The 56,503-nt window shown below is 63.3% G+C and carries 51 protein-coding genes (2 of these 51 only partly in view); 32 read left to right on the top strand and 19 right to left on the bottom strand.

The window, feature by feature from the left end:
• From ABIE56_RS09280 to ABIE56_RS09265, 4 genes are all read left to right on the top strand, one after another.
• Positions 1-49, top strand: partial view of a rhodanese-like domain-containing protein gene (locus ABIE56_RS09280; RefSeq protein WP_429243525.1) — the 3' end only. 344 nt of this gene lie to the left of the window's left edge; the window shows 49 of its 393 coding nt (coding positions 345-393); its start codon lies beyond the left edge, outside the window; the stop codon is at positions 47-49.
• Between the two features lie 8 nt (positions 50-57).
• On the top strand, positions 58-978 hold the full coding sequence (gene rocF / locus ABIE56_RS09275) for an arginase (protein ID WP_429243524.1): 921 nt from the start codon (positions 58-60) through the stop codon (positions 976-978).
• A gap of 96 nt (positions 979-1,074) precedes the next feature.
• Positions 1,075-2,442, top strand: a complete 1,368-nt coding sequence (locus ABIE56_RS09270) for a tryptophan--tRNA ligase (RefSeq protein ID WP_429243523.1) — start codon at positions 1,075-1,077, stop codon at positions 2,440-2,442.
• A 4-nt stretch (positions 2,443-2,446) separates the two neighbouring features.
• Complete coding sequence (locus ABIE56_RS09265) at positions 2,447-2,785, top strand: hypothetical protein (RefSeq protein WP_429243522.1); 339 nt, start codon at positions 2,447-2,449, stop codon at positions 2,783-2,785.
• Positions 2,786-2,809: 24 nt separating this feature from the next.
• Here the strand turns inward: ABIE56_RS09265 and ABIE56_RS09260 are convergent, their stop codons facing one another.
• The 4 genes from ABIE56_RS09260 to pdhA form a co-directional block, all read right to left on the bottom strand.
• Positions 2,810-3,277 carry a DUF1456 family protein gene (locus ABIE56_RS09260; protein WP_429243521.1) on the bottom strand — a complete coding sequence of 156 codons (468 nt, stop codon included), beginning with the start codon at positions 3,275-3,277 and terminating at the stop codon, positions 2,810-2,812.
• Positions 3,278-3,450: 173 nt separating this feature from the next.
• Entirely contained in the window at positions 3,451-4,836 is a 1,386-nt protein-coding gene (locus ABIE56_RS09255) for a dihydrolipoamide acetyltransferase family protein (protein ID WP_429243520.1), read from the bottom strand.
• A 13-nt stretch (positions 4,837-4,849) separates the two neighbouring features.
• Positions 4,850-5,830, bottom strand: coding sequence for an alpha-ketoacid dehydrogenase subunit beta (locus ABIE56_RS09250; protein WP_429243519.1), 981 nt, complete (start codon positions 5,828-5,830; stop codon positions 4,850-4,852).
• A gap of 12 nt (positions 5,831-5,842) precedes the next feature.
• Complete coding sequence (pdhA, locus tag ABIE56_RS09245) at positions 5,843-6,922, bottom strand: pyruvate dehydrogenase (acetyl-transferring) E1 component subunit alpha (RefSeq protein WP_429243518.1); 1,080 nt, start codon at positions 6,920-6,922, stop codon at positions 5,843-5,845.
• Between the two features lie 225 nt (positions 6,923-7,147).
• On the opposite strand from pdhA, the gene ABIE56_RS09240 reads away from it, so the two are divergent.
• A complete protein-coding gene (locus ABIE56_RS09240; protein WP_429243517.1) occupies positions 7,148-7,996 on the top strand; it encodes a tryptophan 2,3-dioxygenase in 849 nt (282 codons plus the stop codon).
• 216 nt (positions 7,997-8,212) lie between these two features.
• Positions 8,213-9,718 (top strand): peptide MFS transporter, encoded by a 1,506-nt coding sequence (locus tag ABIE56_RS09235; protein WP_429243516.1) that lies wholly within the window; start codon positions 8,213-8,215, stop codon positions 9,716-9,718.
• 135 nt (positions 9,719-9,853) lie between these two features.
• On the opposite strand, the gene ABIE56_RS09230 is transcribed toward ABIE56_RS09235, so the two are convergent.
• Complete coding sequence (locus tag ABIE56_RS09230) at positions 9,854-10,300, bottom strand: MarR family winged helix-turn-helix transcriptional regulator (RefSeq protein WP_429243515.1); 447 nt, start codon at positions 10,298-10,300, stop codon at positions 9,854-9,856.
• Positions 10,301-10,389: 89 nt separating this feature from the next.
• Between ABIE56_RS09230 and hppD the strand changes: the two genes are divergently transcribed.
• The 3 genes from hppD to ABIE56_RS09215 all read left to right on the top strand — a co-directional run bounded on the left by hppD (position 10,390) and on the right by ABIE56_RS09215 (position 13,896).
• Positions 10,390-11,478: a 4-hydroxyphenylpyruvate dioxygenase gene (hppD, locus tag ABIE56_RS09225; protein WP_429243514.1), complete on the top strand. Its 1,089-nt coding sequence runs from the start codon at positions 10,390-10,392 to the stop codon at positions 11,476-11,478.
• A gap of 116 nt (positions 11,479-11,594) precedes the next feature.
• Positions 11,595-12,902 carry a homogentisate 1,2-dioxygenase gene (gene hmgA, locus ABIE56_RS09220; protein ID WP_429243513.1) on the top strand — a complete coding sequence of 436 codons (1,308 nt, stop codon included), beginning with the start codon at positions 11,595-11,597 and terminating at the stop codon, positions 12,900-12,902.
• 13 nt (positions 12,903-12,915) lie between these two features.
• Positions 12,916-13,896 carry a fumarylacetoacetate hydrolase family protein gene (locus ABIE56_RS09215; RefSeq protein WP_429243512.1) on the top strand — a complete coding sequence of 327 codons (981 nt, stop codon included), beginning with the start codon at positions 12,916-12,918 and terminating at the stop codon, positions 13,894-13,896.
• Between the two features lie 196 nt (positions 13,897-14,092).
• Here the strand turns inward: ABIE56_RS09215 and gap are convergent, their stop codons facing one another.
• A complete protein-coding gene (gap, locus tag ABIE56_RS09210; protein WP_247433382.1) occupies positions 14,093-15,109 on the bottom strand; it encodes a type I glyceraldehyde-3-phosphate dehydrogenase in 1,017 nt (338 codons plus the stop codon).
• Positions 15,110-15,308: 199 nt separating this feature from the next.
• On the opposite strand from gap, the gene ABIE56_RS09205 reads away from it, so the two are divergent.
• The 4 genes from ABIE56_RS09205 (at position 15,309) to ABIE56_RS09190 (ending at position 19,409) form a co-directional block, all read left to right on the top strand.
• Complete coding sequence (locus tag ABIE56_RS09205) at positions 15,309-16,133, top strand: S1/P1 nuclease (RefSeq protein ID WP_429243511.1); 825 nt, start codon at positions 15,309-15,311, stop codon at positions 16,131-16,133.
• A 48-nt stretch (positions 16,134-16,181) separates the two neighbouring features.
• Complete coding sequence (gene pyk / locus ABIE56_RS09200; protein ID WP_429243510.1) at positions 16,182-17,651, top strand: pyruvate kinase; 1,470 nt, start codon at positions 16,182-16,184, stop codon at positions 17,649-17,651.
• 177 nt (positions 17,652-17,828) lie between these two features.
• On the top strand, positions 17,829-18,272 hold the full coding sequence (locus ABIE56_RS09195) for an energy transducer TonB (RefSeq protein ID WP_429243509.1): 444 nt from the start codon (positions 17,829-17,831) through the stop codon (positions 18,270-18,272).
• A gap of 114 nt (positions 18,273-18,386) precedes the next feature.
• Positions 18,387-19,409, top strand: a complete 1,023-nt coding sequence (locus ABIE56_RS09190) for a class I fructose-bisphosphate aldolase (RefSeq protein WP_429243508.1) — start codon at positions 18,387-18,389, stop codon at positions 19,407-19,409.
• 78 nt (positions 19,410-19,487) lie between these two features.
• Here ABIE56_RS09190 and ABIE56_RS09185 read toward each other — a convergent pair whose 3' ends face one another.
• Both ABIE56_RS09185 and ABIE56_RS09180 read right to left on the bottom strand, forming a co-directional pair.
• Positions 19,488-20,072, bottom strand: coding sequence for a porin family protein (locus tag ABIE56_RS09185; RefSeq protein WP_429243507.1), 585 nt, complete (start codon positions 20,070-20,072; stop codon positions 19,488-19,490).
• A 280-nt stretch (positions 20,073-20,352) separates the two neighbouring features.
• Positions 20,353-21,081 carry an outer membrane beta-barrel protein gene (locus ABIE56_RS09180; RefSeq protein ID WP_429243506.1) on the bottom strand — a complete coding sequence of 243 codons (729 nt, stop codon included), beginning with the start codon at positions 21,079-21,081 and terminating at the stop codon, positions 20,353-20,355.
• 225 nt (positions 21,082-21,306) lie between these two features.
• Between ABIE56_RS09180 and tkt the strand changes: the two genes are divergently transcribed.
• Positions 21,307-23,319 carry a transketolase gene (tkt, locus tag ABIE56_RS09175; RefSeq protein WP_429243505.1) on the top strand — a complete coding sequence of 671 codons (2,013 nt, stop codon included), beginning with the start codon at positions 21,307-21,309 and terminating at the stop codon, positions 23,317-23,319.
• Between the two features lie 415 nt (positions 23,320-23,734).
• Here tkt and ABIE56_RS09170 read toward each other — a convergent pair whose 3' ends face one another.
• Positions 23,735-24,298, bottom strand: coding sequence for a hypothetical protein (locus ABIE56_RS09170; RefSeq protein ID WP_429243504.1), 564 nt, complete (start codon positions 24,296-24,298; stop codon positions 23,735-23,737).
• 306 nt (positions 24,299-24,604) lie between these two features.
• Between ABIE56_RS09170 and ABIE56_RS09165 the strand changes: the two genes are divergently transcribed.
• A complete protein-coding gene (locus ABIE56_RS09165) occupies positions 24,605-26,689 on the top strand; it encodes an acyltransferase family protein (protein WP_429243503.1) in 2,085 nt (694 codons plus the stop codon).
• A 914-nt stretch (positions 26,690-27,603) separates the two neighbouring features.
• On the opposite strand, the gene ABIE56_RS09160 is transcribed toward ABIE56_RS09165, so the two are convergent.
• The 4 genes from ABIE56_RS09160 to ABIE56_RS09145 form a co-directional block, all read right to left on the bottom strand.
• A complete protein-coding gene (locus tag ABIE56_RS09160; protein WP_429243568.1) occupies positions 27,604-27,855 on the bottom strand; it encodes an HAD hydrolase-like protein in 252 nt (83 codons plus the stop codon).
• Positions 27,845-28,477 carry an outer membrane protein gene (locus tag ABIE56_RS09155; protein WP_429243502.1) on the bottom strand — a complete coding sequence of 211 codons (633 nt, stop codon included), beginning with the start codon at positions 28,475-28,477 and terminating at the stop codon, positions 27,845-27,847. Before ABIE56_RS09155 ends, ABIE56_RS09160 begins: the two co-directional genes overlap by 11 nt.
• A gap of 220 nt (positions 28,478-28,697) precedes the next feature.
• The gene (locus ABIE56_RS09150; RefSeq protein WP_429243501.1) at positions 28,698-29,330 is read right to left on the bottom strand and encodes an HAD hydrolase-like protein; all 633 of its coding nucleotides are present in this window, start codon (positions 29,328-29,330) and stop codon (positions 28,698-28,700) included.
• The gene (locus ABIE56_RS09145; protein WP_429243500.1) at positions 29,330-30,511 is read right to left on the bottom strand and encodes a phosphoglycerate kinase; all 1,182 of its coding nucleotides are present in this window, start codon (positions 30,509-30,511) and stop codon (positions 29,330-29,332) included. Before ABIE56_RS09145 ends, ABIE56_RS09150 begins: the two co-directional genes overlap by 1 nt.
• 81 nt (positions 30,512-30,592) lie before the next feature.
• On the opposite strand from ABIE56_RS09145, the gene maiA reads away from it, so the two are divergent.
• A complete protein-coding gene (gene maiA / locus ABIE56_RS09140; protein ID WP_429243499.1) occupies positions 30,593-31,240 on the top strand; it encodes a maleylacetoacetate isomerase in 648 nt (215 codons plus the stop codon).
• A 94-nt stretch (positions 31,241-31,334) separates the two neighbouring features.
• On the opposite strand, the gene ABIE56_RS09135 is transcribed toward maiA, so the two are convergent.
• Positions 31,335-32,444, bottom strand: coding sequence for a PilT/PilU family type 4a pilus ATPase (locus ABIE56_RS09135; protein WP_429243498.1), 1,110 nt, complete (start codon positions 32,442-32,444; stop codon positions 31,335-31,337).
• Positions 32,445-32,537: 93 nt separating this feature from the next.
• On the opposite strand from ABIE56_RS09135, the gene ABIE56_RS09130 reads away from it, so the two are divergent.
• From ABIE56_RS09130 to ABIE56_RS09105, 6 genes are all read left to right on the top strand, one after another.
• Positions 32,538-33,098: a DUF4398 domain-containing protein gene (locus tag ABIE56_RS09130; RefSeq protein WP_429243497.1), complete on the top strand. Its 561-nt coding sequence runs from the start codon at positions 32,538-32,540 to the stop codon at positions 33,096-33,098.
• Positions 33,098-33,760 carry a DUF4398 domain-containing protein gene (locus ABIE56_RS09125; protein ID WP_429243496.1) on the top strand — a complete coding sequence of 221 codons (663 nt, stop codon included), beginning with the start codon at positions 33,098-33,100 and terminating at the stop codon, positions 33,758-33,760. The genes ABIE56_RS09130 and ABIE56_RS09125 overlap by 1 nt, the downstream gene beginning before the upstream one ends.
• 400 nt (positions 33,761-34,160) lie before the next feature.
• Positions 34,161-34,391: a YdcH family protein gene (locus tag ABIE56_RS09120; protein WP_429243495.1), complete on the top strand. Its 231-nt coding sequence runs from the start codon at positions 34,161-34,163 to the stop codon at positions 34,389-34,391.
• Between the two features lie 207 nt (positions 34,392-34,598).
• Complete coding sequence (locus ABIE56_RS09115) at positions 34,599-35,969, top strand: pyridoxal-phosphate dependent enzyme (protein ID WP_429243494.1); 1,371 nt, start codon at positions 34,599-34,601, stop codon at positions 35,967-35,969.
• Between the two features lie 18 nt (positions 35,970-35,987).
• Complete coding sequence (gene glmS, locus ABIE56_RS09110; protein WP_429243493.1) at positions 35,988-37,817, top strand: glutamine--fructose-6-phosphate transaminase (isomerizing); 1,830 nt, start codon at positions 35,988-35,990, stop codon at positions 37,815-37,817.
• A 31-nt stretch (positions 37,818-37,848) separates the two neighbouring features.
• A complete protein-coding gene (locus ABIE56_RS09105; protein WP_429243492.1) occupies positions 37,849-38,241 on the top strand; it encodes a GtrA family protein in 393 nt (130 codons plus the stop codon).
• Positions 38,242-38,269: 28 nt separating this feature from the next.
• Here the strand turns inward: ABIE56_RS09105 and rfbD are convergent, their stop codons facing one another.
• From rfbD to rfbB, 4 genes are read right to left on the bottom strand one after another with little or no spacing between them, the layout of a single operon-like run.
• Positions 38,270-39,172, bottom strand: coding sequence for a dTDP-4-dehydrorhamnose reductase (rfbD, locus tag ABIE56_RS09100; RefSeq protein WP_429243491.1), 903 nt, complete (start codon positions 39,170-39,172; stop codon positions 38,270-38,272).
• Positions 39,169-39,726: a dTDP-4-dehydrorhamnose 3,5-epimerase gene (rfbC, locus tag ABIE56_RS09095; protein WP_429243490.1), complete on the bottom strand. Its 558-nt coding sequence runs from the start codon at positions 39,724-39,726 to the stop codon at positions 39,169-39,171. Before rfbC ends, rfbD begins: the two co-directional genes overlap by 4 nt.
• Positions 39,723-40,610: a glucose-1-phosphate thymidylyltransferase RfbA gene (gene rfbA, locus ABIE56_RS09090; RefSeq protein ID WP_429243489.1), complete on the bottom strand. Its 888-nt coding sequence runs from the start codon at positions 40,608-40,610 to the stop codon at positions 39,723-39,725. The genes rfbC and rfbA overlap by 4 nt, the downstream gene beginning before the upstream one ends.
• Positions 40,607-41,650 carry a dTDP-glucose 4,6-dehydratase gene (gene rfbB / locus ABIE56_RS09085; RefSeq protein ID WP_429243488.1) on the bottom strand — a complete coding sequence of 348 codons (1,044 nt, stop codon included), beginning with the start codon at positions 41,648-41,650 and terminating at the stop codon, positions 40,607-40,609. Before rfbB ends, rfbA begins: the two co-directional genes overlap by 4 nt.
• Before the next feature lie 198 nt (positions 41,651-41,848).
• Between rfbB and ABIE56_RS09080 the strand changes: the two genes are divergently transcribed.
• The 9 genes from ABIE56_RS09080 to ABIE56_RS09040 all read left to right on the top strand — a co-directional run bounded on the left by ABIE56_RS09080 (position 41,849) and on the right by ABIE56_RS09040 (position 54,106).
• Entirely contained in the window at positions 41,849-43,018 is a 1,170-nt protein-coding gene (locus ABIE56_RS09080) for a trans-sulfuration enzyme family protein (RefSeq protein WP_429243487.1), read from the top strand.
• A 3-nt stretch (positions 43,019-43,021) separates the two neighbouring features.
• Positions 43,022-43,816 (top strand): ABC transporter permease, encoded by a 795-nt coding sequence (locus ABIE56_RS09075; protein WP_429243486.1) that lies wholly within the window; start codon positions 43,022-43,024, stop codon positions 43,814-43,816.
• Positions 43,816-45,042, top strand: a complete 1,227-nt coding sequence (locus ABIE56_RS09070) for an ABC transporter ATP-binding protein (protein ID WP_429243485.1) — start codon at positions 43,816-43,818, stop codon at positions 45,040-45,042. Before ABIE56_RS09075 ends, ABIE56_RS09070 begins: the two co-directional genes overlap by 1 nt.
• On the top strand, positions 45,039-46,448 hold the full coding sequence (locus ABIE56_RS09065; RefSeq protein WP_429243484.1) for an FkbM family methyltransferase: 1,410 nt from the start codon (positions 45,039-45,041) through the stop codon (positions 46,446-46,448). The genes ABIE56_RS09070 and ABIE56_RS09065 overlap by 4 nt, the downstream gene beginning before the upstream one ends.
• 19 nt (positions 46,449-46,467) lie before the next feature.
• Complete coding sequence (locus ABIE56_RS09060; protein ID WP_429243483.1) at positions 46,468-49,860, top strand: glycosyltransferase family 4 protein; 3,393 nt, start codon at positions 46,468-46,470, stop codon at positions 49,858-49,860.
• Between the two features lie 67 nt (positions 49,861-49,927).
• Positions 49,928-50,962 carry a GDP-mannose 4,6-dehydratase gene (gmd, locus tag ABIE56_RS09055; RefSeq protein ID WP_429243482.1) on the top strand — a complete coding sequence of 345 codons (1,035 nt, stop codon included), beginning with the start codon at positions 49,928-49,930 and terminating at the stop codon, positions 50,960-50,962.
• Positions 50,940-51,863, top strand: coding sequence for an NAD-dependent epimerase/dehydratase family protein (locus ABIE56_RS09050; RefSeq protein ID WP_429243481.1), 924 nt, complete (start codon positions 50,940-50,942; stop codon positions 51,861-51,863). The genes gmd and ABIE56_RS09050 overlap by 23 nt, the downstream gene beginning before the upstream one ends.
• Before the next feature lie 17 nt (positions 51,864-51,880).
• On the top strand, positions 51,881-53,233 hold the full coding sequence (locus ABIE56_RS09045) for a phosphomannomutase (protein ID WP_429243480.1): 1,353 nt from the start codon (positions 51,881-51,883) through the stop codon (positions 53,231-53,233).
• A gap of 81 nt (positions 53,234-53,314) precedes the next feature.
• On the top strand, positions 53,315-54,106 hold the full coding sequence (locus tag ABIE56_RS09040; protein ID WP_429243479.1) for an FkbM family methyltransferase: 792 nt from the start codon (positions 53,315-53,317) through the stop codon (positions 54,104-54,106).
• Between the two features lie 53 nt (positions 54,107-54,159).
• On the opposite strand, the gene ABIE56_RS09035 is transcribed toward ABIE56_RS09040, so the two are convergent.
• Positions 54,160-55,572 carry a mannose-1-phosphate guanylyltransferase/mannose-6-phosphate isomerase gene (locus ABIE56_RS09035; RefSeq protein ID WP_429243478.1) on the bottom strand — a complete coding sequence of 471 codons (1,413 nt, stop codon included), beginning with the start codon at positions 55,570-55,572 and terminating at the stop codon, positions 54,160-54,162.
• A gap of 319 nt (positions 55,573-55,891) precedes the next feature.
• Here ABIE56_RS09035 and ABIE56_RS09030 point away from each other — a divergent pair, with 319 nt between their 5' ends.
• Positions 55,892-56,503: the 5' portion of a UDP-glucuronic acid decarboxylase family protein gene (locus ABIE56_RS09030; RefSeq protein ID WP_429243477.1), read on the top strand. The gene runs 339 nt beyond the window's last position; the window shows 612 of its 951 coding nt (coding positions 1-612); it begins with the start codon at positions 55,892-55,894; its stop codon lies beyond the right edge, outside the window.

Raw genomic sequence — 56,503 nt, 5'->3', positions numbered from 1 at the left:
ATGGCGCGCCGATGGCCGCCCCCTGGTGCACGAAAGCCCCAACCACTGAGCCTGACCATGAGCCCTACCACCCGTTCGGTCGCCCTTGTTGGCGTCCCCACCGATATCGGCGCCGGCCACCGCGGCAGCTCCATGGGCCCGGAAGCCCTGCGCGTTGCCCGGCTGGCCGAGCGCCTGTCCAAGCGCGGCATGGTCGTGGTCGACCGCGGCAACGTCTCTGGCCCGCTGAACCCCTGGCAGCCGCCCACCAACGGCTACCGCCACCTGCCGGAGGCCGTGGCATGGAATACGGCCACCCACGAGGCGATCTACGGGGCGCTCAGCGATGGCCACCTGCCGATCATGCTGGGTGGCGACCACTGCCTGGCCATCGGCTCGATCTCGGCTGTCGCCCGGCATTGCCGCGAGAAGGGCAAGAAGCTGCGCGTGCTGTGGCTGGATGCGCATGCCGACTTCAACACCAGCAACATCACCCCCTCGGGCAACATCCACGGCATGCCGGTCGCCTGCCTGTGTGGCCACGGCCCGGATGAGCTCACCCGCATTGGCGGCACCGTGCCGGCCATTTCGCCCGATGTGATCCGCCAGATCGGCATCCGCTCGGTGGATGAGGGCGAAAAGCGCCTGGTCCACGAGGTGGGCATCGATATCTACGATATGCGCTACATCGACGAAATCGGCATCAAGGCGGCCATGGAAGAGGCGCTGGCCGATGTGGACGACGATACCCACCTGCACGTCAGCTTCGACGTGGATTTCCTCGACCCGACCATCGCCCCCGGCGTGGGCACCACCGTCCGTGGCGGCCCGAATTACCGCGAAGCCCAGCTGGTGATGGAGATGATCGCCGATACGGGGCGGGTGGGCTCGCTGGATATCGTGGAGTTGAACCCGGCGTTTGATAAGCGGAACCAGACGGCGAAGCTGGCGGTGGAGCTGGTGGAGTCGCTGTTTGGTAAGTCGACGTTGATGCGGTAACCCCCTTGCGGCACCGTGCCGCAGGGTGGGGTCGCCCGGGGTGGGGCCTGCGGGCTACACTCAAACGGTTTTCATCCGTTTCGTATCAAGGCCCCCATGCGTACCCGTGTCCTTACCGGTATCACCACCACCGGCACGCCCCACCTCGGCAACTATGCCGGGGCGATTCGTCCCGCCATCGTCGTCAGCAGGGATCCCAACGTGGATGCCTTCTATTTCATGGCTGACTACCACGCGCTGATCAAGGCCGATGACGCCGATCGCGTGGCCGCGTCGCGCATGAAGATCACCGCGACCTGGCTGGCCGGCGGCCTCGATCCGAACACCGCCACGATCTACCGTCAGTCCGATATCCCGGAAGTGCCGGAACTGATGTGGCTGCTGACGTGTGTCACTGCCAAGGGCCTGCTTAACCGCGCCCATGCCTACAAGGCGGCGGTGGACAAGAACGTGGCCGAGCAGGAAGACGCCGATGCCGGCGTGACAGCGGGCCTCTACATGTATCCCGTGCTGATGGCGGCCGACATCCTGGCGTTCAACGCCAACAAGGTGCCGGTGGGCCGCGACCAGATCCAGCACATCGAGATGGCGCGCGATATTGCGCAGCGCTTCAACCACATCTACGGTCGCGATTACTTCGTGCTGCCGGAAGTGCAGATCGAAGAGCAGGTCGCCACGTTGCCGGGCCTCGATGGCCGCAAGATGTCCAAGAGCTACGACAACACCATTCCGCTGTTCGATGGCGGCTCCAAGGCGCTGCGCGAGGCGATCATGAAGATCGTCACCGATTCGCGCGCCCCGGGCGAGCCGAAAGACACGGACGATTCGGCGCTCTTCACCATCTTCAAGGCGTTTGCCTCGCCGGCGGAAACCGCGGCGTTCGCCGACGCACTGCACGGCGGCATTGGCTGGGGCGAAGCGAAGCAAGTGCTGTTCGAGCGGATCGAAGCCGACGTGGCACCGATGCGCGAGCGCTACGACTCGCTGATGTCGCGCCCGGACGATATGGAGGACATCCTGCTTGCCGGTGCCGCGAAGGCGCGTGCCATTGCCGTGCCGCTGCTGGAACAGCTGCGTGATGCCGTAGGCCTGCGCACGTTCCGTCCCGCGGTGAAGGCTGAGCCCGTCACCGAGAAGGCCTCTGCGAAGGCGAAGCCGCCGCGCTTTGCCAGCTTCCGCGAAGCCGATGGCAGCTTCCGTTTCCGCCTGTTCGGTGCGGATGGCGAAGAGCTGCTGCTGTCGGTGCCGTTTGCGGATCCGAAGGCCGCCGGGCAGGTGCGCCAGGCGCTTTCCACCGTCGGCGGTTCGGCCGCCACGATCGAATCGCAGGGTGATCACGTCGCGCTGTCCATCGATGGCCAGGTGGTCGCCAACGGCGCCCCCTATCCCGATGAAGTGGCGCGTGCCACGGCCGTCCTGCGCCTGCGTTCAGCGCTGGACGCACTGGCCGCCGACCAGGAGTAAGCCCATGCGCTACCTTGCACTGACGTTGCTGGCGCCCTGGCTCATCGTGCTCGGCTGGGCGTATTGGGCTTATCCGAAATCGTTGCCACGCCGCTTCGCGCGGCGTGCCTTCGATGCGCTGGCATTGGTTGCGGCCGTCGTCCTTTCGATCCAGGCGGCATTGATCGCGTACGACGCCGTCGAACTACCGGCAGCCGATCAGTTCGGACCGAAGAGCGGCGCCATCTGGCAGCAGGTGGTGCCGGCGTTGTACGGCTATGGCGCGTTCGTCGCCGTACTCGCGGTGGCGTTGATCATCCGCCACGTCATCTGGAACCCGCGCAAACGCAGCCGCCCCGTGTAGGAGCGCGGGTGCGGCCCCTGGGGCTTATTTGCCGCGCAGGCGCAGCGTCAGGCCCTTAAGAAAATTGCGCAGGAACTGATCGCCGCAGAGGCGGAAGTTGCTGTGCTTGGGCTGCCGGAAGAGGGCGTTCACTTCGCCGCGGGATACGCGGAAGCCAGCCTCGCCCATGATCGCGAGAATGTCGTCTTCCTTCAGTTCGAAGGCGACGCGCAACTTCTTCAGTACGGTGTTGTTGTTGATCCGGGTTTCGACCGGGCGTGGCGGCTGGCTTTCATCGCGGCCACGGCGGTGGATGATCAGGCCATCGAGGAAGTGGGCCATGGCCGTGTCGGGCATGGCGGCGAAGCCGGGATCTTCTTCGTCTTTCTTCAGCCAGGCCTCGACCTCTTCGCGGGTGGCCTTGAAGCCGGTGAGCGCAAGGATATCGACGACGTGCACGTCGCCCAGGTCGAGCATGTAGCGGATGCTACGGAGGGTATCGTTGTTAAGCATGGCGCCAAGGATACCGCCAAATGCCCCAAACCACGGCGATACGCTCGTGTAGGAGCGCGCTTGCGCGCGATCCACGGTTGCGGCTAGCACCCATCGCGCGCAAGCCCGCTCCTACAAAAGCAGAACGCCGCCCTTCGGGGGCGGCGTTCCGAATACAGCTGAACAACCAGGGCTTAGTTCGGCAGGCCCAGGTCGTCGATCATGGCCTTCAGGAAGCGCGCAGCCTCACCACCGGTGGCGGCGCGGTGATCGAAGGTGAGCGACAGCGGCATGCGGCGGTGCACTTCGATACCGCCCATCACGGCGACCACATCGTGGCTGAGCTTGCCGGCGCCGATGATGGCGACGGTGGGCGGCACGACGACCGGGGTGGCGTAACGGCCGGCAAACATGCCGAAGTTGCTCAGGCTGATGGTGTAGCCGGAGAGCTCCGATGCCGGGATGCTGCGGTCTTCCACCGAGGTGCGCAGGCGCTTGATCGCGGCACGAATGCCCGCCCCGTCCAGCACATCGGCGTTGCGCAGGGCCGGGACGAACAGGCCGTCTTCGGTATCCACGGCAATGCCGATATCCACGTGCGGGTGCAGCGTGCGGGTCAGGTCCTTGCCGTTGAACCAGGCGTTGAGCGCCGGCACGGTCTTGCACGCCACCACGATCGCGCGGATCAGGCGGGCGGTGATGTCCTGCTTGCCGATCCAGGCGTGCAGGTCAGCATCGTCCACCAGGGTGGTCGGCACGACCTGGGCGTGGGCATCGGCCATCACGCGCGCCATGTTGCGGCGAACGCCCTTCAGCTGTTCCGGCTGGCCCATCGCTTCCTTGCCCGGGGGCGCGGTGCGGACGGCCTTGCCGGCCAGCGACACCGGCGTGCGGGTCGGGGCGGGGCCCGGCTCCGGCAGCGTCGGTGCCAGGTGCTGCGCCGCGGCCGGGCGCGCCGGGGCGGCACCCACGGCGGCGCTGCCGTTGGCGGCGGCGTTCTTCACATCCTGCATGGTGATGACACCACCGGCGCCGGTCGGCTGCACGCGGGTGAGGTCAACCTTGAGCTTTTTCGCAGCCGCACGCACGGCCGGGACGGCCTTCACGCCACCGGCGCTGGAGACCTGTTCGGTGTGCACGGCGTTGCCGCTGACCATGGCACCGACAACGGTGCCTTCGTCTTCGCGATCGGCGGAGGCCTTCGGCGGATCGATCTCGCCGCCGTCATCGGAGGCGACCACCTTCGACGGATCATCGGTGGCCGGCGAGCCGACGCCCTTCTTCGGGCCATGGTGATGGCCGGTCGATTCGGCTTCGGCGCGCTGGCGTGCGTTCGGGTCGATTTCGAAATCGGCCAGGGCAGCGCCGGTTTCGATGATGTCACCGGTGGCACCGTGCAGCTTCTTCACGGTGCCGGAGTAGGGCGAGGGCACGTCGACGACGGCCTTCGCGGTTTCCATCGATACCAGCGGGGCATCGAGCTTGATCGTGTCGCCTTCCTTGACGTGCCATTCCACGACGGTCGCGTCGGGCAGGCCTTCGCCGAGGTCCGGCAGGAAAAAGGTCTTGATATCGGCCATGGGGATAGGTTCCTCAGGATGCCGCGAGCGTGCGCTCGGCGGCCTCGACAATGCGTTCAACGCTGGGCAGGTACTTCATTTCCAGGCGGAACAGCGGGATGTGGGTATCGAAGCCGGTCACGCGCTCGACCGGGGCGAGCAGGCTGTACAGGCACTCCTCGGACAGGCGGGCGGCGATTTCGGCACCGAAACCGGCGGTCTTCGGCGCTTCGTGCACGATGACGCAACGGCCGGTCTTGGTCACCGATTCGGCGATCGTGTCGAAATCGAGCGGGGTGAGCGTGGCGACATCGATGACTTCGGCGCTGATGCCCTTCTGGGCCAGCTCATCGGCGGCTTCCAGGCATTCCTTCACCTGCGCGCCCCAGGTCACCAGGGTCACGTCGGTGCCATCGCGCAGCACGAAGCACACATCGAGCGGCAGTGCCTCGCCGTCATCGGGCACTTCTTCCTTGTACTGGCGGTAGATGCGCTTGGGCTCGAAGAAGATCACCGGATCCGGATCGCGAATGGCGGCGAGAAGCAGGCCGTAGGCACGCGCCGGCGACGACGGCATGACCACGCGCAGGCCCGGGATGTTGGTGAACAGGTGTTCGTTTGCCTCGGAGTGATGCTCCGGCGCACGGATGCCGCCGCCCCACGGGGCGCGCCACACGGCGGGAACGGTCATGCGGCCACGCGTGCGGTTACGCATGCGGGCGGCGTGGCAGGCGATGTGCTCCATCATCGGGTAGATGAAGCCTTCGAACTGCGCTTCGGCAACCGGCTTCATGCCCTGCACGGCCAGGCCGATGGTGAGGCCGGCGATGGTGCCTTCGTCCAGCGGCGTGTCGATGACGCGCTCTTCGCCGAACTGTTCCTGCAGGCCCTGGGTGGCGCGGAACACGCCGCCGTTGACGCCCACGTCCTCGCCCAGCACCACGACGCTATCGTCGTTGCGCATTTCGTAGGCAAGCGCCTGGGTCACCGCTTCAATAAGAGTGATTTGTGCCATGGGAAGAATTCCTTACGACTTGCGATCGAGGGAAGCGACCAGCTCGCGCTGTGCTTCGAGGTCGGCCGGGACTTCGGCGTACAGGTAATCGAACATGGCCGTTGCCGGCTGGTTCTTCGTTTCCAGGTACGCGTTCACTTCGTTGTCCATCCAGTCGTCGCACTCGGCCTTCCAGGCCTCTTCCTTCGCATCGTCCCACTTGCCCTTGGCTTCGAGCCACTTGCGCAGGCGCGGCACCGGGTCACGTTCCCAGGCGTCCTTCACTTCCTGCTCGCCACGGTAGCGGCGTGCATCGTCGGCGGTGGTGTGGTCGCCCAGGCGGTAGGTCACCGCCTCGATCACCGAGCCACCCTGGCCGGAACGGGCGCGCTCGAGCGCGTCTTCCATGGCCTTGCGCACGGCGATGATGTCGTTGCCATCCACCTGGATGCAGAACAGACCGGCCGCGATGCCCTTCTGGGCAAGCGTGCCGGAACCGCTCTGGATACGGCGGGGGACCGAAATGGCCCACTGGTTGTTCACGATCACGGCGACCAGCGGCAGCTGCTGCGCGCCGGCCACGTTAATGGCGCCGTAGAAGTCACCCTTCGACGAGCCGCCATCACCGATGGTGCACACGGCCACGCGCGGCTCCTTGCGGATCTTGAACGCCAGCGCCGAACCGGCGGCGTGCAGGCACTGGGTGCCGATCGGCACGCACCAGGCGAAATCGTGGGCCGGGGCATCCTTGAAATCGTTACCGCGCTCGTCACCACCCCAGTAGGTGTAGACCTCGCGCGGCTTCACGCCGCGGTACAGCTGGGCGCCGTACTCGCGGTACGACACGGCCAGCGAATCCTCGCGGCGCATGGCGCTACCGATACCCACGTGCGCGGCCTCGTGGCCCAGGCAAGAGGCGTAGGTGCCCAGCTTGCCGGTGCGCTGCAGCGCGATCGACTTGGCGTCGAATACGCGGGTGGAAACCATCAGCTTGTAGAGCTCGACCATGTGGTCGAGATCCTTGGCGAATGCGGGCATTTCCTTGCCGGTTTCCTTGCCATCCTGGTCAAGGTACTGCAGGTATTCAATTTCAAACTTGGCGGCGATGGACACGACTCGCTCCCAGGGGAAGGTTAGAAACGACACGCACGATTGGGGAAGCGGACGGGCCCATCCAGCGGGGCGCGAGCGGCTTATCAGGTCTTGCGAGCCGGACTAGATATCAGGGGTATTATGGCCCGGCAAGGCACGCCGCAGCATGACCCGGCCCCTACTTGGCTCAGAAACGGCTCAGTGGCGCGGTTCGCGCGCCATCCACCCATTATGTGAAGACAGTCCATGGCCCACCCGCAGCGCGACCTCGAACCCGGCATCCGCACCGATCTGGACGGGCGGCTGACCTATGGCGAGTACCTCCGGCTGGACCAGGTGCTCAGCGCCCAGCACCCGCTGAGCGAGCCGCAGCACCACGACGAAATGCTGTTCATCATCCAGCACCAGACCTCCGAGCTGTGGCTGAAGCTGATGATTCACGAGCTGGATGCCGCACTGGCGCGCCTGCGCGCCGATGACCTGGGCGGCACCCAGAAAGTGCTTGCCCGGGTCAAGCAGATCCAGCGCCAGCTTTACGAACAGTGGGGCGTGCTGGAAACGCTGACCCCGGCCGAATACCTGCAATTCCGCGATGTCCTGGGGCCGTCTTCGGGGTTCCAGTCGCTGCAATACCGCATCGTGGAATTCCTGCTGGGCAACAAGCACGCCGACATGCTCAAGGTGTTCGAGCACGATGCGGCCGATTACGCGCGCCTTCGTGCGGTCTTCGACGCGCCTGGCCTGTATGACGAATACCTGCGTTTTCTCGCGCGCCGTGGCCATCCCATTCCGGTGGAGATCCTCGACCGCGATGTCACCCAGCCCTGGCACAGCCAGCCGGCGCTGCTGCCGATTTTCAAGCGGATTTACGAGGACACGGCGGCGTACTGGTCCGAATACCACCTGAGCGAACTGCTGGTGGATATCGAGGAAAACTTCCAGCTGTGGCGGTTCCGCCATATGAAAACCGTGGAGCGGATTATCGGCTTCCGGCCGGGCACCGGCGGTTCTTCCGGGGTGGCGTTCCTGCGCAAGGCACTGGAACAGAGCTTCTTCCCCGAGCTGATCGAAGTCCGCACCATCCTCGGCACCTGACGCCGCCGCCGTGCTCTTGGACGCCGCCGTGCTCTTGTAGGAGCGCGCTTGCGCGCGATCGGGTGCTGGCGAAGATCTCACTGCGGGGCGAGCACCCCATCGCACGCAAGCGCGCTCCTGCAGGGCCTCGTTTCGAGGGCGTGTTGCGGTCGCAATATTTGACGTCGTGGGCCGGTCCAGCTAAACACGCTCATCGATTCACCGCCAAGGGAAGCCATGACTTCAACCGCCCCCAGCCAGGCACAGCCCGTGCCCGATTACCCGCAGATCATGGGCCACCCGCGTCCGTTGTGGATGTTGTTCATGACGGAATTCTGGGAGCGCTTCGCGTTCTACGGCATGCGCTGGGCGCTGGCCCTGTACATCGTGGCCGAATTCTTCCATGGCGATGCATCCGGCCAGGGCTACGCCAGCCGCACCTATGGCGCGTACCTGGCGCTGGTCTATGCCTCGGCGATTTTCGGCGGTTACGTTGCCGATCGGATCCTTGGCTACCAGCGCTCCATCCTGGTCGGCGCGGCGGTGATGGGCCTGGGCCTGTTCATGGTGATGGTGCCGCAGCAGGATATTTTCCTGGCCGGTCTGGCCACGGTCATCGTTGGCAACGGCCTGTTCAAGCCGAACATTTCGTCGCTGGTGGGACAGATCTACCCGGTGGGCGATGATCGCCGCGATCGTGGCTTCACCCTGTTCTACATGGGTATCAACCTGGGTGGCTTCCTGGCTCCGCTGGTCACCGGCTGGATCGCTTCGGTCATGACCGATACGCCGCTCCAGGAGAATTACCGCGCCGTGTTTGCCTCTACCGGCATCGGCATGGTCATCTGCTTTATCTGGTTCCTGGTCGGCCGCAAGCAGCTGAAGGGCGTAGGCGTGCCGCCGCCGGAACGGCATGAGGGCAAGAGCCTCCTGGCCGTCATCATTGGCATTGTCATCGCGGTGCCGCTGGTCTACCTGCTCATGGCCAAGGCCGGTGCCATTTTCATTGCCTGGCTGCTTGGCGCGTTGTTTGTGGGTGTCGCGGCCATGCTCGTGATCGAGGCCGTGCGCCACGACACGATCCAGATTCACCGCGTCATCGCGATGCTGGTGCTGTTCGCGTTCAACGTGCTGTTCTGGATGTTCTTCGAGCAGGCAGGTAGTTCGTTCAACTTCCTGGCGCAGAACCTGGTTGATCGCCTTATGTTCGGCTGGGAGTTCCCGGTTGGCTGGTTCCAGTCGGTGAACTCCGCCGCCATCCTGGTGTTCGCGCCGCCGGTGGCGATCGTCTGGGCATGGCTGGCCAAGCGCCGCGCTGAGCCGTCTATCCCCCGCAAGTTCGGCCTGGGCCTGATTTTCAACGCCCTGGGCTTCCTGGTGCTCATGTACGCGCTGAAGAGCCTGGTGGACGGCCGTGGCCTGATCCCGTTCTGGCCGCTGGCCGCGTGCTACGTGGCGCAGACCATCGGCGAGCTGTGCCTGTCGCCGATCGGCCTTTCCATGGTGACCAAGCTCGCGCCGCTGCGCGTGGTGGGCCTGGCCATGGGCGGCTGGTTCCTCTCCACCGCCATCGGCAACAACCTTTCCGGCCTGCTGGCGGGCCACATCAGCGGCGAAAGCGGCATGACCGTCGGCTCGGCGCTGTCCGGCTTCACGTTCAGCTTCGAGCTGCTGATCGGCGCCGGCATCGTGCTGTTCCTGATCGCCCCGCTGATCAACCGGCTGATGCACGGGATCAAGTAAGCCGGCGTCACCGGCGCAAGCGCTTTTTGTAGGAGCGGGGGGGGGGGGGGGGGGGGGGGGGGGGGGGGGGCCCCCCCCCCCCCCCCCCCCCCCCCCCCCCCCCCCCCCCCCCCCGCTCCTACAGGTTAGAGGTGCTTAACCCAGCAGCTTGTCCAGGATCTTCTCCAACCAGGCTTTTTCGTCCTCGCTGAGCTTTTCCAGCAGCTCGCGCTCATGCGCACGGGCCAGCGGGGCGACCTCGTCGTGGATCGCCCAACCGGCGTCGGAGAGCTGCAGCACCGAGCGGCGCTTGTCGCCATCGTAGGTGCCACGGTCTACCCGGCCGGCCTCGACCAGCCGGGCCACGGCGCGGCTTACCGCCACCTTGTCCATGCGGGTGCGCTCCACCACCTGGGTCGCCGAACTGGCCGGGAACCGGGCCAGGATCGTCATCACGCGCCATTCCGTCATGCTGAGCTGGAATCGGCCCTGGTACTCGTCAGCGATGGACTGGCTGACGGTGTTGGAGAGGATCGACAGGCGATAGGGCAGGAAGTGTTCCAGCTCCAGTGGGGCGTGGGCGGGAATGGGTTCGAGGGTCATGCTGCGCCGATCCTTGCAAATGGTTACAAGTGAAACTATAAGGTGGCGGTAGACGGCGCAAGCCGTGCCCGCAGCCAGGAGTATCGCTTATGAGCGCCCAGCCCAATATCGGTATGGAAGTCACCACGTTCGAAAACCCCCAGGGTGTGGATGGCTTCGAGTTCGTTGAGTTTGCCGCGCCGGACGCGAAGCTGCTCCACGACCTGTTCCCCCGCCTCGGCTTTACCGCCGTGGCCAAGCATAAGTCGAAGCACATCACGCTCTACCGCCAGGGCGAGTGCAACTTCCTCGTGAACGAGGAGCCGAACTCGTTTGCGGCCGATTTCGTGTCGAAGCACGGCCCCTCGGCCTGTGGCTTCGCCATCCGCTTCAACCGCCCCGCGACCGACGTGCAGGCCACCGCGCTGTCGAACGGCGCCGAGAAGCTGGCCACCCTGACCGATACCCTCGCGCTGAACGTGCCCACCATCAAGGGCATTGGCGATGCGTGCCTGTACCTGATCGACCAGTACGGCGCCAAGGGTGACTGTTTCGAGGCCGAGTACGATTTCTTCCCGGGCGTGGACCGTCACCCGAAGGGCTTTGGCCTCACCTTTATCGACCACCTGACCCACAACCTGCACTTCGGCAACATGCAGAAGTGGTCGGATTACTACGAGCGCCTGTTCAACTTCCGCGAGATCCGCTACTTCGACATCAAGGGCGCGAAGACCGGCCTGGTGTCCAAGGCGATGACCGCGCCGGATGGCATGGTCCGCATTCCGCTCAATGAATCGTCGGACGAGAAGTCGCAGATCAACGAGTACATCCGCGAGTACAACGGCGAAGGCATCCAGCACATCGCGCTGTTCACCGACAACATCTATGACTCGGTGGAAGCGATGCGCGCGCAGAACGTCGCCTTCCTCGATACGCCGGATACGTACTTCGAAGTGATCGATATCCGTATCCCGGAGCACGGCGAAGACGTGCCGCGCCTGCAGAAGAACAAGCTGCTGATCGATGCGGACCCGGAGACCAAGAAGAAGCTGCTGCTGCAGATCTTCACCCAGAACAACATCGGCCCGATCTTCTTCGAGATCATCCAGCGCAAGGGCAACGAAGGCTTCGGCAACGGCAACTTCCAGGCCCTGTTCGAATCGATCGAGCGCGACCAGGAACGCCGCGGCGTCCTGTAACACGTTCGCCGAACCCCTGCAGGAGCGCGCTTGCGCGCGATGAGGTTTACGGTAACCTCCATCGCGCACAAGCGCGCTCCTCCATTGGCTTTTCGTCATCGCATCAGGACATCCCGATGAGCCACACCGACGACACCCGCGGATACCAGACCGGCTTCGGCAACGAGTTCGCCACGGAGGCCGTCGAAGGCGTGCTTCCCACCGGCCAGAACTCGCCGCAGCGCGTGGCCAAGGGCCTCTACGCCGAGCAGCTTTCCGGCAGCGCGTTCACCGCGCCGCGCCACCGCAACCAGCGCAGCTGGCTGTATCGCATTCGCCCGGCCGCGCAGCATTCGCCGTTCCGCGAGCTGGCGCACGCTACGTTCCACAACCGCTTCAACGATGCGCCGCCCACGCCGAACCAGATGCGCTGGGATCCGTTGCCCATGCCGCCGGCGGGCACTGATTTCCTCGATGGCCTGTTCACCATGGGCGGCAACGGTGGCCCGGCGGAGCAGGGCGGGGTGGGCATCCACCAGTACCTGGCCAACCGCTCCATGGCAGGCCGCTACTTTTACAACGCCGATGGCGAGCTGCTGATCGTGCCGCAGCAGGGCCGGTTGCGCATTCGCACCGAGCTTGGCGTGCTGGATGTGGAGCCGCTGGAGATCGCCGTGGTGCCGCGTGGCATCCGTTTCCTCGTGGAACTGCCCGATGGCGAGGCCCGCGGCTACGTGGCCGAAAACTTCGGCGCGACGCTGCACCTGCCTGACCTTGGGCCGATCGGTGCGAACGGCCTCGCGCACCCGCGCGATTTCCTCGCGCCAGTGGCGGCGTACGAGGATGTCGATGGCGGTTTCGCTCTCATCGCCAAGTTCCAGGGCTCGCTGTGGCAGGCGGATATCGACCATTCGCCACTCGATGTGGTCGCGTGGCACGGCAACTACACGCCCTACAAATACGACCTGCGCCGCTTCAACACCATCGGTTCGATCGCGGTGGACCACCCGGATCCCAGCATCTTCACGGTGCTCTCCTCCGCCAGCGATACGCCGGGCGTGGCCAACATGGATTTCGTGATTTTCCCGCCGCGCTGGCTGGTGGCCGAGCACACGTTCCGGCCGCCGTATTTCCACCGCAACGTGGCCAGCGAGTTCATGGGCCTCATCACCGGCGCGTACGATGCCAAGGCGGGCGGCTTCATTCCCGGCGGCTCCAGCCTGCATAACTGCATGAGCGGGCACGGCCCGGATAACGCCAGTTTCGAGAAGGCTTCGAGCGCCGATGTGTCGAAGCCCGATCACATCACGGGTACGATGGCCTTCATGTTCGAAACCCGCAAGGTGATCCACGCCAGCAAGCAGGCGCTGGAATCCAAAGCGTTGCAGGGCAATTACTACGAATGCTGGCGTGGGCTGAAGAAGCACTTCGACCCGAACGCCTGATACAAGGACACACATGAAACTCGCTTCGCTGAAGGAAGGCGGCCGCGACGGTACCCTGGTGGTCGTCAGCCGTGATCTCACCCAGGCCGTAAAGGCCACCGGCATCGCCGCGACCATGCAGGCGGCTCTGGATGACTGGCACGTCGCCGCGCCGCGCCTCAACGCGCTCGCGGAAGACCTCGCGGCCGGCAAGGCCGGCGGCGCCTTCGCGCTCGATATGGCCGCGCTGGCCGCGCCGCTGCCGCGCGCCTACGAGTTCATGGATGGCAGCGCCTACCTGCCGCACGTGGAGCGCGTCCGCCGCGCCCGCGGTGCCGAGGTGCCGGCGTCGTTCTATTCCGATCCGCTGATGTACCAGGCCACCAGCGCCGGCTTCCTTGGCCCGCGCGATCCGGTGGTGGTGCCCAGCGAGGAATACGGTATCGACCTGGAAGCCGAAGTGGTGGTCATCACCGATGACGTGCCGATGGCGCCTTCCGCCGAAACCGCGTCGAGCCACATCCAGCTCGTCGGCCTGGTCAACGATGTGTCGCTGCGTGGCCTTATCCCGGCCGAGTTGGCCAAGGGCTTCGGTTTCCTGCAGTCGAAGCCGCGTTCGGCGCTCTCGCCGGTGTTCGTCACGCCGGATGAGCTGGGCGATGCGTGGGAAGGCGACAAGCTTCACCTGCCGATGCGCACGTGGATCAACAGCCACTGGTTCGGTGAAGCCGAGTGCGGCGTGGATATGCAGTTCAACTTCGCGCAGTTGATCGCCCATGCCGCGAAGACGCGCCCGCTCACCGCAGGCACCATTGTCGGCTCGGGCACCATCGCCAACGAGGACACCAGCAAGGGTGCCTCGTGCCTGGCCGAGCAGCGCACGGTGGAAACCCTGCGTGATGGCAAGCCGGCCACGCCGTTCCTGAAGTTCGGCGACAGCGTGCGCATCGACGTGACCGACAAGGATGGCAAATCCATCTTCGGCTCGATCGAGCAGGTAATCCAGAAGGCCTGAGGCTAACGGTATGCCGCGATACGACGTCGCGGTGCCGCTGTAGGAGCGTGCTTGCACGCGATCAACGTTTGGCCAGGGCGAATCGCCTGGCAACAAAAAAGGGCCCGCTTCGTAGCGGGCCCTTTTTCTTTTTCGCCTTGTAGGCTTTTCGCGTGCGAGCACGCTCCTACAGGGGAGTGCGCTTGCGCGATGGGCCTTATTTGGCAGCCATCAGCGCCTTGGCCATGTCGAGCATGCGGTTGGAGAAGCCCCACTCGTTGTCGTACCACGAGAGGACCTTCACCAGCGTGCCGCCCATGACGCGGGTCTGCGTCGCGTCGTAGATCGACGAGTGCGGGTTGTGGTTGAAGTCGATCGAGACCAGCGGCTTGGTGTTGACGCCCAGGATGCCCTTCAGCTTGCCGTTGGCGGCTTCGTTGATGGCGGCGTCGATTTCTTCCTTGGTGGTCTCGCGCGCGGCGGTGAAGGTCAGGTCGACCACCGACACGTTGATGGTCGGGACGCGCATGGCGAAACCATCGAGCTTGCCGTTGAGCTCCGGCAGCACCAGGCCCACCGCGGCGGCAGCGCCGGTCTTGGTCGGGATCTGGCTGTGCGTGGCGCTACGGGCGCGGCGCAGGTCGGAGTGGTACACGTCCGTCAGCACCTGGTCGTTGGTGTAGGCGTGGATCGTGGTCATCAGGCCGTGCACGATGCCGACCTTCTCGTGGAGCACCTTGGCCAGCGGGGCCAGGCAGTTGGTGGTGCACGAGGCGTTGGAGATGACCTGCAGGCCGGCGTGCAGCTTGTCATCGTTCACGCCGATGACGAAGGTGCCGTCCACGTCCTTGTCGCCCGGGGCCGAGATGATCACCTTCTTGGCGCCGGCGGTGATGTGCGCGCTGGCCTTGGCCTTGGAGGTGAAGAAGCCGGTGCACTCAAGCACCACGTCCACGCCGAGCTCGCCCCAGGGCAGCTTCGACGGGTCGCGTTCGGCGCAGACCTTGATGCGGTCGCCGTTGACGATCAGGTCGCCACCGTCTACCGAGACTTCGCCCGGGAAGCGGCCGTGGGCCGTGTCGTACTGGGTCAGGTGCGCGTTGGTCTCGGCATCGCCGAGATCGTTGACCGCGACGATCTGGATATCCTGGCCATTCTTCTTCGATTCGTAGAGCGAGCGCAGCACGTTGCGACCGATACGACCGTAACCGTTGATGGCGACCTTGATGGTCATTGCAAACCTCCGGGTGGATAGGGCGGATGAAGCCAAAGCGAGTGGCACAAACCCGCATGATAGCGGAACACCCGCGGGGGGTGCCGCCCCGCCCCCTTCGGATCGCAGGTTGTTGCGGCGCAGCGATATTGTCATTCGTGCCTCAGCCCGGCTGTGGCACACTTGGCCGTTCGCCCGCGACGGAAACGTTTACTGCCCCATGAAGACGCACCATAAGCGCCGCACCATCGCCACCCTGCTGGCCATCATCCTTCCCGCCGTTGCCGGCACCGCCGCTGCCTGGGGCGATATCGGCCACCGTATCGTCGCCGAGCTGGCCTGGCGCCAGCTGGATCCTTCGGCCAAGGCCGAGGTCGAGCGCCTGCTCAAGGCCGATGGGGACGATTCCCTCCCCGATATCGCCAGCTGGCCCGATCGCCTGCGCGATAACCCGGAGACCAAGGACCTGGGCAAGGCGACCAGCATGCTCCACTACGCCGATTTCCATGACCCGAAGTGCCACTACGACCCGCCGGTGGATTGCGCCGACGGCAAGTGCGTAGTGGGCGGCCTGGAGAAGTACGTCGCCATCCTGGGCGACCGGCACAAGTCCAATGCCGAGCGTGCCGAAGCGCTGAAGTTCGTTGTCCACTTCGTGGGCGATGTGCACCAGCCGCTCCACGCCGGTAACCGCGACGACAAGGGCGGCAACGAGTACCAGGTGCAGTTCGATGGCAAGGGCACGAACCTGCACAGCGTGTGGGATTCGAAGCTGCTCTACACCAGCAACCTGAAGTGGGACGCCTACGCCGACCGCCTGGCCGCCGAGGGCCCGGTGAAGCTGCCCAAGCCGATCGCCCCGCTGGATAACCCGTACGCCCAGTGGGCCGAGGAATCCTGCCAGGTGGTCGCGCAGCCGGGCTTCTACCCCGATTCCCACAAGATCGACGACGCCTACGTGGCGAAGAACCTCCCGGTTGCCGAGCTGCGCCTGCGCGAAGCAGGCAAGCGCCTGGCCGATCTGCTGAACAAGACGCTGGACTAACCCCAGCGCACGCCCCCATTCGAGAACACAGACACAAGGTAAAGACAGATGACCGATATCCAGATTCGCCGCACCAAGATCGTCGCCACCCTCGGCCCTGCCACCGATGCGCCGGGCATGCTCGAGAAGATCCTGGAGGAGGGCGTGGATATCGTTCGCCTGAACCTGTCGCACGGTACCCCCGATGACCACCGCGCCCGCGCCAACGCCGTGCGCGCCGCCGCCGATGCAGTGGGCCGCGAAGTTGGCATCCTGGCCGACCTGCAGGGCCCGAAGATCCGTATCGAGAAGTTTGCTGACGGCCCGATCGACCTGCTGCCGGGCGACAGCTTCGTGCTCGATTGCCGCCCGGATGCCCCGGCCGGCGACCAGACCCGCGTGGGCGTCAGCTACTACGACCTGCCCAAGGATGTGGTCGCGGGCGACGTGCTGCTGCTCGATGACGGCCTCGTGGCGCTCGCCGTCCTCGATGTGGTTGGCTCCGAGATCCACACCCGCGTCGTCATCGGTGGCCGCCTCTCGAACCGCAAGGGCCTGAACCGCCAGGGCGGCGGTCTCTCCGTGTCGGCGCTGTCCGACAAGGACCGTAACGACATCAAGCTGGCCGCCGAGATGGGCGCCGATTTCCTTGCCGTGTCGTTCGTCCGCTCGGCGGCCGATCTGCACGAAGCCCGCCGCCTGCTGCGCGAAGCCGGTGGCGATGCCGCCATCGTGTCGAAGATCGAGCGCGCCGACGCGATCCCGGTGCTCGGCGAAATCATCGATGCGTCCGACGTGGTGATGGTGGCCCGTGGTGACCTGGGCGTGGAAATCGGCGATGCCGAGCTCCCGGGCCTGCAGAAGAAGATCATCCGCGAATCGGTCATGCGTAACCGCTCGGTGATCACCGCCACGCAGATGCTGCAGTCGATGGTGCGCGCGCCGATCCCGACCCGCGCCGAAGTGCTGGACGTCGCGAACGCCGTCATCGACGGTACCGATGCCGTGATGCTTTCTGAGGAAAGCGCCGCCGGCGCCCACCCGGACAAGGCCGTGGCCGCCATGCGCCGCATCTGCCTGGGTGCCGAGCGCCAGTTCGAGCCGCGCGACGACCTGCGCCCGGCCGCGCACACGCTCGATCGTTCCGACCAGGCGATCGCCCTGGCCGCGATGGTGCTGGCGTCGCAGATCGGCGTTCGCGCTATCGTCTCGCTGACCGAATCCGGTGCCACCGCGCAGTGGCTGTCGCGCTACCGTTTCGCGGTGCCCATCTACGCCATGTCGCCGTCGGGCGCCGCCCGCCGCCGCATGCTCATGCTGCGCGACGTGCAGCCGGTCGCTTTTGAAACCGGCAAGCTCGACCCGGCCCACACCGCACGCGCGGCGCTCCAGCATCTGTTCGCGCTGGGCAAGCTGGGCAAGGGCGATCGCGTGATCCTGACCCACGGCGACCATATCGGCAGCCACGGCGGCACCAACACGCTGAAGCTGCTGGTGATCGGCGATGACGGCATCGCGGATAGCCTGCGCGATCTGTAAGCGTCGCCGGGGCTCGCGTCCATGCGGGCCTCGCTTCTTCAAAAGGGTCCGCACATTGCGGGCCCTTTTTTTTCGCCAGGCGCCCGCCGTGGCCGGGAATCGGCAGGGCACGAATCCACACGCCCTGAATGCCATAGGGAGGTAAACTCATAGCCCTGGCAAACCAACGAGGGCGTCATGATCCGCACATCCTTCCACGCCGGCGCCATCGCCGCCGCCGTCCTCCTCCTCGCTGCCGGCCCCGCCGCGGCGCAGAACACCCGCCGTGTCGCCCCCGATCGCCTGCCGGCGTACTGGACCCTGACCAATACCCAGGTCAATGCCGATGTGCCCAATACAGGCAAGAACCTCGACCAGCCCGGCTGCGTTGCGGTCACCTACATGATCGGCTCGAACGGCCTGCCGCAGAACGTCGTGGCCGCCAAAACCATTCCCGCGGGCGATCTTGCCCAGGTGGGCGTGAGCATCGTGAAGGACTTCAAGTACGCCCCGTCGGGCGTCAACCGTGCGGCCGAGCCGGTGCTGACGTATTACGTCGCAGGCTTCAACCTGCCCGAGGATCCCGCGAAAAAGGCGGAGATCTACAAGCAGTGCCAGCTGCCGGGCTACCAGACCACTTGATCGTCTGACCGCGCCGCACAACGGCTTTCGCGGGGTATTCCCCTATACTCCGCCGGTTTTTGCACTAGCCCTGCCTGCGTGGCAGGGCAATACCACTACTTCCATGGAGTTCTCATGAGCATCGAAAACCTCGAAGAAATCGCGCAAGCGATGGTCGCCCCCGGCAAAGGCATCATTGCCGTCGACGAATCCGCTACGACCATCAAGAAGCGCATCGAGGCCGTTGGCCTGGAAAACACCGAGGAAAACCGCCGCAAGTACCGCCAGCTGCTGCTGACGGCACCGGGCCTGGGTGAGTACATCTCCGGTGCCATCCTGTTTGACGAGACCATCCGCCAGAAGACCGACGATGGCCGCAGCATGGTCGAGGCGATGAACGCCGCCGGCATCATCCCGGGCATCAAGGTGGACAAGGGCACACACCCGCTCGCCGGCTTCCCGGATGAAGTGGTGACCGAGGGCCTTGATGGCCTGCGCGAGCGCCTGCAGGAATACGCCAAGCTCGGTGCGAAGTTCGCCAAGTGGCGCGCCGTAATCAAGATCACCGACGACACGCCGACCTCGGCCGCCGTGGAAGCCAACACCCACGCACTGGCTCGCTACGCCGCCCTCTGCCAGGAAGCCGGCCTCGTGCCGATGGTCGAGCCGGAAATCCTGATGGACGATCCGTCCAGCGTGCAGGATCTGGACACCAGCTTCGCGGTCCATAAGGAAGTGCTGCAGAGCCTGTTCGGCCAGCTTGAACTGAACAACGTCGAGCTCAAGGCCCTCATCCTGAAGGTCAGCATGGTTATCCCGGGCAAGTTCGCCCCGAAGGAAGACCAGGCGGACGCCGAAGACATCGCCAACGCCACGGTTTCCGTGTTCCAGTACGCCGTGCCGGCGGCCGTTGCCGGTATCGTGTTCCTGTCCGGCGGCCAGGGCGACCAGCAGGCTACCGAGAACCTCAACGAGATCAACAAGCTCGGCCCGCACCCGTGGCCGATCAGCTTCTCGTACGGTCGCGCCCTGGTGTCCGCTGCGCTCGAAACGTGGGCCAAGGACCAGAAGGCCAATTACGCCGCCGCCCAGAAGACGGTCGTCGAGCGTGCGAAGGAAAACAGCGAAGCCGCCAAGGGCACCTGGAAGAAGCGCTAATCCGCGCCGCGCGCTTCGATCACCAGGCATAAAAAAACCGGACGCCTCACGGCGCCCGGTTTTTTTATGCAGCGAAGCTTAGAAGCGGTATTCCACCGACACCGACGTCATGTTCGTCGAGAGATCAACCTGATCCTTCTTCGCATCGTAGTGGTCGTAGTTCAGGCCCAGGCTCCAGTTGTTCGTGAAGTCGTAGCCCACGCCCACGCCGGCGTACCAGCTGGTCTTGTCGAAGCTGTTGCGGGTGATGTCATCGTTGCTGGTGCCGTGGCCCTTCCAGGCGTACAGGCCACCACGCGCGCTGATGTACCACTGCGGGTCGATGTTGAACTTGCCATTCACGCCGGCGGTCCAGCCATGCAGCTCGGACTTGCGACGATCCACCACGCGGTCGTTATTGAAGAAATTCTTGGCGTGGATGTTACCGAGGTCGTTGTAGCCCACCTCAACACCCAGCGCGGCCCACGGGGTCACGCCCCAGCGGTAGCCACCGTTGAGCGCGTAGCCGGTGTCGTGACCGTCGTACTTGCCCTTGTCGACCGACGTACGGCCAACGTTGCCATTCACGAACCAGCCTGCGGCCGGGTTCACGTCCTGCGCAAAGGCCGGGGCGGCAACGGCGCCAGCGGCAACAAGGGCAAGGGCGATAAGGGTCTTCTTCATGGTGGAACTCTCCTGCTTTTTATTTTTGTGGCCCGGGCCGCATGGGGGGATCGGCCGCGTGCTCCGCACGGCGGGGGTGCCGTGCTCGAATACATAGATAGGGCCCCTCCGGATAGATTCAATACCGCTTAGTTCAGTATTAAGCCGAAGTTAAGTCTCGGCACTTGGGGTGCCGAGACTCAGCCTGTTGAAGGGACGCTGTGTGCAGGAGCGCGCTGGCGCGCGATGGGGCTTACCTCACCCTCGATCGCGCACAAGCGCGCTCCTACAGGGTTGCTGCTTAGAAGCGGTACTCGCCAGCCAGCGACAGCAGGCCCGTGGAGCGCTTCAGGTCCGGCTGCGTCGCGCCGGTGGTGTTATCGACCAGCTTGCCCGCATTCGCGTGGAAGTAGTCGTAGCTCACGCCCACACCGAAGTGTTCATTGATATCCCAACCGGTGCCGATGCCGGCGTACCAGCTGCCACGGTTCGGGCGGCCGCCGCTCGACAGGCCAAGATCCTGGCCAAACGAGTTGTTGTAGTTGTGGCCGTTATCGTTGGAGCGGAAGTAACCGCCGTGCATGGTGATGTACCACTGCGGCACGAGGTTGAGCTTCATGTTCGCACCGAGCATCCAGCCGCGCAGCGCATCACGCTCGCTCTTCTGGTCCACATCCTGGCCCGATTCGAAAACATTCTTGACCCGGTAGTTGCCGAGGTCGGTGTAGCCGGCTTCAAGGCCCAGGCCCAGATCGGGGCCTACTTTCCAGCGGTAGCCGCCGAGCACGCCATAGCCGGTGCGACGGCCCTTTTCGCCGTGCAGGAAGTTGAAACCATTGGTATCGCTGCCGAAGCCGCCGGTGTCGCTGCCGTTGGTACGGCCGACGTTGGCGCCGATGAACCAGTTACCGCTGCCCACCGACTGGCTCGGCTGGTAGTTGCCGGAAACCGCGGTGTTGTCCTGTGCAAAGGCCGGAATGGCCACAAACGAGGCGCAAGAAACTGCAAGGGCAAGAGCTGCCTTTTTCATGGGAGTGTTCCTCTTATTTTCGGGGCCGGCTACCGACCAGGGGGAGGGGGGAGAGTCAGTAGCCGTGATTCATTAGAGCCGCCCGAACCTGAAGAGATTCAAAAATCGGGGTCAAAAGATTAAGGCGGGGTTAACTTCCCGGACGCGGCATGAATGTCCACGACAACGTGATACGTGATCAGCGACAATGGGCGCTTTCACTGCCCTCTGAACTGGAGAACGCCGATGACGACACGCCGCGAACGCGCCAATGCGATCCGCGCCCTGGCCATGGATGCCGTGCAAGCTGCGAACTCGGGCCACCCGGGCATGCCGATGGGCATGGCCGATATCGCTGAGGTGCTGTGGGGAGATTTCCTCCACCACAACCCGGCCAATCCGCATTGGCCGAACCGCGATCGTTTCATCCTCTCCAACGGCCACGGCTCCATGCTGCAGTACGCGCTGCTGCACCTGACCGGTTACAACCTGCCGATCGAAGACCTGAAGAATTTCCGTCAGCTCGACCACCACACGGCGGGCCATCCGGAATTCGGCCATACGCCGGGCGTCGAGACCACCACCGGCCCGCTCGGCCAGGGCCTGGCTAACGCTGTTGGCTTCGCCATCGCCGAAGAAGTGCTCGCTGCCCGCTTCAACCGCCCGGGCCACGACATCGTCAACCACCACACCTACGTGTTCGTGGGCGATGGCTGCCTCATGGAAGGCATCTCGCACGAAGTGTCGTCGCTGGCTGGCACGCTGAAGCTCGGCAAGCTCGTTGCCATCTACGATGACAACGGCATCTCGATCGACGGTGAAGTGCACGACTGGTTCACCGATGACACCGCCGAGCGCTTCCGCGCTTACGGCTGGAACGTTGTCGTTGGCACTGACGGCAAGCCCGTCGACGGCCACGATGCCGAAGCGATCAAGACCGCTATCGCCTCGGCTACCTCGCAGAGCGAGAAGCCCAGCCTGGTGATCTGCAAGACGATCATCGGCTTCGGTTCGCCGAACAAGGAAGGCAAGGAAGAGTCGCATGGCGCCGCGCTGGGCGAGAAGGAAGTGGCCCTTACCCGCGAGCGCCTTGGCTGGAACTATCCCGCCTTTGTGATTCCGGAAGAGATCTACAGCTCGTGGAACGCGAAGGACGCTGGCACCAAATCCGAAAAGGCCTGGAACGACAAGTTCGACGCGTACGCGAAGGAATTCCCGGAGCTCGCCGCCGAACTGAAGCGCCGCCTGTCGGGCGAGCTGCCGGCGAGCTGGAAGGAAGGCGCCGCTGCCTTCATCAAGAAGCTGCAGACGGAAGGCCCGGTCGTTGCCTCGCGCAAGGCCTCGCAGATGTCGCTCGATGCGTTCGGCCCGCTGCTGCCGGAACTGATCGGCGGCTCGGCTGACCTTGCCCCGTCGAACCTCACGATCTGGAAGGGTTCGAAGAACATCGCCACGGGCGGTGCCGAAGGCAACTACATCCACTACGGCGTGCGCGAGTTCGGCATGTCGGCTATCTCGAACGGTATTGCGCTGCACGGCGGTTTCATTCCGTACGACGCCACCTTCCTGGTGTTCTCCGACTACGCCCGCAATGCGGTGCGCATGTCGTGCCTGATCCCGGCCCACGCGATCCACGTGTACACGCACGATTCGATCGGCCTGGGTGAAGACGGCCCGACCCACCAGCCGATTGAGCACCTGGCATCGCTGCGCCTGATCCCGAACAACCGCCTGTGGCGCCCGGCCGATGCCGTGGAATCCGCCGTGTCGTGGAAGAAGGCGATCGAGCGCGCCGGCAACCCGTCGTGCCTGATCTTCTCGCGCCAGAACCTCGAACATAACCCGCGCACGGACGAGCAGCTCGCCAACATCGAGAAGGGCGGCTACGTCCTGTTCGAGCCGGCCGAGAAGTTCAAGGCGATCATCATCGCGACCGGTTCGGAAGTGGGCATCGCAGTGGAAGCGGCGAAGGCACTGGGCGACCAGGGCACGCCGACCCGCGTGGTGTCCATGCCCTGCACGGAAGAGTTCGATGCCCAGTCGCCGGAATACCGCGAAGGCGTGCTGCCGTCGTGGTGCCGCGCCCGCGTGGCAGTCGAAGCCGCTGCGGTGGACTTCTGGTACAAGTACGTCGGTATCGACGGCAAGATCATCGGCATGACCACCTTCGGTGCGTCGGCGCCGATCAAGGTGCTCTACGAGCACTTCGGCATCACCACCCATGCGGTGATCGATGCGGTTAAGGCTGTGGTGAAGTAAGCGCCACGCTTTGGCATGACCGAGGAAGCCCCGGACTTAACGCCGGGGCTTCTTTGTTTCAGTAGGGGCGCCAGACCGAGCTGCACGACCACGCTCCGTCCGATCTACCGTCGTGTGGGCCGCGGCCTACGGTGCCCGTTTCGTCGCCGCACGAGTTGCTCGAGTATGCGCGGGGAAAGAAGAGCATCGACGCAGCGATCATCGCTGCACGTAGAAGCTCGTTGACCTTCACTTCCTGCGGGGCTTGAAGGGGTAAGGATTTGCGCCGATGCTCGATGTCGGCCTTCGTACTTAGGAGCGGGGGTGCCCAAGTTCCCTTGGGATCAGGCGGCATGCTCCCCCCTGAAGCTGCCGACGTCGAAAGCAACGCCAAGGCGATGGCAATCAACAGTCGCAGAGCCACGTTCCCGTTCACCTACAGCACGCCCGGCGTCGGCCGCTGCTTTGTCGTTTTGTCGGCGTGGTAGGACGCATCACGTGCCTGCGCCCGGCGGCGGATGGCGGGGCTGTCGGTGGCGGGGGATTGCCAGTCGAGCTTGGCGCGGCGGGTTAGCATCTGCTCAACGATCGGCTCGGCGCGCTTGTCGCGCGGCTTCCATTTGCGTGCGTTGATCACCACCGCGGTACCCCACGCGGTGAGACCGAAGACACGGTGGCGACCGCGCGTAGGGGTGGACCAGATCGGCATGCCCAAGGCATTGGTGAGTACGAACTTGCCATCACGCTGCATGGTCGCGGCCACGGCGCCTGAGCCCGGGGTGCGGGTGGACCACGTGCGCGCGCCATCGCTGCTGCGGTACACGACGAAATCGCCATTCGGATCCAGCGTGGCGTAGTAGAGGTTGCTGGCGGAGTAAAGCCTTTGGCCCTTCTGCATGGTCTGGCCCGGGCCGAGTACCGCGGCGGCGGCATCGCCTATGGCGAGCGCTGAACCCAGCGCGAGCAGGAGGCATGCCATCCCGTGATGTACCTTCGTCATTCGATATCTTCCTTGGCACCGACATTGGTGTGCGCGAAGCGTAGTGGGCCTGCAGGCGGTCGTTTAGAGGGCCGCGGAGCCGTTAGGCGTCAGCCGAGCCATTGCCATGGCGTAGGGGAAATCCGATGCCGGTGTGGTCGCCTGCGCATAACGTAACCAGCGCAAGCTAAGTGCTTGCCTGGCAAGGGCCCCTCGGAGTTGTCCACACCCTTATGCAGCGGGTATCCACATCGGGTGTGGATAAGCGCGGCGGGGTCGTATCGGCCCTCTGGTACCCTTGCGCTTTTCAAGGATGGCCCCGCTTCGATGACAGCCCCGCAGCGCGAAAAGCACGCCTATTTCCCGTATATCGACGGGTTGCGGGCTATCGCCGTCCTCTCTGTCCTTGCCTACCACCTCAACGGTGCGCTGTTACCTGGTGGGTTCGCGGGCGTGGACGTGTTCTTCGTCATTTCAGGGTTCGTGGTTAGCGCGTCGGTGGGCAAGCGCGAGGCCGGTCCGCTCCATCGGTTCTACCTGTACTTCCTGTCACGCCGTTTCCAGCGCATCGCGCCGGCACTGCTGGTGTGCCTGCTTGTGACCTGCGTGGCCGCAACCTTGTTCATCCCGGATGCGTGGTTGAGCGAGAACAGCCAACAGACCGCACGCTATGCGTTCTTCGGGTTCAGCAACCTGATCCTTGCCAGGAACGCGAACAGCTATTTCTCACCCACCGCCGAGTACAACCCCTACACGCACACATGGTCGCTAGGCGTTGAGGAGCAGTTCTACCTACTGTTCCCGTTGGTGTTCTGGGCCTGGACGCTCGGGGGTAAATGGCGCCGGCTTTCGACCGGCTTGTTCGTGGCCGGGGCGCTGGCGTCGCTTGGTTATGCCTTCCACATGCAGGCTACCGATCCGCTCGGCGCGTTCTACCTTCTGCCGGCCCGCTTCTGGGAACTGGGTGCCGGTGTCCTGCTTTACCAAGGCATGGCGTATCTTGGCAGCCGCTTCGACCACCCGATGCCACAGCGCCACGACTGGCGACGTACGGGGCTCGGCCTCGCCGGCATCCTGCTCATCGGCTATAGCCTCGTCACGTCCACCGTAGCGCGGTTCCCTATACCCGATGCCTTCGCCGCTGTGGTCGGCACGCTGCTGGTCCTGGTGGCGTTACACGAGCAGCCGGTCGCCTCGCCACTGGTTCGCGTGCTCACGTGGCGCCCGGTCAGGGCGATCGGCGCCGTGTCGTACTCGCTCTACCTGTGGCACTGGCCAGTGGTGGTGCTGTTCCGCTGGACGATCGGTCTTGACCAGCCCCTTCACCAGGTCCTTGCGGTAGCGCTGTCACTGGTACTGGCGGCGTTGTCGTGGCGCTTCGTGGAGAACCCCGTCCGCCGCTCCGTTCGGGTGCGCAACCTCCCGCGCATCGCTGTGGTGGCCTGTGGGCTGCTTGCCCTTTACGCGGGGCTTCATGCATTTCGTGCCATTGATCGCAAGCAGCCCGAGTGGTCATTGAGCACCGTGGCGCGTCATGCAGATGACTGGTACCCGTCCAAGCTGCCTGCTCGTAGTGCTCCGCCCCCGTGCGGTGTAGGCGCGCCCGGCGTAAGTGGGGTGGGCGAGGGCGTCCGCATCGAGTACGTGCGTGCCGCATGCGATCAACCCGTCACGGCGCCGCATGTCTACGCCGTGGGCGATTCGCACGCCATGGCTTTCGGTTCGCTGTTCGCTGATTACGTGCGCGATACGGGCGCATCCGTCACCCTCTATAACAATGCGGGCTGCTCGCTGCTGAGTTTTCGTGAAGGCGCCGAATCGACACCGCGCTGCCAGGCCAGTATCGCGGCGGTCCTTGCCGACATGCTGCCCCAGCTGAAGGCGGGTGACGTGGTGTTCCTCGCTTCGCTACGCATGCCACGCCTGGTCGACCAGTGGGTGCGCTACCCGCACGAGCAGGTTGAGAAGGCATGGTTCTCCGCCGAGGAAGCCGCATTTCGCGAGAAGGCCGCGACCGAGGCGCGCACGCTGATGGAGCGCATGGCGGCGAGCGGCGCCTCCGTGGTCATCGAGGCGCCGAACGTGCTGTTGAACGCGCCGCTATACCGGTGCGCGGACCCGTGGACACAAACCAACCCGATGTGCCGGGCGGGTGCCTCGGTGGATCGTGCGCAGATGGAGCGACTGCGGGCACCGGTGGTTACGGCGATCACCTCATCGGAGACTGGCATTCCCGCTGCCAGCATCTTCGATCCGTTCCCAATCCTCTGCCCGCGCGGTACAACGTGCGACGGCTACCGGGACGGGAAACCGTTGTTCTTCGACGGCGACCATGTGAGTGCGGCGGGCAATCGTTTGTTGCTGGGACCGTTCACGGCAGCGATGCGCGCAGCCGTGCGCGGCCAGCCATAAGACATCGTTCGTGTAGAGCGAAACCCAGACGCCTTCGGCATGTTTGGTCAAGGCCTGACCAGTGCAAGCTAAGTGCTTGGAAGGACTGGATGCATCGCACTTATCCACACCCTTATGCAGGGCGTATCCACATTCCGTGTGGATAGCATCTTGTTGTTGCGTAAGGATGGCGAGCCACGGTTTCTTTCGATGCTGATCACGTCGGCACCGCTGGATACGTAATGTCGCTTCCGCCGTTTACAGAGGTAATTCGCAAGGCTGTCCTGCGAAGCCCGAGATCATAAGTCCTTTGCACGCAAGCAATCGTGGCGTTTGGTTCTCTGGTTCGCGCTGGCCGGTGAACAATGGCGCCGGCGCGATGCACTGCATTAGCGTATGCCGTGATCCATGGACTTGTCGCCAAGGAAACTGCGATCCCCGGCCCGGCCAGGGTTGCCTGACGGGCTCCAGCCGAGGGCGCCAGTCGTATCCACCTGACCGATGTGCGACGCGAAGCTTGTCGCTTGCAGGGCCGTCACTGCGGCGGCAGTAAGTGCCTTGGCGCCTGGCGATAACTTTCTGGCTGCGAACCCGTCTGCGAAGAGCGACTTGGGTTCTGTCTGCCTCGGGGCCACTACGCCATAGGCTGGCGGGGTCCAGTTCGGCTGACCTGCCTGACCATCAGCTGCGTGTGCTGCGAAGCTTGCTAGCGACGCAAAAAGGATTAGAGACGAAGCGACGCGCATGATTCCTCCGTGATGCCGACCATGGAAAGCGGCCTCAGCGTAGCCGGAAGTGCGGACGTCCGAAAGGGCCTTGACCAATATGTGAGCAGCACGACCTAACACATTGTTACCATTGATCGCGGCCGACTTATCCACAGTGTTATGCAGGGCGTATCCACATTCCGTGTGGATAACGCCCTGGCGGGTGTGTCAGGCCAGGCCGAGAAGATCGGCGGGCTTCTCCACGATCGTCCACGCAGCGGCCTGCTCGAGTTCGGCGCGATCGCCGAAGCCCCACAGGACGCCTACGCCGCGCACATGGTTGGCGACGGCGCCTTCCGTGTCGTAGCGGCGGTCGCCGATCATGAATGTGTCGGCTTCCGGGTGGGTGAGCGAGTGGTCGACCTGCGCCCTGCCGCGACGCGAAACCCGGGCGAGGGCGTCAGTGAGTTCAGAAACGATATTCGACAGCCGTGCTGTAAGTATCCAGGTTGTTGCGAATATGAAAGCCGTAGATGCTGTAGTGCTGCGGGTAGTGGTCGTATGTGAACTGCAAGCTTAGCTGCGGCGTAAAGTCGAATCCGAATCCTGCACCCGCGTACCAACGGGTATCGTATAGGCTGTAGGCAATGTGGGTAGCGATCGGGGACTCGTTATCGATGGTACTCGTGCCCTCGTTGCTCATGCGGTAGCGATACCTCGCGATGCCGCCGTGTGCTATCACGTAGACCTTATCGGCGAAATCCCAACGAGCATTGATGCCGAACGTTGCAGCCTTCGTTCCAATATGTGCTTTGCCGGTTGCCGTGATCTGATGTGCGCCTGTAATGTCGGCAAAGGCCGTGGTGTCTGCGTAACGAACCTTGTCGGTCCCGAGGTCGTGGAAGCCGCCCTCAAGGCCGATATACAGATTCCTTGCTACTCCCCAACGGTAGCCACCGTCGACGCCCCATGCGGTGCCGGTGTGGCGTTGCGACGATTGGCCGGCGCCTGCCGAAACAAAAGCACCTTGTCCATCCGCGTACACGGTGGTGGCAGCCGTGAGGGCTGCGACCGCGCCTGCGGCGATAACGTACTTGATCATGCGAACCCCTGTTCCTTGGTTGGGACTGCCCGCGATCATAGATTTTGTGGCTAAGCATTTCTGTCAGGGAAAGCCTACAAATCGCCGCGCCGTCGGGATTCCTGCTCAACTTCTGACCACCGCAAGCTAAGTGCTTGGCTGGATTGGTTGCCTCGCACTTATCCACACCCTTATGCAGGGCGTATCTACATTCCGTGTGGATAACGCCCTGGCGGGTGGGTCAGGCCAGGCTGAGAAGATCGGCGGGCTTCTCCACGATCGTCCACGCACCGGCCTGCTCGAGTTCGGCGCGATCGCCGAAGCCCCACAGGACGCCTACGCCGCGCACCTGGTTGGCGACGGCGCCTTCCATGTCGTAGCGGCGGTCGCCGATCATGAAGGTGTCACCCTCGGGATGAGCGAAGTCAGCCAGCGCAGCGGCCACCATCGCCGCCTTCTCGCTGTGGGCGCTTTCCGGGCCCGGGGCATAGACGCGATCAAATGCCTTGCCGAAGGGCAGGTGCTCAATGATGCGCTCGGCGTGGGAGCGGGTCTTGCTGGTGACTACGGCGAGCCGATCACCACGGGCGGCCAGGGCCGCGATGGCTTCCGGGATACCGTCGTACACCTGGTGCTCCGACCAGCCGATCTCGTGGAAGCGTTCGGTGTAGGCGGCAACGGCAGCCTCGACGCGCTCGACATCGCCGTTGAGCACTTCACCAAAGCTCACGCGCAGCGGCGGGCCAATCCACGAGCGCATCGTGGCATGGTCGGGCGCTTCCGCTCCGACAGCCGCCATGGAATGGCGGATGCCGGCGAAGATGCCGACCTCGGAGTCGATGATCGTGCCATCAAGGTCGAAGAGGAAAAGCATTACTTCGTGTCCGCCCGTGCCTTGAGAGCCGCCACGGCCGGCAGTTCCTTGCCTTCGAGGAACTCGAGGAACGCGCCACCGCCGGTGGAGATGTACGACACGCCATCTTCAATGCCGTACTTGTCGACGGCCGCGAGCGTGTCGCCGCCGCCGGCGATCGAGAAACCCTTCGATGCCGCGATAGCGCGGGCCAGCGTCTCGGTGCCCTTGCCGAACGCATCGAACTCGAACACGCCCACCGGGCCGTTCCACACCACGGTGCCCGCCTTGGCGATGAGCTCGGCGTAACGCTTGGCCGTGTCGGGGCCGATATCGAGGATCATGTCGTCGTCGCCGACCTGGTCCACCGCCTTCACCGTGGCCTTGGCCGTCGCCGAGAACTCGTTGGCCACGACCACGTCCGTCGGCACCGGTACTTCCGCGCCGCGGGCCTTCGCATCGGCCATGATCTTCTTTGCGGTATCGAGCAGGTCGGCTTCCACGAGCGACTTACCCACCTTGTGGCCTTCGGCCAGGATGAAGGTGTTGGCGATGCCGCCGCCCACGATCAGCTGATCGACGCGGCCGACCAGGTTCTGCAGCAGCTCGAGCTTGGTCGATACCTTGGAGCCGGCGACGATGGCGAGGAGCGGCTTGGCCGGGTTCTCCAGCGCCTTGCCGAGCGCATCGAGTTCCTTGGCGAGCAGCGGGCCAGCAGCGGCCACCGGGGCGAAACGGATCACGCCATGGGTGGACGCCTGGGCGCGGTGCGCGGTGCCAAACGCATCCATGACGAACACATCGCACAGTGCCGCGTACTTCTTCGACAGGGCCTCGTCATCCTTGCCTTCGCCCACGTTCATGCGGCAGTTCTCGAGCACCACCACTTCGCCATCGGCCACGTCCACGCCATCGAGGTAGTCGCGAACCAGGCGAACGTCCTTGCCCAGCTTCTGGCCCAGCCATTCCGCGACCGGCTTCAGCGAGGAGGCTTCATCGAACTCGCCTTCCTTCGGGCGGCCCAGGTGCGAGATGACCATGACCTTGGCACCGGCGTCGCGGGCGGCGACGATGGTGGGCAGGGAGGCATCCAGGCGCTGGGTGGACGTGATCTTGCCGTTCTCGACCGGCACGTTCAGGTCTTCGCGGATCAGGACGCGCTTGCCGCGCAGGTCGAGGTCTTGCATGCGGATGACGGACACGGTGGGGCTCCAGCTGTGATGACAGGGAAACCCCAATTGTAGCGTCCCGGCTAGAATCGGCGGACCCACGAAGGAACCCGCATGGCCCTCGCCCTCTATAGCTATTGGCGCTCCAGCGCCGCCTATCGCATCCGTATCGCCCTGAATCTAAAGGGCCTTGCGTACGAGACGCGCCCCGTGCACCTGCTGAACGATGGGGGCGAGCACCTGAAGCCCGGCTATCGCGAGGTTTCGCCGCAGGGGCAGCTGCCTACCCTGGTGGATGGGGACTTCGTGGTCCGCCAGTCCATGGCGATCCTGGAATATCTGGAAGAGACGCGGCCGACGCCTGCGTTGCTGCCGGCCGATCCGCGACACCGGGCGCGGGTTCGCGAGCTCGCCCTGGCCGTGGGCACGGATATTCACCCGCTGGGTAACCTGCGTGTGCTGAAGGAAATCGAGGGGCGCTTTGGTGCAGACCAGGCGGCGAAGGCGGCCTGGAGCCGGCGCTGGATCGGGCAGGGCTTTGACGGGATCGAGGCGCTGCTGGCCCAGGGCCCGCGCGGCACGTTCTGCTGGGGCGATACGCCGACCATCGCGGATGCCTGCCTGGTGCCGCAGTTCTACAACGCGGTGCGCTGGGAGCTGGACCTGGGGCCGTATCCGCTGATCCGGCGGGTGGTGGATAACTGCCAGGCGCTGGCGGCGTTTCAGGCGGCGGCACCGGAGGCGCAGCCGGACGCACCGTGAAAAGCATCGCGCGCAAGCGCGCTCCTACAGGGACCGGCGCAGGTCTTGTGTAGGAGCGCGCTTGCGCGCGATAGCCAACGAAGCGGTTTAGCGGTTAAACGCCGATGCCGTACGGATCGCTCGAGGCAAACTCATTGCCCGTCGCGCCCTCGGAAAGGCGGATCTTCAACGCCAGGCCATCACGCGAATCGGCCTTGTTAAGGCATTCCTCGAGCGTGATCTTGCCTTCCTTGTACAGCCGGTAGAGCGACTGGTCGAAGGTCTGCATGCCTTCCTGCAGGCTGCGATCCATGGCGTCCTTCACCTCGTGGATCTGGCCGCGGCGAATCATGTCGCGGATCAGCGGGGTGTTGAGCAGTACCTCGGTGGCCGGCATGCGGCGGCCATCCTTGCCCAGCACCAGGCGCTGGCTGATCACCGCGCGCAGGTTCAGGGCCAGGTTCATCAGCACGTTCTTGTGTGCCGACTCCGGGAAGAAGTTGAGGATGCGCTCGAGCGTCTGGTCGGCGTTGTTCGAATGCAGGGTGGCCAGGCAGAGGTGGCCCGTCTCCGAGAAGGAGATGGCGGCTTCCATGGTCTCCGTGTCGCGAATTTCGCCGATCATGATGACATCCGGCGCCTCACGCATCGCGTTCTTCAGCGCCTCGTGGTAGCTGTGGGTATCCAGGCCCACCTCGCGCTGGTTCACGATGGAGCGCTTATGCCGGTGCAGGTATTCGATCGGATCCTCGATGGTGAGGATGTGGCCCGAGCTATTGGTGTTGCGGTGGTCGAGCATGGCCGCCAGGGTGGTCGACTTGCCCGAGCCGGTAGCGCCCACCACCAGGATGAGGCCGCGCGGCTCCATGATCAGGTCGCGGAAAATACCCGGCAGCTGCAGCTCTTCCAGCGAGGGAATCTCGCTCTTGATCGCACGGATAACCATGCCGATCTCGCCGCGCTGCTTGAACACGTTGATACGGAAGCGGCCGGCTTCCTTCACGGCCAGGGCCATGTTCAGCTCAAGGTCGCGCTCGAACTGGGGCACCTGGCCTTCGTCCATGAGGGAATAGGCGATCTTCTTGACCATGCCGCTGGGCAGGCCCGTGTTACCAAGCGGGTAAAGCTTGCCCTCAACCTTGATGTTCACAGGGGCACCGGTCGTCAGGAACATGTCCGACGCGCCCTTGTCCACCATCAGTTTCAGGAAATAACCGATATCCACCTAAACCCCCGTTGGTTCGCATTACAATCGAGACGACGGTCTCCCGACCTTCTATATCGACAATATCTCGCAAAGCTGTAAGAGGAACGAGTGATGGTGCACAACTTGCCGTCGAACGCCCTGCTGAAGGGCCGCCGGCTCCTTGCCCAGGCCGCTCTGGCCCTGGCTTTCGCCACCGTGGCTGGCTGCGCAAGCACGCCCCCGCCAGATGGATCCATGAACCAGGCCCTGGCCCAGCTACAGGCCGCTCGCGATGCCGGCGCTGCCGATTACGCGCCGGTTGACCTTGATTATGCCCAAAGCAAGTTCCGCCAGGCGCAGGCGGCCATGGCATCGAAGAAATATGACGAGGCGTCGGTGCTCGCCGATGAATCGCGTGCGGATAGCGAACTGGCACGGGCCAAGGCCCGCCTGGGCGCCGCCCGCGCCCAGAACTCGGCCAAGAGTAAGGAAAACGCGCAGATGCGCGTCGAAATGATCGACAACCACCAGAACGATACGGTGCCCATCCCGAACAACGTGCAGGAAACCGAATCGGTCCTGCCGGAAGCCACGGATACCACCCCGCCGCCGGTCGGTGGCCAGACGCAGCCGTTGAACGACAACGGTAATGGCTATATCCAGCCGCAGCCGAACAACCAGGGAGGCCAGTGATGAAGCGTTACACGATCCTCCTCTCCGCCCTGGCGCTGGCCGTATCGGCCGGTACGGCCATGGCCGCTACCGACGACCTCGATGTTCGCCGCCTGAACACGAGCCTGGACCAGCTTTCGACCGATCCCACCCTTGGCAGCTACGCGCAGGCCGAACAGGCGCGGGCTCGCGAAGCCATCAGCCAGATGGCCCAGTTCAAGCCCAAGGACAAGGAGCACGCGCACTACCTGTACGTGGCTGAGCGCCGTGTCGATATCGCCAAGGCCATGGCCCAGTTCCAGGATGCCCAGGCCAAGGGCGCGCAGCTCGATCGCGAGCACGATGCCATCCTGCTGGAAGCCAGCCGCCTCGACACCGAGATGGCCCGCCGCCAGCTGGAACAGCAGCGCCAGCAGAACCAGATGATCCAGGAAGAGGCCGCCCGCCTGCAGCAGCAGGGCGTGGAGTACTCGCAGGCCCTGGAGCAGGCCAAGGCCGAGGGCGACAAGGCCCGCCAGGTGGCCGCCGCGCAGGCCAAGGTGGCCAACGCCGCCAAGAAGCAGGCCGCCCTGGCCGAGGCTGCCGCGCGTGCCATGCGCGACATGAACTCCTCCGATGGTGGCGCCCCGGCCAATACGCCGGCCACGGGGTCGTCCAAGAAGAAGTCGTCGGGCGGTAACTAAGGCTGCCGTCTCGCCGCCCTGTAGGTGATCGCGCGCAAGCGCGCTCCTACAGGGGGGCGGTGATTCTGCAGGGGCGTGCTCGCACGCGATGGCGGCCAACGGCCGCCGCCCTCCAGCCGCTCGCGGAGGGCCATTTTCCTGCCGTGTAAACCGTTGCCCATGCAACCGTTTTTGCACGCGTTTTTGCGAATTTTCGCTCTTGCAGCCCCCGGAACAGGGGAGTAGGTTGAACTTCCCGTCACGTGAAAAACACGAGGCGGGTTCCTGCCGGAGCATGCGTTGAAGTTCACCAGGCACGCCCATCGCGAACCATCCGTTACCCGATGCAGCGCCGTGCCCGCATGGCTCCCCTCACGACCGTCCCGTGCCACGGGGCGGCCCCAACGCGAGGAGATCTGCAATGTTCGAAAACCAGCAGCATGACGACGTCGAGAAGTTCATCCATGCCAGCGCCGACACCCGTCGTCTCTATTCCCAACATCAGGAACTGAACAAGAAGCTCGAGGAAGCGGGCCGCGGTTGTCTACCGCTAAGCGACCGGGACCTCACCCAGATGAAGCGGGATAAGCTGCACGCGAAAGAGAAGCTCGAACGAATGTGGGAATCCTGGCAAGCCTCACGGCCACACTGAGGCCATCCACCGGTACAGGAAAGGGCGCGCATGTCGCGCCCTTTTTGTTGCGTGGCAAAAAGGAACCGGCTGCCGAATGAGCGGTCTCGCATACATCGTTTCGCCGTAGCCTGAACAGCGGGGGATCGAACGGGCGGATCACCCACTAGAATGGGCGCCCATCGGGTGGGGTCGAAGGGGCCCTGCCGGCAAAACCACGGAGTTCCAATGAAGGTTCATGACAGCGTCCTCGATCTGATCGGCCGCACCCCCATGGTGCGGGCCCAGCACCTGGATACCGGCTGTTGCGAGCTGTTCCTCAAGCTGGAAAGCGCCAACCCGGGCGGTTCGGTGAAGGATCGCATCGGCATGTCGATGATCGAAGGCGCCGAGCGCGCCGGAAAGATCAAGCCCGGCGATACGCTGGTGGAAGGCACGGCCGGTAACACGGGCCTCGGCCTGGCCCTTGTCGCCCAGCAGAAGGGCTACCGCCTGATCCTGGTCGTCCCCGACAAGATGAGCCGCGAGAAGATCTTCAACCTGAAAGCCATGGGTGCCGAAGTGGTGCTCACCCGTTCGGACGTGGCCAAGGGCCACCCCGAGTACTACCAGGACATGGCCGAGCGCATCGCGCGCGAAACGCCGGGTGCGTACTTCATCAACCAGTTCGGCAACCCAGATAACCCGCTGGCCCACGTGCAGACCACGGGGCCGGAAATCCTCGACCAGCTCGATGGAAAGGTCGATGCGATCGTCGTGGGTTGCGGCTCCTCCGGCACCATGAGTGGCCTCACCGCCTACCTGCGTGAGCACTCGCCGGATACCAAAATCATCCTGGCCGATCCGGTCGGCTCGATCCTGGCGCAGTACATCAACGAAGGCACGCTCTCGGAGAAGTCCGGCTCGTGGATGGTCGAAGGCATCGGTGAGGATTTCCTGCCGTCCATCAGCGATTTCTCCATGGTTGAGAAAGCCTTTGCGATCACCGACAAGGAAAGCTTCCTTGCCGCGCGCGAGCTACTGGCGAAGGAGGGCGTGTTGGGTGGTTCCTCGACGGGTACCCTGCTCTCGGCCGCGCTGAAGTATTGCCGCGAACAGACCACGCCCAAGCGTGTCGTCACGCTCGTCTGCGATACGGGTAACAAGTACCTGTCGAAGATGTACAACGATTACTGGATGCTCGATAACGGCTTTATCGAGCGCGAGCACTACGGCGACCTGCGCGACCTTATCCTGCGCCCGTATGCCCGGCGCGATACCGTGGTAGTCAAGCCGGAAGACATGCTGGTGACCGCCTACAACCGCATGAAGCTCTACGATGTCTCGCAGCTGCCGGTGATGGAGGGCGATCGCATCGTCGGTATCCTCGATGAATCCGACGTGCTCCTGCACGTGCATGCGGACGAAACCCGGTTCCGTGATCCGGTCTCCACGGCCATGATCGCTTCCCCGGAGATGATCCAGGTCACCTCGTCCATCGAGTCGCTGATGTCTGTCTTCGAAAAAGGCCACGTCGCCATCGTGGTCGATGGTGAGCAGTTCCTCGGGTTGATCACGCGCATCGACCTGCTCAACTACCTGCGTCGCAAGGTCAATTAAGGATCAAGGGGAAAGACCATGTGTGGAATCGTTGCTGCCGTTGCACAGCGTGACATTGCGCCTATCCTGATCGCGGGCCTGAAGGCCCTGGAATACCGCGGCTACGACTCTGCGGGCATGGCCATTGCCGACGAGGGCGAAATCCGCCGCGTGCGTGCCAAGGGCAAGGTGCGCGAGATGGAGGCGTTGTACGACGCCGATCCCATTCCCGGTGGCACGGGTATCGCGCACACGCGCTGGGCAACGCATGGCGTGCCTAGCGAGGTGAACGCCCACCCGCACGTCCAGGGCCGGATCGCCATCGTGCACAACGGCATCATCGAGAACTACGCCAGCCTGCGTGAGAACCTGCAGGGCAAGGGTCGCACCTTCCATTCGCAGACCGATACCGAGGTCATGGGTGCGGTGATCGACGAGCACGTGCAGGCGGGCAAGTCCCTGCGCGATGCCGTCACCGCCGCCGTGCGTGAGCTCGAAGGCGCCTACGCTATCGCGGTCATGAGCCTGGATGAGCCTGGCCGTATCGTCGGTGCCCGTCGCGGCTGCCCGCTGCTGGTTGGCATCGGCATTGGCGAACACTTCCTTGGCTCCGATGCGCAGGCGCTCATCAAGGTCACGAACAGGATGATGTACCTGGAAGAGGACGACATCGTCGAGATCACCCGCAGTGGTGTCGAGGTGTTCGATATCCAGGGCAATCCCGTCGATCGCGCCGCGCATGAAAGCGAAATCAGCGCCGATGCCGTGGAGCGTGGCGAGTACCGCCACTACATGCAGAAGGAAATCTTCGAGCAGCCGCGTGCCGTGGCCGACACGTTGGAAGGCCGCATTGGTCCGCATGGTGTGTTGCCCAACATCTTCGGCATCGATGCGGATCCCATCCTCGACAAGACCCGCGCCGTCCATATTGTGGCGTGCGGCACCAGCTACCACGCGGGTATGGTCGCGAAGTACTGGATCGAAGAGCTCGCGCGCATTCCGGTCGTCGTCGAAGTCGCGAGCGAGTATCGGTACCGTGACGTCGTAGTCCCCGAGGACACGCTGTTCGTTGCCGTTTCGCAGTCAGGCGAAACCGCCGATACGCTGGCCGCCATGCGCGAATCGCGCCGTCGCGGCTACCTGGCTACGTTCGCGATCTGCAACGTGCCCGAATCCTCGGTGGTGCGCGAATCCGATCTGCGCCTGATGACCCGCGCGGGCCCGGAAATCGGCGTGGCCTCGACCAAGGCCTTTACCACGCAGCTGGCCGCGTTCGCGCTGCTGGCGCTGGACCTGGGCCGCCGTCGCGGCCTGAATCACCAGACCTACCTGGATCACTGCCAGGAGCTACAGTCGCTTCCGCGCTACATCGAAAACGCGCTGAAGAGTGAAGAGGAGATCATTCGCATCGCCGATCACTTCATCAACAAGCAGCACGCACTGTTCCTTGGCCGTGGCGCCCAGTACCCGGTGGCACTGGAAGGTTCGCTCAAGCTCAAGGAAATCTCGTACATCCACGCCGAGGCTTACCCGGCCGGTGAGCTCAAGCACGGCCCGCTGGCGCTGGTGGACGAGAACATGCCCATCGTGGCGGTGGCGCCCAATGGCCCCCTGCTCGACAAGCTGAAATCCAACCTGCAGGAGGTACGCGCGCGCGGCGGCGAGCTGATCGTGTTCGCGGATGAGCGCGTGGAGATGGATACCGACACCGAGCGCTTGGCGACAGTGCTGGTGGATGGCGGTGGCGACCTCATTGCGCCGGCGGTGTTTACGGTGCCCATGCAGTTGCTGGCTTACCACGTGGCCGTGCTGCGTGGTACGGATGTAGACCAGCCGCGTAACCTGGCCAAGTCGGTGACGGTGGAGTGAGCGTGTTGCAGATGTCGTTGGAAGGTGTGCTTTGAAGCGTCAGTTAGCGTCGTTCGCCATCGCAGGTGCAGCCGGTTTCGTCGTGGATGCGGGCATCCTGTACGCCGCGCTCGCCTGCGGGCTGGGGCCGTTCTGGGGTAGGGCGATTTCGTACCTGTGTGCGATCTTCACCACATGGGTTATCAACCGCACCATTACGTTCCGGCCGCCGGAGGGCCGTGGGTTGCTGGCAGAGTTTGCCCACTACCTGGCGGCGACATCGGTGGGGGCCGTCGCCAACTACGGTGTCTACAGCGCCGCCATCCTGGTGTTGCCGCATGCCGTGTGGGCCCCCTTGTTCGCCGTGGCGGCGGGCGTGGGGGTAGGCATGGTGTTCAACTTCGTCACGGCGAAGTTCTGGGTGTTCCGGCACCGCGAAGGGTAATGGCCGCGGGCGCGTACGGCGCCCGCGACTACGCGATGGCGCCCAGTGGCGCCATCACCCGTTCAAGCTCATCGGCCCAATCGGGTAACTGGAGCGAAAACGCTGCCTGTGTGCGCTGCGTATCCAGAAGCGACCAGGCTGGTCGCTGGGCGGGCGTGGGGAAATCCGCGGTGCCGACGGGCACCACAGGAACCGCGCGGCGCAGCGCCCCGAGCGTCGCCGCGTGATGCACGATGCCGCTCGCGAACCCATGCCACGTCGTACCGCCGGTGGTCGTCAGGTGATACACACCCTGGCGCTCGTCATCCATGGTTCGCCAATTGGCTGCTATGCGCGCGGTGGCGTCCGCCAGTAAGGGGGCGCTGGTCGGCGAGCCATGCTGGTCGGCCACCACGCGCAGTTCGTCTCGCTCGGCGGCCAGGCGCAGCATGGTGGTGAGGAAGTTGCGGCCATGCAGGCTGTAGACCCACGCCGTGCGCAGGATGAGGTGTGCCGCGCCGCTTGCCGCCAGCGCCTGCTCGCCGGCGAGCTTGGTTTTGCCGTAGGCATTGATCGGCCCGGTCGGGTCGGTTTCGACGCGGGGGCGGGGTTCCTTACCGGCGAACACGTAATCCGTGGAGTAGTGGATAACGCCCGCGCCCGTTGCCGATGCGACATCGCCAAGCACCGCAGGCAACTCCTCGTTGAGCATGCTGGCGGCGGCCAGATCAGTCTCCGCGGCATCGACGGCGGTGTAGGCCGCGGCATTCACGATAAGCGACGGGCGGGTGGCGCGTAGCAGTTCACGAACATCAGCCGCATTCGCCAGGTCGCAGGCGATATCGCTGTCACGGCCAGCGCGCGTCGCGACAGTCAGTGGGCCAAGCGGCGCAAGCGTAGCCCGCAAATACGAACCGAGCTGGCCATCACCGCCAAGCAGCAGGGTGGTCACGCCACGTAGTCCGGGAGCCGCTCGCGGGCAACATCGGCAAAGAACGGCGCCTTCTTGTCCTTTTCCGACAGCTCCGGGTGGCTCAGCGGCCAGTCGATCGCAAACAGCGCATCATCCCAGCGTATGGCGGCATCGGCGGCGCGATCGTAGGCCGTCGTGCACTGGTAGGTGAACGTGGCGAACTCCGAGACGACGCAGAAGCCATGCGCGTAGCCCGGCGGGATCCACAGGTGTCGCTTGTTGTCGGCCGATAGCATGGCGCCTACGTAGCGGCCGAACGTCGGCGAATCCGGGCGGATATCCACGGCCACGTCGTAGACCTCGCCCTCAAGCACGCTCACCAACTTGCCTTGTGGATTGGGCCACTGGTAATGCAGGCCGCGCAGCACACCGCGGCTGGAGCGCGACACATTGGATTGCACGAAGGTGGCATCGATCCCGGCGGCGGCGAAGCGCGCCTGGTTGAAACCCTCGTAGAAAAAGCCGCGCTCATCGCCGAACACCGCCGGCTCGATCAGGATGACGCCGGGCAGTTCGGTTTCATGACACTTCATCGGCCCGGCCCCTGTTCGGCGAGGCGTAGCAGGTATTGCCCATAGCCTATCTTGGCAAGCGGGGCGGCAAGCACCTCCAGCTGTTGCCGGTCGATCCAGCCGCTGACGAAGGCGATCTCCTCGGGGCAGCAGATCTTCAAACCCTGGCGGTTCTCAATGGTCTGGATGTAATTGCCGGCTTCCATCAGCGATTCGTGGGTACCCGTATCAAGCCACGCATGGCCGCGGCCGAGTTGTTCCATGTGCAGCAGCCCATCGCGCAGGTAGCGACGGTTGAGATCAGTAATTTCCAGTTCGCCGCGGGGGGAGGGCGCCAGTTCCGCGGCGTAATCCGGGGCGTGCGCATCGTAAAAGTAAAGGCCGGTCACGGCGAAGTTCGAGCGCGGGTGCGCTGGTTTTTCTTCGATATCGATGACCCGTCCATCGGCATCGAACGACGCCACGCCGTAACGCTCGGGATCTTTCACCTGGTAGCCGAACACTGTGGCGCCTTGTTCGCGCGCGGAGGCCCGGCGCATCCGCTCAATCAGGCCATCGCCGTTGAAGATGTTATCGCCCAGCACGAGCGTGGACGGTGCGCCGTCGAGGAACTCGCGCCCGATCAGGAAGGCCTGGGCCAGGCCATCGGGCGAAGGCTGCACTTCATAATGGATGGAGATGCCCCACTGCGAGCCATCGCCCAGCAGGCGCTGGAACATGTGTTGCTCATGGGGCGTATTGATAATCAGGATGTCGCGGATGCCGGCGAGCATGAGTGTCGCCAGCGGGTAATAGATCATGGGTTTGTCGTACACCGGCAGGAGCTGCTTGCTCACCGCCTGGGTGATCGGGTGCAGCCGGGTGCCTGCGCCACCAGCCAGGACAATACCTTTGCGTGCTTTCATGCGCCGAGCCGCTCCATGCGGTAGCTGCCATCCAGTATGCCGCTGACCCAGGGTTGGTTGGCCAGGTACCAATCCACGGTCCGCGCGAGGCCACCGGCAAAATCGTGGCGTGGGCGCCAGCCGAGTTCGTCGCGGATCTTGCTCGCGTCGATGGCGTAACGGCGGTCGTGGCCCGGTCGGTCGCGCACGTAGCGCACGAGTTCACGGCGCGGGCGCACGGCGGGCATCCGGGTATCGAGCAGGTCGCAAATAGCGTGGACCACATCAATATTCATGCGCTCGCTATCGCCCCCCACGTTATAGGTCTCGCCGACGCGGCCGCGGGCGAGCACCGCGAAGATGGCCTCGCAGTGGTCTCCCACGAACAGCCAGTCACGGATGTTGCGGCCATCGCCGTACACAGGCAGTTCCTCGCCGGCCATGGCTTTCTGCAATACCAGGGGAATCAGCTTCTCGGGAAACTGCCAGGGCCCGTAGTTATTCGAGCAATTCGTGGTCAAGGTCGGCAATCCATAGGTGTGGTGGAAAGCGCGGACCAGGTGGTCCGACGCGGCCTTGCTCGCCGAGTAGGGTGAGTTGGGCGCGTACGGTGTGTGTTCGGTAAAGCGGCCTTCGTTGCCGAGCGAGCCGTACACCTCATCAGTGGATACGTGCAGAAAGCGGAAGGCTTCCGCCTCTGGCTGCGGCAGGCTCGCGAAATGCTCACGCGCCGCCTCTAGCAGGGCCAGCGTGCCGTTCACATTGGTCTGGACAAAGGCGGCGGGTCCGTCGATCGAGCGATCGACGTGGGATTCCGCGGCGAAATTGATGACGGCAGCAGGGCGGTGCTGGCGCAGCAGTTCGGCGACGAGGGCCTTGTCGCCGATGTCGCCGTGGACGAAGTGGTGGTCTCCGGGGCCGTTGAGACCAGCGAGAGTGGCCAGATTGCCCGCGTAGGTCAGCTTATCCAGGTTAACAACACGATGACCGGCGTTCGTGGCCAGATGAACGAAGTTGCCGCCAATGAAGCCGGCGCCACCGGTGACTAGCAGAGTATCCATGGAAAGCCCTGTGACCTGGCCACGGCATTGCGGCAAGGAGCCGCCGAATTATGACCGAAGGGGGTGGGGGCGCGCCAAGGCACTTAAATGAATGAGACTTCAGCCGCTTTCGGAACTCGGGCCCGGCGAAACGGTAATATGTGCTGCTTTGTTCGGCCCCCTGCACGGGGTTCCGGTCTGGATCTTCGGGAAAAATCAATGGCTTCCAAAAATACCCCTCGTCAGTACGGCCTGGGCACCCTCGCCATCCACGCCGGCCAGCACCCGGATCCGTCCACCGGGGCCATCATGACCCCGATCTACGCCACCTCCACGTATGTTCAATCGAGCCCCGGTGTGCACAAGGGCTACGAGTATTCGCGTACGCAGAACCCGACGCGCATGGCCTATGAGGCCTGCGTCGCCGCGCTCGAGGGCGGCGTGGCCGGCTTCGCGTTCGGTTCGGGCCTGGCGGGCGCCGCCACCGTGCTCGATATGCTCGATACGGGCAGCCATGTCATCGCCATGGATGACCTGTACGGCGGCACCTACCGGTTGTTCGAGCGCGTTCGCCGCCGCTCCGCCGGGCTGGATTTCAGCTTTGTCGACCTTAACGACACCGCAGCCCTTAAGGCCGCGCTAAAGCCGAACACGCGGATGATCTGGGCGGAAACGCCGACCAACCCCATGCTGAAGCTGGTGGACCTGGCCAAGCTGTCGGCCTTCGCCAAGAAGCACGGGCTCATCCTGGTTGTGGATAACACCTTCTGCTCGCCCATCCTGCAGCGCCCGATCGAATATGGCGCCGATCTCGTCCTGCACTCGGCCACCAAGTACCTCAATGGCCATTCGGACATGGTGGGCGGCATCGTCGTGGCCGCGAACAAGGACATGGCCGAGCAGATGGCCTTCCTGCAGAACTCGGTCGGCGCTGTCTCCGGCCCGTTCGATTCGTTCCTGGCCATGCGTGGCCTGAAGACCCTGCACCTGCGCATGAAGGGGCATTGCGAATCGGCGCTGGATATCGCCCGTTGGCTCGAGAAGCACCCGGGCATCGATCGCGTGATCTACCCCGGCCTGAAGTCGCACCCGCAGCACGCGCTGGCGCGGCGGCAGATGGATGGCTTCGGCGGCATCATTTCCGCGGAGGTGAAGGGCGGCCTGCGCGCGGCACGCAAGATGCTCGAGCGCTGCCACCTGTTCGCCCTGGCCGAGTCCCTCGGCGGCGTGGAAAGCCTGATCGAGCATCCGGCGATCATGACCCATGCGTCCATTCCGCCGGCGACGCGCAAGCGGTTGGGGATTAGTGACTCGCTGATCCGGTTGTCGGTGGGCGTGGAGGATGTGGAAGATCTGCGCGCTGAGCTGGCGACGGCGCTGGGTCGCTAACCCATGGGCGACTTGCTGAGTGCCGTCTGGCGCTATCGACACTTCATTACGTCATCGGTCCGCAACGACCTGAAGGCGCGATTCGCGCGCAGCCGGTTGGGTGCTGCCTGGATGATCCTGCAGCCGCTGGCGCAGGTGGCGATCTACTCGGTCGTGCTCTCGCGAGTGATGGGTGCGAAGCTGCCAGGTATCACCAACGAGTACGCCTACTCGATCTACCTGATGTCGGGCATGTTGGCCTGGTCGCTGTTCCTGGAGGTCGTGACGCGTTCGCTGACGCTGTTCGTGGATAACGGCAACCTCATGAAGAAGATTTTCTTCCCGAGGGCGACGCTTCCGTTCGTCGCAGTGGGCTCGGCATTGGTCAGCAATATGCTCCTCTTCGTCGCCACACTGGCGATCTTCGCCATCGTAGGCCACCCGCCCACGCTTGCCCTGCTTTGGTTGCCCCTGCTCACCGCGGTACTCGTGGCGTTTTCGCTCGGCCTTGGCCTGGTGCTGGGTGTCGTGAACGTTTTTGTTCGCGATGTGGGCCAGGTCATGACCGTGGTGTTCCAGCTCTGGTTCTGGATCACCCCGATTGTCTACATGCCCAATATCCTCCCGGGCGGCTTCGCGAGGGTTATCGCCGCCAATCCCATGTATTACGTGGTGAAGGCGTACCAGGATGTGCTGCTGAACGGCCGCACCCCGGATCTCGTGCCGCTGGCATGGATGGCAGTCGGTAGCCTGGTCCTGCTGGGCATGGGGTTTGTCATGTTCCGCCGCGCGGCGCCCGAAATGGTGGATGTCCTCTGATGCCAAACGTTCTTGAAGTCACTGGCCTCGGCAAGGCGTTCCGCGAGTACGGCAGCGAACTGAAGCGGTTCGCCACCTGGTTCGGCGTGAAAGTGAAGCCGCGCGAGGAGCACTGGGTCATCCGCGGTATCAGCTTCGCCGTCGGGCAGGGCGAGGCGATCGGTATCGTCGGCCAGAATGGCGCCGGCAAGAGCACCTTGCTCAAGCTGATCACTCGTACCCTCATGCCCACGGAAGGCAGCGTGGCCGTGCACGGTCGCGTCGCGGCGATCCTTGAACTTGGCATGGGTTTTAGCGCGGACCTCACCGGGCGCCAGAACGTTTACCACGCTGCCGGCCTGATGGGCTTTTCGCGTGAGCAGATCGACGCTGCCATGCCTGACATCGAAGCATTCGCCGAAATTGGCGAGTACTTCGATGAGTACGTGCGCACGTATTCAAGCGGCATGCAGATGCGTGTTGCCTTCAGCGTTGCGACCGCGTTTCGCCCGGATATCCTCATCGTTGATGAGGCATTGTCGGTAGGTGATGCTTACTTCCAGCACAAATGCTTCAAGCGCATCAAAGAGTTCCGCGAGCAGGGAACCAGTTTGCTGATCGTGTCGCACGATAGCGGCGCCATCCAGAACATGTGCGATCGCGCCATTCTTCTGCAGGGGGGGCGTGTACTAAAGGATGGTGACCCTGTCGAGGTGATGGACGCCTACAACGCGCTCATTGCCGAGCGCGAGAATACGACGATGAAGGTCGAGCGCCTGGAGTCTGGCCAGGTCCAGACGATCTCTGGGACCTTTGAAGCTGTAGTTAAAGATATTCGCCTCCACGCCGCCTCAGGCGAGCCCGTGGAGTTTGTCGACGTCGGGCAGGACGTCGAGCTGCGGATTGATGTCGAGGCACATAGCGACATCCCGCGCCTGGTATTGGGATACATGATCAAAGACCGTCTCGGGCAACCGGTCTTTGGCACCAATACCTTTCACACGAAGCAAGTCGTCACGAATGTGGCGGCAGGGTCTGTAGTGTCCTATGTGGCGAAGTTTCCCGTGAATATCGGGGCGGGGTCGTACTCGATCTCGACAGCGCTCGTCAGTACGGATACCCACTTGGTCGATAACTACGAGTGGCGCGACCTGGCTTTGATCTTCACCGTGGGCAATCATTCGCACCCTCATTTTGTGGGCAGTGCGTGGATTCCCCCCACCATTGAATACAAGCTCCTGCCATGACATTTATTAGCTATGCCCAAAACTTCGAGGACGTGATGCTCCATCGCGTCCTTGGTGCCGTAGGTCAGGGCTTCTACGTTGATATCGGGGCACAGCACCCCGTCGACGATTCCGTCACCAAGGCATTTTCTCGTGCCGGATGGCGTGGTATCAACGTTGAGCCGGTCAAACAGTGGTTTGACATGCTTGTGGCCGATCGACCCCACGATATCAACCTAAACGTGGCCGTGGGCGAGACTGGTGAGCTCCGGCTTTTTGAGGTTCAAGGCACGGGTCTTTCGACGACGGATGCCGAACTGGCGGCCCGTTACGCTGCGGATGGCAAAGATGTCCTCGAGCACGTCGTTCCCGCAGTGACTTTGGACAGTATCTTCGACAGCGAGCAGGTTGGAGCGGTCCATTTCCTGAAGGTGGACTGTGAAGGTGCGGAACGAGCGGCCCTTGCTTCCTGCTCTTTTGATCGTGTCAGGCCATGGGTCGTCGTGGTCGAGGCGACTGAGCCCAACAGCCAGGTAGGAAACCAGGACAAGTGGGAAGATATCCTGTTGGGGCATGCCTATGTCCCTGCATACTATGACGGTCTGAACCGCTACTACGTAGCCCGTGAGCACGAGGAATTGCTTCCCGCATTCCAGGCGCCGCCCAACGTTTTTGACGACTTCATCCGCGCCCGTGACCAGAACGCGCACGAGGCGCTACACGACCTTCATTTCCGTGCGCACGATATGGTGCAGGAGCTGACAAGTTTGCGGCCGACCGTGGCTCAGCTTGCCGCGAGCCTCGATGCTGCCAACCGCCAGCACGATGAGCGGATCGCGTTAGCGGCAGCTCAGGAAGCCGATCTACGGGCCAGGTTGTTTAATTCATCAGCCGAGGCCGAGCAGGCGACCAGCAAGGCAGCTGAGCTAGAGCGCATGGTCTCGGACCTCAGGGTGCAGATGGGTGCGGACCGGCTCGACAAGGAACGTCGCGAGACACAGCGCACCATCGCTGATCTGCGTGCCAGGGAGGCATCGCTGCAGGTAGAGGTATCCCGTCGGGACGACTATATTCACGCTTTAACCACGAGTTCGTCATGGCGACTGACGGCACCTGTGCGTGGTGCGAAACTCGTTGCCGTTAAAGGGTTGCGATTTGCATGGCGCACCAGCCGGCCCGCGGTGGCGCGAGTGGCTCGTGCCGCGCGGCCAGCCATTCGTGTTGCGCTCCGCGTGCCGGGCGTTCAGCCGATAGCGTCGAGGTTGTTTGGGCCGCACACGCGCCTTGGCCGGCGCGCACGTGCATTCTTTGCGCCGCCTGTCAGCGCAGGCGATGCAACGTTTGTGCCGATCGGCGCACTCACTGAGCAAGGGCAGGCCATGGAGGCCTTGTTGAAGGACATGATCAAGAAACGTTCAGAAGGGTGATGCGAATGGAGGGTGGGGGATGCGCGTATTAATCGACCTGCAGGCGTGCCAATCGCCCAGCGGCCGCATCCGCGGCGTGGGACGGTACTGTCTTGCGCTCACGCAGGCGATGGTGCGCGAAAACCGGGGGCACGAAGTCTGGATCGCCGTAAATGGAGCCATGCCCGTCTCGGTCGCGGCATTGCGCGATCTGTTCCGCGACGTGCTCCCAGTGGAGCGAGTCGTGATGTGGGAGAGCATCGGTCCCACTGCTTCCATGGACACGGCAAATCTCCAGCGGAATCGTGTCGCGGAGGTACTGCGTGAGACGTTCCTTGAAGATTTCGGTGCTGACGTCGTTCTGACGATGAGCATGATCGACGGTTATGCCGACTCGGTGGTGACATCCGTTCGTCCGGAGTCTGGTGCGCTGCAGGCAGCGATTGTCTTTGACTTTATTCCATTCCTCATGCCTGAGATTTATCTGGCGAGGGAAGGGGTGTCGGAGTGGTACACGGGCAAGCTGGAACATCTTCGCCAGTGCGACCTTCTTCTAGGTATCTCCGAGTTCACGAGTCGCGAGGCTGCTGAACTGCTCGGCGTTGGGTCTGATCGCGTTGTGAATATTTCCGCAGCGGTCGGTCCCGAGTTCCGCAAGCTTTGCGGCGACCACGCGGCGTCGGTAGGACGGAAATTCGGGATTGAACGGCCTTTCGTCATGTACGCGGGCGGCTTCGATCCGCGTAAGAACCTTGCCCGTCTGATCGAGGCCTTTGCGCTACTTCCCCCTGATGTGCGTGAGGCACACCAACTCGTGCTTGTGGGCGGCATCGGGAAGCTGGAGCGCGAGGCGCTTGACGGTGTACGGGCTAATCAGGGCCTCGCGGCGGACGATCTTGTGTTCACCGGGTTCGTGACAGATGAAGAGCTTGTGCGGCTCTACAACGCGTGCGCGCTCTATGCTTTCCCATCTACCCACGAAGGCTTTGGCCTGCCAGCGCTCGAGGCCATGGCGTGCGGTGCCGTCGTTGTGGGGTCGAATACGACGAGCCTGCCGGAAGTAATCGGCGCAGCCGAGGCACTTTTCTCACCATACGATCCTGCCTCCATCGCGCAGAAGATCCACGAGGGCCTTGTTGACGAGGTTTTTCGTGAGTCGATGAGGGAGCACGCATCCCAACAGGTCAAGTTATTCTCCTGGGAGGCGAGCGCTGCTGCTGCTTGGGAGGCGATTGAACGAGCGAAAGCGAATCCTCCGCGAAGCCTCGGCGCCAGCGCGCCGGTTCAAAGACGAAGTAAGAGTGTTGCTGTACTCAGTGCGCGCGCGTCGTTGCCCGATGCGATCCTGTCGGCGTGCGAATCAGCGTCGGTGACGTTGTTCGCGCCCGCCGCGTCGGAGGAGTTCAATGTCGCAGCGTTGCCCGTTGGCTGGGTGCGGCGCCCGCTTTCCGGTTTCGTGCCTCGCGGCTTCGACAACATTATCGTTGATGTCGCGGCGGACCCATCGACCGCTACGTTGCTTTCCGCAGTTCGCGATACGCGGGCGCTCATCGTTTGCGATGACGGTGTTATGGGCGAACTCGCGGGGCAACTCCGCGAGATGGATGCGTATCTGCTCGGTCAGATGTTGTACGGATGGGGCGGCTACGCTGCCTTGTCCCGTCTTACAGATGAAGGGGCGCTGGCGAGCACGCCGCTTGGGGCTGCCGCTTTTGGCTCGTCACACTGGCTCGCCGACGAAGCAGGCAGTGACGGTTCGCGCCCGGTACACGAACTGGTTTCAGAAATTATTGATCTGCCTGGCGTTGCCGGATGGAGCGTGGGGGATCTAACACAGCTTGCCGCTGCACTCGCAGGCAATATGCCACGCCGGTCTCCCCAGCGGACGCTATTTGTCGACGTTTCAAATCTTGTGATGACGGATGCGAAGACCGGCATTCAGCGGGTCGTCCGGCACGTCCTAGCCGAGCTGCTCACAAATCCTCCGTCCGGGTTTCGTATTGAGCCCATATATATCCGGGCACATGAAGTGTTCCGCTATGCGCGGAAGTTCACGCTCGAACGCTTTTATCCCGAGGCGAGCTTCGCTGGCGACGAACCAGTGGACTTCCGGCCGGGCGACGTATTTCTTGGTCTGGACCTTGCCGCGCACCTCGTGCCGGCGTTTCGTGACACGTTTGTTGGCATGCGCGCCCGCGGTGTCTCGGTTACGTTCGTCGTTTATGATTTGTTGCCGCTGCTTCGTCCGGACTGCTTCGACGACATTCACCTTCCGGTATTCCGCGCCTGGTACGACGCGATCGCAGAACTGGCGGATGGCGTTGTTGCCATTTCCAGGACGGTTTCCGATGAGTTCAAGTTCTGGCTCGACCAAAGTGCGCCCGCGCGCGAATTGCCGTTGAAGCTCGGCTGGTTTCACCTCGGGGCCGACCTTCTCCCTCCGCGCGTGTCCGAAAGCACGAACAAGGTGGAGCTCCCGGCCTTGGGTGACCGGCCGACTTTCCTGATGGTCGGGACGATTGAGCCGCGGAAGGGCCATGCGCAGGTGCTTGCTGCCTTCGAGCGACTCTGGGCAAAGGGGCGCGATGTGAACCTGGTGATCATCGGAAAGCCCGGTTGGCGTATGGAGAAGCTGATGGGCCGCCTACGTGACCATCCTGAATCGGGGAGGCATCTGTTCTGGATGCATCGCGCCGACGACGAGCAGCTCGTCGCCATGTACGCGCGGGCTTCTGCTCTCGTTGCCGCCTCGGAAGGCGAGGGCTTTGGCTTGCCGTTAATCGAAGCGGCGCAGTACGGCCTTCCTGTCATTGCCCGTGACCTGCCGGTATTCCGGGAGGTCGCCGGTGATCATGCTGCTTATTTCTCGGGATACGAACCTGAAGGGTTGGCCGGCGTTGTGGATATCTGGCTTGATCAGATGTCCGAATCCGCCCAGCCAGCCTCCACGGGCATGCCGTGGATCACTTGGCGCGAGTCAGCCGCCCAGCTTGTTGACGTGGCTGTCGCCGGGCATTGGCAGGATTCCTGGATGGCAAATCCGCTCCGTCGCTTCATGGCCACGGACTATCGAGCTGAGGCGACGACGGGGCGTTTTGACAGAGGGCGTAGAGTTGCAAACGGCGTCCCCGGCATGCTCTATGGATCAACGGCCTTCCCTCTGTCCCGCGGCATTTATAAGGTCACCGTACTTGGCGAGCACGGCCTGACCGACGGCGGCTGGCTTGATGTTGTCGCCCATGAGGGGAGGTGGCGGGTCGCATCGACTGGACTCGATGGCCAAGGGGGCGTACTCGCTTCCATGCAATTGGAGTTGTACGACGATGTCCGGGACCTTCGTTTCCGCCTCATGGTCGATACCGGAACTGACCTGGCTTTCGAGGGTGTCGAAATTTCACCTCTCGGAAGCGACAATGCGCCCGCTTCGGCATAACTGCTTCGCGGTTCTGCCGTACCAAAAGTTTTGCTAGAATAAACAACCATTTGAAGTGACGGATACGATGAAGACAGCATTGATCACCGGAATCTCCGGCCAGGACGGCGCCTACCTCGCGGAGCTTCTCCTCGAGAAGGGCTACCGCGTATACGGTACCTATCGGCGCACCAGCTCGGTTAACTTCTGGCGTATCGAGGAGCTGGGCATCCAGAACCACCCGAACCTTGAGCTGGTCGAGTTCGACCTGACCGATGGTGGTTCGGCTATCCGCCTGCTGCAGACCACGGGTGCGACCGAGGTGTATAACCTTGCCGCGCAGAGCTTCGTGGGCGTGTCGTTCGATCAGCCGGCGACCACCGCCGCCATCACGGGCGTGGGCGCGCTGCACCTGCTCGAAGCCATCCGTATCGTCAACCCGAAGATCCGCTTCTACCAGGCGTCGACCTCGGAGATGTTCGGCAAGGTACAGGCCGTGCCACAGAAGGAAGATACGCCGTTCTACCCGCGTAGCCCGTACGGTGTGGCCAAGCTATACGCTCACTGGATCACGGTGAACTACCGTGAGTCGTATGGCATCTTTGGTTCCAGCGGCATCCTGTTCAACCACGAATCGCCGCTGCGCGGCCGTGAATTCGTCACCCGCAAGATCACCGACGCCGTTGCCAAGATCAAGCTGGGTAAGCTCGACACCATGGAACTGGGCAACCTGGATGCCAAGCGCGACTGGGGCTTTGCCAAGGAATACGTGGAAGGCATGTGGCGCATGCTGCAGGCCGACGAGCCGGATACCTTCGTGCTCGCCACCAACCGCACCGAGACCGTGCGTGATTTCGTGACCCTGGCCTTCAAGGCTGTCGATATCGAAATCGAGTGGAAGGGTAAGGACGAAGGCGAGACCGGTGTCGACAAGGCCACCGGCAAGACCCTGATCCGCATCAATCCCAAGTTCTATCGCCCGGCGGAAGTCGAGCTGCTCATCGGCGATCCGGCCAAGGCCTTCGAAAAGCTGGGCTGGAAGCCGGACACCACGCTGGAACAGCTGTGCAAGATGATGGTGGAAGCCGACCTGCGCCGGAATGAACGTGACGCCTCGTTCTGACGCTGCCCGCGGCCGCGTTCTTGTCACCGGCCAAAGGGGCTTCACTGGTCATTATGTAACTGCCGCGCTTCGCGCGGCAGGGTACGAGGTCTTTGGGCTTTCTGCGCAGCCTGGTGATCTGGCCGCTCCGGGCGTGGATCTGCTTGACCGGGCGGCGGTGCGCAGCGCGGTGGATGCCGTGCGCCCGGATGCGGTGGTGCACCTAGCTGCCATTGCGTTCGTCGCGCATGGCGATGCCGAAGAGATGTACCGAACCAATGTGGTAGGTACACGCAATTTGCTCGAAGCGCTTGCGGCGCAGCCGGCATTGCCGCGGGCAGTCTTGCTTGCAAGCAGCGCCAATATCTATGGCAACAGTGATGTTGAGCTGCTAGACGAAACGGTGCCGGCATCGCCTGCAAATGATTACGCGGTAAGCAAGCTTGCCATGGAGTACATGGCGCGGCTGTGGATGGATCGACTGCCGGTGACGCTTGCCCGCCCATTCAATTACACAGGTGTTGGCCAGGCGGAAAATTTCTTACTGCCCAAGATCGTGTCGCATTTCCAGCGTCGAGCCGAGGTCATTGAGCTCGGCAACATCGATGTGGCTCGGGATTTTCAGGATGTGCGCTTCGTCGCCGACGCCTATACGCGTCTCCTGGCCTCTGACGCGGCGGGCGAGGTCGTGAACCTGTGTTCCGGCACATCTGTATCACTCATGGAGGTGATCGGCTTGATGCAGGAAATCGCAGGGTACACGATTGACATCAGGGTCAATCCGGCCTTCGTACGCGGCAATGAAGTGGCCCGCCTTACGGGCGATAATCGCCGCCTGCGGTCCCTCATTGGCCCCCTCGACATCATTCCATTGCGTACCACCCTCGAGTGGATGTACGCGAATCCTTCGGTGGCGCGCTAAGCGCCAAGGAACGCCTCATGAAGTGCTTCAAGGCTTATGACATCAGGGGCCGGGTGCCCGACGAGCTGAACGCGGATATCGCCTATCGCATTGGACGCGCATTTGCGCGAGCCGTGGGCGACGGCGATGTTGTCGTTGGATTCGATATTCGCCTCGATAGCCCGACATTTGCTGCCGAAGTTGCGCGCGGGCTCACTGACGAGGGCCGTAACGTCATTGATATCGGGCTGTGCGGGACCGAAGAGGTGTATTTTCAGACGGCACACCGCGGCGTCGCCGGGGGCATCATGGTAACGGCAAGCCACAACCCGATCGACTATAACGGGATGAAGCTGGTGCGCGAGGGCGCGCGGCCTATCAGTGGCGACACTGGCTTGCGCGATATCGAACGCATGGTCGAGGAAAATGCGTTTGACGTGCCAGTTGGGCTCCGTGGCCATGTTCGGCGTGACCATGATAAGGCAGCTTATATCAAGCACCTACTGGGCTACATCGACGCGACCACGCTGAGGCCGCTTAAGATTGTCGTAAACGCGGGAAACGGCGGTGCGGGCGCTGTGGTCGACCTGCTTGCGTCGCACCTCCCGTTTGCATTTGTTCGGGTCAATCATGAGCCAGATGGATCATTTCCGAACGGCATTCCCAATCCGCTGCTACCTGAAAACCGTGACGCCACTGCGCGCGCGGTCATTGAGTCGGGCGCCGACATGGGTATCGCCTGGGATGGCGACTTCGATCGGTGCTTCCTCTTCGACGCGCATGGAAACTTCATCGAGGGTTACTACATCGTGGGCTTGCTTGCCGCCCAGATGCTCGAGAAACATAAGGGCGCGCGGATCATCCACGATCCACGGCTGACCTGGAACACTGTGGACATGGTCGCCGCCGGCGGGGGTGTTGCCGTTGAAAGCAAGACGGGGCACGCTTTCATTAAGGAGCGGATGCGTGCTGAGGATGCTGTATATGGCGGCGAGATGAGCGCTCACCATTATTTCCGGGATTTTGCGTACTGCGATTCGGGAATGATTCCCTGGCTGCTTGTCGCCGAGCGCGTGTGCAAGACAGGTGTGTCCCTCGCCGACATGCTGGCTGAGCGAATCGCGGCTTATCCCTGTAGCGGAGAGATCAACTTTCGTGTCGAGGATGCAGCTGGAACAGTGTCCAGGATCGTTGACCACTACACAGCCAGCGCTGAGGAAATCCAGCATGTAGATGGCGTGAGCATGTCGTTCGGCGGGTGGCGTTTTAATCTTCGGTCCTCGAACACAGAGCCATTATTGCGCCTCAACGTGGAGTCTCGAGGTGATGTTGCCTTAATGGTTGCGAAAACCGACGAAATTCGCGCGCTAATTGGCGGCGAGCCAGCGTAATTAGTTTCGGCCTCGACCTGGTAGCGACCCTGCGCAAACTATGGCAGCATCTCCGGACTACCGGAATGAGGCTGCGATCCCATGGAAGCAACGGTCGATATCGCTGGGCGTAGATTTCAATTGACGTCGGATGACGATTACCTGAAGTCTGTTGGGTCGGAATTTGAGCCCGATATGATCCGGTTGTTTCGATGCTTTGCCAAAGGCACCGTCCTGGATATCGGCGCGAATATCGGGTGTACGGCCCTCGCGTTCTCGGGCATGGCTGATATTGTCCATGCCTTTGAGCCGTCCCCGTCTACATTTCGGTTGATGACCACCAATACCAGCGTGGTCCAGAACGTACAGCACCATAATTTTGGCCTTGGTGAAGCGCCAGGATCCTTTGAGCTCACGTTCTCGCCTACGAATCGCTCGGGCGGCTTCGTGTCGAACCAGACCAAGGCCAGCGCTGGCCACACGGTGGAGCAGATAGAGATCAGGACACTCGATGACGTCGCGCCGACCCTGGGTGTCGACAAGATCGATTTCATCAAAATCGATGTGGAAGGCTTCGAGGGAAGCGTGCTGCGCGGAGCCGCGAGAACCTTGGCCACTAGCCAGCCAGTGGTAGCACTTGAGCTCAACCATTGGTGCCTGAACGCTTTCCAGCGCACCAGTGTTCCCGATTTTTTGGACTATCTTCGCGGTGTCTTTCCGCGGCTTTACGCCGTGCAAGGGAATACGTACCTGGACTTGCACGATCCGAACGAAAGTTACGCTGTGATGTATCTACACATCCTGCAGATGAAGTACTGCACCCTCGTCGGTGCATTCGATGACTCGCAGCTGCGAACCTTCCATAAGGACTACGTCCATCGCCTTGCGGAGTGACGGATGCGATACCGGCCCGCGGAGAAAGTCCGAGGGCCGGTATCGGTGTGGGCTCACGCCCGGCCGTAGACGTCTTCGAACCGGACGATATCGTCCTCACCCAGGTAGCTGCCTGACTGCACTTCGATGAGCTCAAGCGGGACCTTGCCAACATTGCGGAGGCGATGGGTGACCCCGAGAGGGATGTAGGTGCTCTGGTTTTCCGTGAGCAAGAAGACTTTTTCGCCGCACGTTACTTCCGCCGTTCCCGATACCACGATCCAGTGCTCGGCGCGGTGGTGGTGCATCTGCAGGCTGAGGACCGATCCTGGCTTGACGACAATGCGCTTCACCTGGAAGCGTTCGCCCATGTCGATCGAATCGTAACTTCCCCAAGGGCGATAGACTTGGCGGTGGGCAAGGTGCTCGCCACGTCCAGCGCCGCTCAGGGTGTCGACGATCTTCTTCACGTGCTGGACCTTGTCCCGAGCCGCCACCAGCGTCGCATCCGGCGTTGCGACGATCACGACGTCGTCCAGCCCGATGGTGGCCACCATATGCCGGTCGTGCGTGCGAACCAGCGTATTTCTTGTGTCGAGGGTGATGACATCGCCATCTGTCGCGTTGCCCTCGGTGTCCTTGTCTGCCGCTTCCCAAAGGGCTGACCATGAACCGATATCGCTCCACCGGCAGCTCACCGGCACGACGGCGGCACGGCCCGTCTTTTCCATGACGGCGTAATCGATCGAGTCATCCGGCACCTCCGTCATCGCAGCCTTGTCAAAGCGCACGAAATCGAGGTCCGGCTGGGCCGACTCAAACACCTTGACCGTCGCGGCATGAATGGCGGGCGAGTGCTTCGCGAGCTCCTCCAGGTAGCGTGAGGCCTTGAACAGGAACATCCCGGAGTTCCAGTCGAAATCACCGCTCTCGACATAGCGTGCCGCCGTGGCGGCGTCCGGTTTCTCGACGAACTGTGCAACTTTGAAGCCTGAATCACTGACGGCTTCGGCACGCTTGATGTAGCCGAACCCGGTTTCAGGTGCCTCGGGGCGAATGCCGAAGGTGACCAGCCAGCCCTGGTCGGCCAGCGGGAACGCACGGCTGACGGCATCGACGAAGCTGCTTTCGTCGCCAATGAGGTGATCGGCCGGTAGGACCAGCAGGATGGCGTCGGCGTCGCCCTTCAGGGCCTGCATCGCAGCAAGGGCAATGGCGGGCGCAGTATTCCGGGCGGCGGGCTCCAGCAGGATCGACGATCCATCGACGCCCAGTTCCTGGAGCTGTTCCGCCACCGTGAATCGGTGGTCCTCGCTACATACGACGATGGGCGCGCCCGAACTCGCCAGTTTCCGGGTGCGTTGAACCGTCTGCTGGAACAGGGTTTTATCACCCACGAGTGCCAGGAACTGCTTAGGGCGGTTCTTCCGGGAGAGAGGCCAGAGACGGGTTCCGCTACCGCCACTGAGGATGACTGGGACAATCATGGGTTCCGCTCCAAGGGTACGTTAACCGGCCGATTATAGCGGCCGGCGGGCGGCCTAGGCCGTGGAAGCGGAACAGGCCGTTCAGTCAGGCCAGTCCCGGGGGGCGTCCTGCCCCGAAGGTGCGGTCCCTGACATCGCAAGGCATCCGACGCGAGCCTCGTAGTATCATTCGGGTGATGCGGGGGTGGTCTGGCCGGCGGGGGCAGGCAATTGCGCCGGAGCGCCCTGTAACTTCGCATACAATTGAATATTTGCTGGCCGGCCGACGATGCCGTCGGGTTCCGTTTGGCCAGCGTCCCGTGGATCCCGAGGATAGGAAATGTCTCTAAATCAACAACGCGTGCTGGTCACCGGCGGTGCCGGGTTCCTGGGGTCCCACCTCTGTGATCGCCTGATCGCGGCAGGGCATGATGTCCTTTGCGTCGATAACTTCTATACGGGCAGCAAGGCCAACGTTGACGGCCTTCTCAACCATTCGCGTTTTGAACTGATGCGCCACGACGTCACCTTCCCGCTCTATGTGGAAGTGGACCGGATCTTCAATCTTGCGTGCCCGGCGTCGCCGGTCCACTACCAACACGACCCTGTCCAGACGACCAAGACCAGCGTCCATGGCGCTATCAACATGCTGGGCCTGGCCAAGCGGGTCGGCGCCCGCATCCTCCAGGCGAGCACGAGCGAAGTCTACGGGGATCCTGAGATTCACCCACAGGTTGAAGGCTATTGGGGCCGCGTGAACCCGGTCGGTATCCGTAGCTGCTATGACGAAGGCAAGCGTTGCGCCGAAACCCTGTTCTTCGATTACTGGCGCCAGCACAACTTGGAAATCAAGGTCATGCGTATCTTCAATACGTATGGTCCGCGCATGCATCCGAACGACGGCCGTGTGGTCAGCAACTTCATCGTCCAGGCGCTCAAGGGTGAGCCCATC

The sequence above is a fragment of the Luteibacter sp. 621 genome, from assembly GCF_050435445.1.
Lineage (GTDB): Bacteria > Pseudomonadota > Gammaproteobacteria > Xanthomonadales > Rhodanobacteraceae > Luteibacter.
The sequence above is the reverse complement of the archived record's forward strand: the minus strand, read 5'-3'. Positions and strand labels throughout refer to the sequence as shown.

Coding starts and splice junctions, on each gene's coding strand:
- rocF (WP_429243524.1), top strand. CDS start 58: ATGAGCCCTACCACCCGTTCGGTCGCCCTTGTTGGCGTCCCCACCGAT.
- ABIE56_RS09270 (WP_429243523.1), top strand. CDS start 1,075: ATGCGTACCCGTGTCCTTACCGGTATCACCACCACCGGCACGCCCCAC.
- ABIE56_RS09265 (WP_429243522.1), top strand. CDS start 2,447: ATGCGCTACCTTGCACTGACGTTGCTGGCGCCCTGGCTCATCGTGCTC.
- ABIE56_RS09260 (WP_429243521.1), bottom strand. CDS start 3,277: ATGCTTAACAACGATACCCTCCGTAGCATCCGCTACATGCTCGACCTG.
- ABIE56_RS09255 (WP_429243520.1), bottom strand. CDS start 4,836: ATGGCCGATATCAAGACCTTTTTCCTGCCGGACCTCGGCGAAGGCCTG.
- ABIE56_RS09250 (WP_429243519.1), bottom strand. CDS start 5,830: ATGGCACAAATCACTCTTATTGAAGCGGTGACCCAGGCGCTTGCCTAC.
- ABIE56_RS09240 (WP_429243517.1), top strand. CDS start 7,148: ATGGCCCACCCGCAGCGCGACCTCGAACCCGGCATCCGCACCGATCTG.
- ABIE56_RS09235 (WP_429243516.1), top strand. CDS start 8,213: ATGACTTCAACCGCCCCCAGCCAGGCACAGCCCGTGCCCGATTACCCG.
- ABIE56_RS09230 (WP_429243515.1), bottom strand. CDS start 10,300: ATGACCCTCGAACCCATTCCCGCCCACGCCCCACTGGAGCTGGAACAC.
- hppD (WP_429243514.1), top strand. CDS start 10,390: ATGAGCGCCCAGCCCAATATCGGTATGGAAGTCACCACGTTCGAAAAC.
- hmgA (WP_429243513.1), top strand. CDS start 11,595: ATGAGCCACACCGACGACACCCGCGGATACCAGACCGGCTTCGGCAAC.
- ABIE56_RS09215 (WP_429243512.1), top strand. CDS start 12,916: ATGAAACTCGCTTCGCTGAAGGAAGGCGGCCGCGACGGTACCCTGGTG.
- gap (WP_247433382.1), bottom strand. CDS start 15,109: ATGACCATCAAGGTCGCCATCAACGGTTACGGTCGTATCGGTCGCAAC.
- ABIE56_RS09205 (WP_429243511.1), top strand. CDS start 15,309: ATGAAGACGCACCATAAGCGCCGCACCATCGCCACCCTGCTGGCCATC.
- pyk (WP_429243510.1), top strand. CDS start 16,182: ATGACCGATATCCAGATTCGCCGCACCAAGATCGTCGCCACCCTCGGC.
- ABIE56_RS09195 (WP_429243509.1), top strand. CDS start 17,829: ATGATCCGCACATCCTTCCACGCCGGCGCCATCGCCGCCGCCGTCCTC.
- ABIE56_RS09190 (WP_429243508.1), top strand. CDS start 18,387: ATGAGCATCGAAAACCTCGAAGAAATCGCGCAAGCGATGGTCGCCCCC.
- ABIE56_RS09185 (WP_429243507.1), bottom strand. CDS start 20,072: ATGAAGAAGACCCTTATCGCCCTTGCCCTTGTTGCCGCTGGCGCCGTT.
- ABIE56_RS09180 (WP_429243506.1), bottom strand. CDS start 21,081: ATGAAAAAGGCAGCTCTTGCCCTTGCAGTTTCTTGCGCCTCGTTTGTG.
- tkt (WP_429243505.1), top strand. CDS start 21,307: ATGACGACACGCCGCGAACGCGCCAATGCGATCCGCGCCCTGGCCATG.
- ABIE56_RS09170 (WP_429243504.1), bottom strand. CDS start 24,298: ATGACGAAGGTACATCACGGGATGGCATGCCTCCTGCTCGCGCTGGGT.
- ABIE56_RS09165 (WP_429243503.1), top strand. CDS start 24,605: ATGACAGCCCCGCAGCGCGAAAAGCACGCCTATTTCCCGTATATCGAC.
- ABIE56_RS09155 (WP_429243502.1), bottom strand. CDS start 28,477: ATGATCAAGTACGTTATCGCCGCAGGCGCGGTCGCAGCCCTCACGGCT.
- ABIE56_RS09150 (WP_429243501.1), bottom strand. CDS start 29,330: ATGCTTTTCCTCTTCGACCTTGATGGCACGATCATCGACTCCGAGGTC.
- maiA (WP_429243499.1), top strand. CDS start 30,593: ATGGCCCTCGCCCTCTATAGCTATTGGCGCTCCAGCGCCGCCTATCGC.
- ABIE56_RS09130 (WP_429243497.1), top strand. CDS start 32,538: ATGGTGCACAACTTGCCGTCGAACGCCCTGCTGAAGGGCCGCCGGCTC.
- ABIE56_RS09125 (WP_429243496.1), top strand. CDS start 33,098: ATGAAGCGTTACACGATCCTCCTCTCCGCCCTGGCGCTGGCCGTATCG.
- ABIE56_RS09120 (WP_429243495.1), top strand. CDS start 34,161: ATGTTCGAAAACCAGCAGCATGACGACGTCGAGAAGTTCATCCATGCC.
- ABIE56_RS09115 (WP_429243494.1), top strand. CDS start 34,599: ATGAAGGTTCATGACAGCGTCCTCGATCTGATCGGCCGCACCCCCATG.
- glmS (WP_429243493.1), top strand. CDS start 35,988: ATGTGTGGAATCGTTGCTGCCGTTGCACAGCGTGACATTGCGCCTATC.
- rfbC (WP_429243490.1), bottom strand. CDS start 39,726: ATGAAGTGTCATGAAACCGAACTGCCCGGCGTCATCCTGATCGAGCCG.
- rfbA (WP_429243489.1), bottom strand. CDS start 40,610: ATGAAAGCACGCAAAGGTATTGTCCTGGCTGGTGGCGCAGGCACCCGG.
- rfbB (WP_429243488.1), bottom strand. CDS start 41,650: ATGGATACTCTGCTAGTCACCGGTGGCGCCGGCTTCATTGGCGGCAAC.
- ABIE56_RS09080 (WP_429243487.1), top strand. CDS start 41,849: ATGGCTTCCAAAAATACCCCTCGTCAGTACGGCCTGGGCACCCTCGCC.
- ABIE56_RS09075 (WP_429243486.1), top strand. CDS start 43,022: ATGGGCGACTTGCTGAGTGCCGTCTGGCGCTATCGACACTTCATTACG.
- ABIE56_RS09070 (WP_429243485.1), top strand. CDS start 43,816: ATGCCAAACGTTCTTGAAGTCACTGGCCTCGGCAAGGCGTTCCGCGAG.
- ABIE56_RS09065 (WP_429243484.1), top strand. CDS start 45,039: ATGACATTTATTAGCTATGCCCAAAACTTCGAGGACGTGATGCTCCAT.
- ABIE56_RS09060 (WP_429243483.1), top strand. CDS start 46,468: ATGCGCGTATTAATCGACCTGCAGGCGTGCCAATCGCCCAGCGGCCGC.
- gmd (WP_429243482.1), top strand. CDS start 49,928: ATGAAGACAGCATTGATCACCGGAATCTCCGGCCAGGACGGCGCCTAC.
- ABIE56_RS09050 (WP_429243481.1), top strand. CDS start 50,940: ATGAACGTGACGCCTCGTTCTGACGCTGCCCGCGGCCGCGTTCTTGTC.
- ABIE56_RS09045 (WP_429243480.1), top strand. CDS start 51,881: ATGAAGTGCTTCAAGGCTTATGACATCAGGGGCCGGGTGCCCGACGAG.
- ABIE56_RS09040 (WP_429243479.1), top strand. CDS start 53,315: ATGGAAGCAACGGTCGATATCGCTGGGCGTAGATTTCAATTGACGTCG.
- ABIE56_RS09035 (WP_429243478.1), bottom strand. CDS start 55,572: ATGATTGTCCCAGTCATCCTCAGTGGCGGTAGCGGAACCCGTCTCTGG.